The sequence below is a fragment of the Nostoc sp. UHCC 0252 genome, from assembly GCF_034931145.1.
Lineage (GTDB): Bacteria > Cyanobacteriota > Cyanobacteriia > Cyanobacteriales > Nostocaceae > Nostoc.
The window spans coordinates 106,757-164,427 of the sequence record NZ_JAYGHE010000006.1 but is presented as its reverse complement, the minus strand read 5'-3'; the positions used below and the strand labels follow the sequence as shown (position 1 = coordinate 164,427).

Sequence of the window (57,671 nt, the reverse complement as noted above, 5' to 3'; positions counted from 1 at the left end):
AAATCCCAGTTTGCTGACTCATTAGAGTAATTTACGTATTCATTTTGGTATATAGCGATTCCCAGTTAAGTGAGGTACAGATAATATTTTGAAACGCAAAGGGACGCGAAGTAAAGCGCAGAGGTACGCAGAGATTTGTACCTCAGCATACTAGGAAACGCTATATCATTAAGCCGAAAGCTGGCGATGCTCTAAAAAAGAAGTGTAAATTTATAGGCGATGTCTACAACGGGCTATTTGGCGTCGCCCCCACAACAAAAAATCAGTTACGATCAATTATATAATTATCTTCACAAACACAGAAATGTTAATTACATACACTGCAAAATATACAAAAACTAATAGCGGATATATGGGACAACTCATTGAATGGCAAGAAGTCATCACAGAGGGAGAAACCATAGAAGAATGTAGGGCTATGTTGCAAGATGCAACAAAAGAAATGATTCTTGCTTATCGTCAACAAAATAAGGAAATTCCTACAGGTGGTTTTTTACTCGAACAAATTCCGATAGAGGTTTGAGTGTGTCAGTCAAACGAAAAGAGCTAATTAAATATTTAGAAGAAAATGGCTTTTATTTATTAAGGGAAGGAGGAAATCATTCTATTTATACTAATGATATAAAAACTCTTCCTGTAAAACGGCATCGTACCATTGATCGGATTACTGCTAATGAAATATGTAAACAAGCAGGTTTACTACCTAATTTTTAACTGCTCTGTTGATAAACCTTAAAGGCTATTGCATTCTTCTAGCGTGATTTCTCGCTCTCAATGTTCAAAAATTGATTCTTCTGATGGGTTACTTCAGTTGAATGATGTTGTTACCCTGTTTACCATTTAGAACCATCGAAGGTAATGAAATTTTGGGCAGATTGTAAACTAAGTGAAGGTGATTATTTGCAAACCCCTCATGTAGAGACGCGATTTATCGCATTTAAAATACTGACACGTTAGAGAGACGCGATAAATCGCCGTCTCTACAAAGAATGGACTCTCAACTGAAGTTGTAATTAACCAACGCTTTTGCTAAAAGTCTTATGTTGCAGGGATTGTAGATTATTCTCTCGCCAAAGTGATAAAAGCTCTTTAATCACTCAAGCTGATGACGGGTTCAAGAGAGCTACAAAACTGTACTTAACAGTACCTTTTTTTATGTTGGATATTTTTAATATTCATAAGAGTAGCTTATTTAATATTAGAAGTTTTTGTTATTTGTACTTATAGTAGTATTTCTGCTCACTTTAACTAAAATACCAGCGTTACTATGTGCTACATCTAACATATATGAACAATTATTCTGAATGTTGCTAGTTTAGTTAGTAGTTGGATGAAAATAAGGCATAAATTATCTAAAATTAATATATTTATTTAGTAAATTTTATCATCCTCATTCTTTAGTGAATTTGATTAGTTATGCTCCTAGATTTAGAAAGATTTTATCAGGCTTGCAATCCGAGCAGACCTCTAATCATAGGAAATCCCAGCGATCGCAGGTACTATATCGATTTTGCTGCGGTGCGGGGTGGCAAAATTATCGAAGCTTTGCAGCGCACGATCGCTAAAATATCGCCCAATGAACCAACTTGTCAACTATTTACAGGACATCTCGGCTGTGGAAAATCAACGGAGTTGTTACGGCTTAAAGCTGAATTAGAAGCGCAGCAATTTCATGTAGTTTACTTTGAGTCTACCCATGTCTTAGAAATGGCAGATGTGGATGTGACTGATGTTTTGTTGGCGATCGCAGGCCAAGTAAGTGAAAGCCTAGAAGCAATGAAAATTAGGCTAAAACCTGCTTATTTTAACAAGTTATTTGGTGAAATTGTCGATTTTCTGCAAACACCGATTGACCTTGGGGTAGAAGCAGAATTGTCTGTAGGGATTGCCAAAATTACAGCTAAAACTAAAGAAAGTCCCCAATTGCGGCGGCGGTTAAGAGATTATTTAGAACCACGAACCGCAAATATTTTACAGTCAATTAATCAAGAACTGCTAGAACGTGCCAACAATGAACTGAAAGCCAGGGGTAAAAAAGGACTGGTGGTTATTGTTGATAACTTAGATAGAGTTGCAATTCGACCTTTACCATCGGGGCGATCGCTGCCAGAATATTTATTTATTCAGCGTGGTGAACAGTTACGTAAACTGAATTGTCATGTAGTCTACACTATTCCTTTAGCCCTGACTTTCTCCAACGATAGCGCCGAACTTCAACATCGTTTGGGGGGAGGAGTCGCACCCAAAATGCTACCGATGATCCCTGTACGTCTGCGCTCTGGAGAGATTTTTCCTCAAGGGCTAGCACTGATGCGGCAAATGGTACTAGCTAGAGCTTTTCCAGACATTTTACCTAGCGATCGGTTAGGCTTAATTACAGAGGTGTTTGATAGTCTGGAAAGCTTAGATCGATTGTGCCTAATTAGTGGTGGTCATGTCCGCGACTTGCTAGGTTTGCTATTTGACTGTCTGCGAGAACAAGATCCACCTTTTGAGCGGGAGTGTGTTGATTTGGTAATTCAACGACAGCGAGATTACCGAGCCAATGCCATCGACCCCCATGAGTGGGAATTAATCTTTCAGGTGGTGCGACAGCAGAGAGTTAGAGGTGATATAGAATACTACACGTTATTGCGAAGTTTATTTGTATTTGAATACCGAGATCATCAAGGAGCTTGGTTTGCCGTCAACCCAGTTTTAGCAGAGACGGAAAAATTTAAATCATGGTTGAACGACACCAACAAGCAGATATAAGAGCAGCTAATGAGCAAGCTCTACGGAGTTTGGGGAGAGCAATTACCCTTTCTAGCGGTCAATTCTCCCTGGTTTTGGTGTGCTGCAATTATCGGGTTTTGCAAGAGCTTATGCTGCAACGGCTCGAAGAAATTTCTTCAGAAGGACACCGTATTCAAAAGGTAGTTCTGCCGCATAATGCTAGAAGTCTTTACACAAGTATTCATTTACAACTGGTAACTGAAAATAATCCGCCAGCAGCGTTGATGATTTTGGGTTTAGAGTCACTAGATGGACTTGACGATTTTTTGAGGTCTGTAAATCATATTCGTGATGAATTTCGTAAGCGCCATCCATTCCCGATGATTGTGTGGGTGAATGACGAAGTGTTGCAAAAGGTAGCGCGTTTAGCACCAGATTTTGCGAGTTGGGCGGCTACGCCAATTCGGTTTGAGATGACAACTCAATCATTGCTGCAATTTTTGCAACAGGAAACTGATTCTTTATTTGCCACAGTGTTACCAAGCGACATCGCACAACATCAACCTCCTCAAATCGCAAAGCATTATTCCACTGTCGAGCAAGTCTGGGAACATAGCTATGAACTCCACTTTGCCATTGGAGAGTTGCACAATCGTGGTATTACCTTAGAGCCAGAATTACATGCTAGTTTAGAGTTTGTTTTTGGTCTAGATAATTATATTAGCGATCGCATCAGTACAGCTTTAACCCATTTTCAGCAAAGCTTACAAGTTTGGCAAAAGTTGGAGGAAATAGGGGAGGTAGGGGAGCAGGGGAGTAGGGAAGTAGGGGAAGTAGGGGGAGTCTTTTCTTCGTCTGCACCTCCTAGTCGGCCATCTCCTCTACCTTTGCGACAGGGAATCTTGCTGTTTTATATTGGGCTGTGTTATTGCCGTTTCGCAGAGCAAAATCAAACAGAAAACCGTCGTCATTGGTACACAGCTAAATCTTATTTTCAGCAATGCTTGAATGTTTTGCAGGTGGCTGGACGTTTAGATATAGTTGCTGGGTTTATTGGTCAACTCGCTGAAGTTTTACAATATCTGCAAGAGTGGGAAGAATTGCAGACTGTTGCTCAAAAGTCTCTGGAGTTGCATCAAACTTATGGTAGTCAAATTCAATTAGCTTGTGACTACGGTTTTCTGGCACAAGTGGCTGTGCAGCAGTCGCGGTGGGTACAGGCGAGTATATTAGCCCATGTATCGCTGTTGAAATTAGGTGAAGCGCAAAAGCACAACGACCCTTATAACTGCTTTTTTCCATTACTGTTAGCACAAATTTACTATTTAGTGTTGGCGAAAGCACAGCGAAATTTAGGTGAATTGGTAATCGCTCATGAATACTTAGAAAAAGCAACAAAAGAACTGCCAGCAGCCTTAGAAAGCAGTGCCCATCAATACGATGCCCATCGTTATATTCGTTTATTGCGGACACTGCGATCGCTATACTTTGAAGAAGGACGCTATTTGGAAGCTTATTACATTCGGCAGAAACGGCGTTCTGTTGAGCAGCAGTACGGTTTTCGAGCTTTTATTGGTGCAGGGCGTTTGCAACCCCAAAGACAGGCGACAAACCCAGCATTAATGTCACATTTTGGGAGTAGCAGCGTTGCTTTAGAAATTGCGGCTTCTGGTCGGGAGCGTGATATTAATAACTTAATTGGGAGAATTAGCCGCTCCGATCAAAAGCTGACGGTGATTCACGGTCAATCAGGGGTGGGTAAGAGTTCTATTGTCACTGCTGGTTTAGTTCCGGCACTGCAAAACCGAGCTATTGGCGATCAAATAGCTGTACCTGTAGTATTGCAAGTTTATAGCGATTGGGCGCGGGAATTAGAGAAATCTTTAAGTGAGGCGATGTCTGCTGACCAATCCCTTGCCGTCTACGCTGATATTAAGCTAGAAACAGCCATTGAAGCGGAAGCTTTGCCTTATTTTGACACACCCATCACCATCGTCAGAATTATCCAACAACTCAGACAAAATGCTGATAACCATCTGATCACAGTTTTAATTCTTGACCAGTTTGAAGAATTTTTCTTTGGTAATAGCGATCGCAGGCAGAAGCAAGAATTTGATAAATTTATTAGCGATTGTCTAAATATCCCCTTTGTCAAGGTTATCCTGACCTTGCGAGAAGATTATTTACATCGTTTGTTAGATTTTAAACATCTCTCGGCATTAGAAGCGATTAATAATAACATTCTCGACAAGCATATTCGCTACCAGTTGAATAACTTTTCGCCAGAATATGCCAAAGCAATTATCCAAAAATTGACCGAGCGATCGCAATTTAATTTAGAACCTGCTTTAATTGATGCCTTAATTGAAGATTTATCCACAGAATTTGGAGAAGTCCGCCCCATTGAATTGCAAGTTGTGGGAGCGCAACTTCAAGATGAGCGCATTACGACACTAGAAGAATATCAGCCATATAGACCCAACAAACTCATCGAGCGATATCTTAAAGAACTGATTAAAGACTGCGGCCCAGAAAATGAACGAGCCGCCTTACTCGTTTTATATTTATTAACAGATGAAAGTAACAATCGACCATTTAAAACTCGTGCTGAGTTAGCGGCGCAATTAGCAGAATTAGAAGATGTCAGCAAATTAGAATTAGTGTTAGACATCTTAGTTCGTTCCGGTTTGGTAGTACTATTCCCTGATGTACCAGAACGCTATCAATTAATTCATGATTATTTAGTAGACTTAATTCGCTACCTACAGCAACAAGAATCAAGTTTACAGGTACAACTAAATCAGTTACGCCATAAAGTAGAACAAAGTAAAGCTGAAATTGACCGACTTAAAAGCGAACTTAGCCAAAAAACGCAGCGTTCCATATTAGTAGATTCTTATCCTCAACAGGGATTAGATTTATTAACGGAATTACGAGAATTACACAAGCGGGAAGAATTGAGTCAGTTACAAATTGAGCAATTACGAGCTGAACTAAAAGAAAAAGAGTTAACAGCAAAACTTGCAGAAAGTCAAAAGAAACAAAGACTTAGTGAAGCTCAATTAAATCGTTCGTTGAAAATTGCCCTAACTGCTTCCATTCTCGCCATATTGGGATTAAGCGTTTCCATTGTCACAGCAGTAGATAGTGAAATTAAAACCCTCAGTGCATCCAGTGAAGCCCTCTTTGCATCGCAAAAAGGTATTGATTCTTTAAAAGAAGGTTTAAGGGCGGGAAGAAAATTACAACAAACAGTTTGGGTAGATTCCAATACAAGACAGCAAGTACAGACGGCGCTTTATCAAGCCGTTTCTGGGTTGAGAGAATATAACCGCTTAGAAGGGCATTTATCTGGAGTAAATAGTGTTACATTCAGTCCTGACCATTCTTTAATTGCCTCAGCCAGCGCGGATACTACCATTAAACTTTGGCTTCCTGATGGTAGCTTATTCAAAACCTTATCTGGGCATGAAGATGTAGTTAATAGCGTCAGTTTCAGCCCCGATGGTCAAATTGTTGCTTCCGCTAGTCAAGATAAGACGGTGAAACTTTGGAGTCGAGAGGGTGTATTACTTGTTACTCTATTAGGGCATCAAGGTGTAGTGAATAGTGTCAGTTTTAGCCCTGATGGACAGATTATTGCCTCAGCAAGTACAGACAAGACAGTGAAATTATGGAGTCGGAATGGTAAACTGCTCAAAACCTTGCCAGGACATGATAGTGCAGTTTTGAGTGTAACTTGGTCAACCGATGGACAAACCATTGCTTCAGGGAGTGCTGATAAGACAGTGAAATTGTGGAGTCGGGATGGTAAGCTGCTCAAAACCTTGCAGGGACATGAGGATGCAGTTAAAAGTGTAGCTTGGTCAAACGATGGGAAAACTATTGCTTCAGCTAGTCTAGACCAGACAATCAAACTGTGGAATCTGAACGGCAAATTACTGCGAACCTTATCAGGGCATAGTGCTGGAGTTACCAACGTCAGTTTTAGCCGTGATGGTAACACGATCGCTTCCGCAAGTACCGACGAGACAATCAAACTCTGGAGTGTTGAAGGTGTGTTGCTAGGAACCCTGAAGGGACATAATAATTGGGTTAACAGCGTCAGCTTCAGCCCAGATGGTCGCACCCTAGCTTCTGCAAGTCGAGACAAAACTATTAAACTCTGGCATTGGGATGATGTGTTATTGCGAAAACCCAAAGCCGATAATGATGATTGGATAACTAGCATCAGTTTCAGCCCAGGCGATCGCACCTTAGCAGCAGCAAGTCGAGACAAAACTGTAAAACTCTTCAGCCGCGAAGGTAAACTACTCCGCATATTTACAGGGCATCAGGGTCAAGTTTGGGGGGTTAGTTTCAGTCCCGATGGTAAAGTAATTGCCTCAGCTAGTAAAGATCAAACCGTGAAACTTTGGAGTGTTGACGGTATGCTCAAAACCTTACAGGGTCATAACAGTACCGTCTTGGGTGTAGCTTGGTCGCCTAATAGTCAAGTAATTGCCTCAGCGAGTAAAGATAAAACAGTAAAGCTTTGGAGTGCTGACGGTAAAATGCTTAACACCTTGCAAGGACATAAAGATGCAGTAAATTGGGTAAGTTTTAGCCCCGATGGTAAGTTGCTAGCCTCAGCCAGTGATGACAAAACAGTGAAAATCTGGAGTTTAGAGGGCAAATTGCTCTATACCTTAAATGGTCATAGCCGCCGGGTAAATGGGGTTGCTTGGTCGCCTGATAATCAAGCGATCGCTTCAGCTAGCATTGATAGCACCGTGAAGATTTGGAGCCGCGACGGAAATCTGCTAAATAATCTTACAGGCGATGGTGATAGTTTCATCAGTGTGAGTTTCAGCCCAGATGGTAAGACTTTGGCAGCTAGCAGTGATGACAAAGTAAGGATTTGGGACCGAGAAGGGACATTACTCATTGCTTTAAAAGGTGATAAGCAAGAGTTAACCAGCGTCAGTTTTAGTAATGACGGTAAGACTCTGGCTGCGGGTAGTGGTAATGGCACAGTGATTTTCCAGAATTTGGCAGATATCGAACTGGAAAAATTGCTGGCGCGGGGTTGCGATTTGCTACATGATTATTTGCAGACTAATCAGAAAGTCATGAAAGGCGATCGCGCCTTGTGTTCTAGTAGGTGATGAACCAGACTTGAAGCGATGATTCGATGACTCAATCAATCATAGGTTGCAACTACTCTCCAACTGTTTGATGTCCTGTTCTTGATATTCTTGAGGAACGAAAGTGTAACCAAACTCAGAACACTTGGACTTGATAATTTTGGCTAATTCAACCTTTTCCTTTTTACGATTACCATTCTCAAACTTGATTTTATCTGTCTCATCAGCTCCCTTAGCTTCAAAATTAGGGCTTGCTAAGTTATCTCGTAAATTTATACGTGTTGGCTTTTCTTTTATATTTGTAAATAAGGCTTGAATTAAGACTTCAGCCGCATCGTAAGCTGTCACAGCCCAAGAACTAATTTCTCTACCTTGCCATAATTCTTTAGCTTGATTAGCAAAATTGGATTGAGAAACTGTTGTTTGTATCCACGGAGTAGTCACCACTAAACGATCTTTAACATCTTCACCTAGCAGAAGTGTTTCATCAGTGAAAAGGGGATTTGCTCCTACTATCACAAAATCTTTAGGACTAGCTTTTATTAATTTGAAAGTATTACGTAAGCTATAGTCAGTGGTTCCTCCATCAGGAATAACGACAAAGGCTTTAACCCCTTTAGCATTTGCATATTCAATAGCTTTGCTTGGCTTGAAGAAAGGGTTAGATAAATGAAATAAATGGAAATATTTATATTTATCTTTATCTTCTAACTCATTTATAATCTCTATATTAAAATCAGAGAAATTCTTTTTTAATTTATCTAAAAAGGATTTACTGAAGTCACTTGATGGATTATAAAAAACTGCCACTTTATATTTTTTTTTACTTTCTAGATAACGTGCTACAGCTATAGTGTTTCGCTCAAGAGAGGGAATTGTGCGGAAGAAAAAATGATCGTTTGGACGTGGAAGTTCTGCGGAAGTACTCCCAGGAGAAACCGATACGAACTCGCCCTTTTCATAAATATCCCTCGTTTTAAGAGTAAGATCGCTAGCATAATGACCTATGACTGCAAATATATGCTTCTGCTCTACTAAAATGCTTGCAATTTTTTGAGCTTCCTCAACCTTGTTTGCGTCATCCGCTATCAATACTTTAAGACCAATTTTAGGCTGATATTTTTCTTTACTCAAAAATTCTTCTTGGGCTTGAGCAACTCCCCTTAAAATTTGTAAAGAAGTATAAAGGTTACTACTTATAGGAACTACTACAGCAATTGTATAAGCTGCTATATTGTATCTTTCAATTCTAGCATTATTAAGATATATCAATGTTTCAGGATCATTTGGTTCTTTATCTCTTGCGTTTTGAAGTAATGTTATAGCGTTTTGATAATCATTTTTTTGATAAGCCTTTACACCCTCGATTTTGTCAGTTAAAATAGACCCTGAAATTAGATATTTCTCCCCACAACTCAAAGATTTCAAACTCGGTAAATTTATATTAATATTTTCCTTAAGATTTGGACAAAGAGTATTTGAGTAATCCGATGTGTTTTGATGTACTAATGTTGCCAACAATAATCCGATAGTTATACACCCAATAATAATTAGTAGTCTTTTTATTAAAGGTCTTCTAATGACATTTTCATATCTGTTTATATTAATCGAATTATTTACTATTGGCAAAATATCTGATTTTGGTGGTGATGATTCAACACTATTAACCTGGGTTTCTGGCTGATTTTCCTTTGCTTTTAACTCTTGCTTTCTTTGTTCAATCTGGTTTTCCCGGTCTCTCATGTTTTGATTTAGTTGTTCAATCTCCTGTTTCAACTGAAGCTTTCGCCTTGGATTTATTTCGCAACGCTCCTGATTGTATAGCTCATTCAATAGATCCGAATCTTTTGCCAGTTGCTCTTGGATGACTTTTAGCTGATTATCCATAGCTTATTTCCTCCGCAACTTAGAGACTAACTGTTCCCAAGCAGACTTAATGTTGAAACCACTTCCAAGCTCTAACTCACCTTCATACTCCACAAGCATTGGCACAATAGGTAGAGTTATTTTTAATTTATGTTTGGCATCTAGTTCAGGATCTTTGATAATTTCAGCTACTGCTACACTATTGAGAGGCAAACCAGGAATTCGTTCTTCTAATGCTGCTAACATTTGCTGCATCTGTTGCTCTGAAATCAAGTTTGCTTCCAGTGCATCTATTAGGTTCTGAATTAAAATTAATTGTGTTTGATCTAGTTGCTGAGTAATAGTACTAATTATGGCTCGTTCGATAGCATCATAGCGGTTTAATAAAGCTTGACGCATTTGATTTTGATTTTCATAAATTGCAATTTGACCATTTAGTAAAACATTTAATTTCACATCCATTTGCTGCAATTGGCTTTCGACCTTCTGCATCTCAGCATTTGGAGTATTTGATAATTCTTGGTCTAGTTCAGCGTACTCTTGTTTGTAGCGAGCAAGTGAGTCCCATTGCCGCTCAATTTCCTGACGATACCCAGCCTTTACACGAGGGTTTGTCTCGTACCGCAATGCCTCTTCAAACTCCTTAAGCAGCTCTTGGTCTTTACTAATGTGTGTTTCCAAATCTTGTAGTCTCTGAGAAAAGCCTGGAGAGAGCATAGGGTTAATTTTTTACTTCCTGGATAGCTAACTTTGTAAATTGCAGATAGATTCAGTAAACTCAACAACACTTGGTTTTCATTCGGAACTCAACTGAAGTGAAGCCATACTGTAATTACTGTAAGTCATTTATAGTGTAGCAATGTCTCGCATCTGTGCGCGATCGCACTCCAAAAACTCCTAGCCTGATAAATAACTCGACTTAAAAGCGATCGCTCCTGATACCAACCAAAGGCGCAATCGTTTTCTATTACCAAACCTCAATCTGTTGTTTCAGAACTACGGCACAAAAATTAGCCAGGACTCATAAACAAAGCTGTACATCTTGGTAGCATTGAGTGAAGTACCCGTCAGCAAGGGAGCGAGGGCGATGTATGCAAGCGTCACACAACCACTGACTTTTGAAGAGTTTCTTGCCTGGGACGATGGTTCAGGCAGAGAGTTTGAGCTATTGGATGGGATTCCCGTGCCATTATCAGAACCAAATGCAAATCATGAAGATTTGATCCAGCGACTGTGTACCTATTTAGAAAATCACTGCCAAGAAAATGACCTGCCTTATGTGTCGCGCCAGTCCAAGCAGGTTCGGCTCAAGACAACGCCAGGAGAAAAGGAAAAAAGTCGGAAAGCAGATATTGTCATATTTGCAAGAGTTGAATGGCAGAGGATGAAAACGATCTCTAGTTCTGCTGCTGCATATATTCCACCACCGGGAATCATTGAGGTCGTTAGCAACAACTGGAAGGACGACTATCTGACAAAACTTGCTGAATATGAGGACTTGGGCGTTTTCGAGTACATCATTGTAGACTATGCTGCTTTTGGTGGGATTCGGTTCATTGGCTCTCCTAAGCAGCCAACCATTACAATCTATCAACTTGAAGATGGAGAGTATTTACCCCCAAAGGTGTTTCGAGGGGAGGATCGAATTGATTCTAGATTGTTTCCGAATATTACCCTAACGGCTGAACAGATTTTTGCAATGAGTCGCTGATTAGCAATGAAGAAATTTATTATAGTCGTCTTCTTGCCACTAATTTAATGGGCGATCGCTCTTATCATTGGAGGTAGCGATCGCTGGTTTAACTAAATAGACTTTTTGCATGAGTAAAGTCTATGTGTTTGAAATAGAGTTACCTGCAAGCTGCTTTTGAATAAATCTTGTTTTGCTCTAAACTCAGATCCAATAGGCTTCTATCCTCTCCTATAGCGATATAACAGTTTCAGCAGATTGGCCCGACGCATAACGAGGGCGAAGATGTAAGGTGATTTCCGTATCGAGCCGTTTGAGGAAAATGAGGAGTTTGCCCTCGCCAAAGCGTTGAAACTCTCCTTTCATCAAATGAGATACTTCTGGCTGGGGAATGCCAAGAAGTTCGCTGATTTCGCGCTGTTTCAGGTCGCGTTGAGAAAGGAGGCGCAGTACCTGAATCCCTATCTTGCCTCGCATAAAAAGTTCCGAAGCATCCTCTAAACCGAGATCACCGAATACGTTGCCACTGCTTTCCTCAAAAACGGGTTCTTGTGTCATTGTTGTTTCTCCCTTGCCACTGCGTCCTTATAGCGTTGTTTAATCAGGTCAACATCAGTCTGTGGGGTTTTAATCCCCTGCTTTGATTTCTTCTGAAAAGCGTGCAGAACATAGATTTTCTCTCCAATCTTTACCGCATAGATTGCCCTGTAAGTATCGGTATCGTAGCGTTTGACGATTTCATACACGCCGCTTCCAACCCCTTTTAAAGGTTTGGCATCCATTGGTGTTTCCCCTGCTTGCACCAATTGCAGCGCATAGCCTACTGATACACGCACATCTTCAGGAAATGAGCGGATATTTTTGAGAGAGTCTCCCATCCAAATCAGAGGTCGTAAAGGAATTTCTATAATACCCTCGTCCATTTTATATGAAATTTCCTATAAAATAAGTTAGACGATACTATTACCTGCTATTACTCAAGGTCTTAGGGATTTATTTGGTTACGGGACTGGTGCGGCTCGAACGCACGACCTGACGCTTAGGAGGCGTCCGCTCTATCCAACTGAGCTACAACCCCAACTATGAAGCACATATAATTATAGCAGTAGTTTTACCGAGACTGCCAAACATTATCCCAAGAGCCGCCGCCTACTTCTAAACCACAAAGAAAACTTTCTGCTTTTAGGATTATTTTAGATTTTCTCCCATTTAATTCTCGTAACTCTAAATTTAACTTCCCTTGCATAGTGTCTCGGCAACAGTATCTTAAACCATCCTCTGTGGGCGCACGCAGAGGTGTACCAGCTAAATCTGTGGTTCCTGTCAATTCAATTTCATAATTAGAGTTCGTAGCTTTCATTTGCCATCTACCCCAAGGCTGAATTTCCCAGCTTACTTGTGAATTCCAGGGAACGAATTCATAAAACTTGCCTTGATAGTGCAACCCAATCATCGCTACAGATTCCATCCACCACAGCACACCCCGCCGTCCACCGCCAGCAGTTAATGCTAAATCGGGTTCGCCTTCAAAGCAATTACAATTTATCCAAAACCATTTTTGCGGGAAAGCACCACCCCAATTTTTCTCGCCGTAGGCTGGGGCGTTGGTGAATTCGTAGATTTTCCCATTCCAATCAATCTTCCCAGTGGCTAAACCGTGAGCCATCAAAATTTGCCATCCGGGTTCAAAAATCTGTGAGAATGAGAGCCAGCCGGCGGTTGATTGCTGAATGCTATTTCGATTACCCCAACCGTATACTGGTTGAATTTCATACTCCCAACGGCAATAATTATTGGTGGCGCGATCGCAAATAATTCCTTGATTTAAGGTGGCTGTGGCTTGATATCCCTCTTGAACATGATGCTCAAACTCTGCTGGGAGAAGGTACAGAGGAGAAATTTGCAAATCTGTTTTACCCCAATGACCTAAACCTAAAACATCCCGACTACCCCAAAATTTATTCACATCAGGAAAAGTACGACATAAATACTCATCATCTGGGCCGAGGATTTGGGCTGCACCGCCACTATGGGGTTTCCCGCCGATGGGGTCTTCGATGGAGTACATAAAGGCGAATGTTTGCCCAATTTCCGGCAAAGTGACGCGGTAATACCAACCTTCAAAGAAGCGGCGACTACCGCCATCCCAGTGATAACCAGAATGGGGCGTTTGGGTTGATTGGAGGAAATTGAGGGGAATAGTTAACATAGTATATAGTTGCCGATTTTTCAGTATGCGCGATGTCTAACGACAAGCCGAAACGTCTACGCTTCGATATCAATGATGCTTATGAAATTCTTGGGCTAGAACCCGGTGCATCTCAAGCACAAGTAAAGCGAACTTACCGTAAACTGGTAAAAATTTGGCATCCCGATCGCTTTTTTGATCCAAAGCAAAAACAGGAAGCTGAGGAAAAAATCAAATTAATTAACGTAGCTTACAACAAGCTCAAATCAGAAAGTCCATCCGAGCCTCCCATTTCAGAAAATCCTTCTTCATCTTCGCCTAAAAATCCCACAAAAATATCTGTCAATCGTTGGGATGCAGAAGCTTTCTATACTTTAGGCGTAGAGAATGCCACGGAAGGAAGATATGAGGATGCGATCGCAGATTTTACCCATGCAATTCGTCTCAATCCTAACTATGTTGACGCATATAAATATCGTGGGCTAGTTTGCTCCCAACTGGGATACGAATATAGAGCCGCCTCCGATTTAAATAAAGCTACACAAATAGAACAGGGGTTAAAAAATCCTGGTGCTGCAAGGAGAGTGCGATCGCCTAGATATGTATCAAAGCCTAGACCTTTGCTAGAAAGATTTTGTCAAGGGATTAAAAAGATATTACGGCTAAATCGGCGTTGGAGATGAGAAGCACCATATTTTAAGATACTTTGGATGGCGATACCATACTTTAAGTTAGTCAATACCTATGCTTGGGAATACTAAGTAGAGTTGGATTTGCTGCTGATTTCCTAGTATGAGCGATCGCTTCGATATAAATCACGTTTACAATATTCTGGGGTTAAAACCAGGTGCATCTGTTGATGAGGTCAAGCAAGCTTACCGCCAGATGGCTAAGACTTGGCATCCAGATTGTTTTTTTGAACCGCAGCAAAAGCTAGAAGCAGAAGAGAAAATCAAAGAAATCAATCAAGCTTATGCAAGGTTAAAGTCTTATCAGCCAGATGAGACAAATCAATCTGCTTGCACATTTACCAAAATTGATTTCACTCCATCCAATGCTGAAAGTTTCTACAAACTGGGGATGGAGAAAGCTCAAAAAGGAAAATATACTGAAGCAATTGAAGACTTTACCCAAGCGATTCGTCTCAACTCCAACTACTTTGAAGCGTATAAATACCGAGGGATTGCTTGCTCGAAACTAGGATATGAAAATAGAGCAAAGTCAGATTTGAAAAATGCCAGAGAACTGGAACTGAAACAGAAAAAAGCATCGCCAAAGCCACCAACGCCACCACCACCCAAACCGACATCGCCGCCACCACCACCCAAACCAACATCGCCGCCAAAGCCATCAACGCCGCCACCACCTGAATCACAGTCTCAACCTTCACCGTGGAAATGTGTACACACCCTGATCCATCTGAACTGGGTTTTTACAACTGCAATTAGTCCAGATGGGCAAACTTTGGCTAGTGGAAGTGGTGATAATACTATCAAGATTTGGCATCTTGATACAGGGAAATTACTACATACTCTCACTAGTCATACCAAATGGGTAAGATGCCTAGACTTTAGCCCAGATAGTCAAACTCTGGTTAGTGGCAGTGATGATAGCAGCATAATGATTTGGCAAGTGTCTACAGGTAAATTACTCAAGACGCTCAAAGTACATTCAACTCCAGTTTTTTCTGTAATCATTAGTCCAGATGGTCAAACTATCCTGAGTGGCGGTACAGATACTACTATCAAGGTTTCTCATATAGAGATGGGACAATCACTGCAAGTCCTCAAAGGTCATTCTGGCTTAGTTTACTCCCTTGCTATTTGCCCAAAACAACAGATTTTTGTCAGTGGCGGTGCAGATAATACCATTAAGCTGTGGAATTTGAAGAGTAACAAACTGCTGCAAACTCTCAACGGACATTCAGGTTGGGTGATGTGTGTCGCCATTAGCCATGATGGAAAAATTTTAGCTAGTAGCAGTTATGACCAAACTATCAAGCTATGGGACAGTAGTACAGGTAAGCTAATTAACACATTTGCCGGACATTGCAGCTATGTTTGTGCGATCGCTTTTAGTCCCGATGGTCAGCATCTTGTTAGTGGTAGTGCAGATAATACTGTAAAGCTATGGGATGTTAACACGGGACAGCAACTTTACATGCTGGGCAATCATTCAGATTGGGTTAACTCCGTCGCTTTCAGTCCCGATGGCAAAACTTTGGTTAGTGGTAGTCGAGATATGACAATCAAACTTTGGCGATGCGATGTCTAATTCAGGATCTTGAAGATATACTTTTTCCGTTGCCTCTAGTCTAGATAATAAGGTGCTGGCTAGTGGCAACGGGGATAAAACTATTACCCTATTCCCTAAAAGTAAAGCTCTCGTTCTTTAACTATAAAATTTTACTGCTGCTAAAACGGTATTGAACAGGACTTACGCAAAAAATAGCCCAAACCCTAATTTCCGGGTAGGGGCAATTCATGAATTGCCCCTACCGCGTGTAGTTTTGCGTAAGTCCTATTGGAGATGAGAAGCGCTACATAGCGCTTCTGTGTTAAGTCCATACCTTAAGAAAGCATGAATTTAGTATCAATGCTCTAGAGAGTCGGTCGTTTACTTTCGAGGATTTCTGTTGCTTTTTGGACAGTAAGTGGGCGGTAGAATAAATAACCCTGTATCTCATCACAGTTGATAGATTTCAAGAACTCTAATTGTTCTTCTGTTTCTACCCCTTCGGCTGTCAACTTCAATCCCAAGCTTTGTCCCAAGGTAACTATGGCTTTAATAATATGAGATACTTTGGAATCCGGCTTCAAATCTTTCACGAAAGACTGATCTATTTTTAAAGTATGGAGTGGCAAAAGCTGTAGGCGCGAGAGTGAGGAATGACCCGTACCAAAGTCATCAATGGAGATGCAAACACCCATCTGCTTTAGCTCCTCTAACACCGTTCTGGTGAAACCCAAATCCTCAATGGCTGTGGTTTCCATAATTTCTAATTCTAAAAAGTGGGGTTCTAGACCCGTTTGCTCTAAAACTGTGGTTATAATTTCCACCAATTTGGGTTGGCGGAACTGCTTTAGAGAAAGATTGACAGCCATCGTTATAGGTGGCAATCCGGCATCTTGCCAGATTTTATTTTGCACACAGGCCGTCCGTAGCACCCATTCGCCGATGGCAATAATTAATCCGCTTTCTTCAGCGAGGGGAATGAAGACACTGGGCGCAACTAATCCCATTTCTGGGTGCTGCCAACGTAACAGAGCCTCCATTCCAGTAATTTTTCCTGTGGCAATGTTCACGCGAGGCTGATAGTACACCGTAAATTCTTCACGTTCTAGGGCATAGCGCAAACTCTTTTCTAAAGTCAGAAGTTCAGGATTCTTGGCGCTTAGAGAAACACTATAGAATTGGTAGTTATTCCGTCCTTTATCCTTGGCGTAGTATAAAGCGGCATCTGCGTGCTGGATTAGCGTTTCGGCATCAGGACTGTTGCTATCAAGCAAGGCAATACCGAGGCTAGCAGTCACATAAAGTTCATGCCCTTGGAGATGGAAAGGATCTTCTAAGGCTTGTAAGATTCTGTACGCCACCTGCGTTACTTCGTCAATATCAATGACTCGCGGGAGCAAGATAGTAAACTCATCGCCTCCCCATCGGGCTATGGTGTCTCCGCCTCTGAGTAAATCTTGTAATCTTTGAGCAACACTTTTCAACAATTGATCGCCCAAAGTGTGACCTAGAGTATCATTAATAAACTTGAAGCGATCTAGATCAAGGAAGACCACAGCTAAACTTTCGTTATTTCGCGTGGCGTTGGGTAGAGTTTTACTGAGCAGTTCATTAAATAGTAGGCGATTGGGCAACCCTGTCAGCAAGTCATGAAGGGCTTGATAGCGAATTTTTTCTTCTACTTGCTGACGCTGCCGCGCACCAAGAATACTGGCGGCCATCGTTAAGAGGGTAGATTCTTCGTGCTTTGACCAGTGACGCTCAAAGGTGCAGTCTGCCAAGCCAAGGTATCCCCAGCATTCATTCTCCAACCGGAGAGGAATTAGAATCAAGGATTTAATACCATCTCGGATTAGGAATTCTTGTTCGGCGACAGGAAATTTTTGGGTGAGTCCACTAATGGACTGGCCGCTAGAGAGAACAGTATACCAACGCGCTAATCCAGAACCTTCATAAGGCTGATTCTGCCAGTAATGGCGGGTAGATTCAATCAAAGATTGCGTCCATTCAAACCTTAAACTGACGGCTATTTCCCCTGTAGCAGGATGGGGATGGTTTTGAAAGAGATAAGCGCGATCTGCCTTGGCAGCTTCGCCCAGTACAGCTAAAGCCCTCTCAATACCAGTTTCATAATTCATTTCCCCTAGCAAATAATTAGCGGCTTCTGCAACTGCTTGAAGCAAGCGATCGCGCTGACGCAACTCAGATGTGGCTTGTTTTTGCTCCGTAATATCCCTAATAATAAAAGTTCTAATTAAATCACTTTGAGGAAGGTAGAGAACGGATTGTTCAAAAACTTCTGTACCTACTTCCACTTCCCGTACAAAAGAATTTTTTTCTAGATTCTTAACTGTACTCACAAGTCCTGCTAATATTGGGTGTTCTGTCCCAATTTCTCTAAGTTCAGGAAACTTAAGGGCTGCGGCTGGATTAAGATAAGTCACTACTCCCTCGAAATCCATCTCAATAATTGGATTTGGGATCAGTTCAGGAAACGATGCTAGGCGAGCTAAGGCAGATTCACTAGCTGCTTCCAAACCAGGATCGATCGCTAGGGTTTGAAAAGGATTTGCAGGACTAGCTTGCTCTGATAGAAAACCAGATAAGTCTTCAACATCAAAAGATTCAGAAAATGCTTGTTCTGAAATATTGGAAATGGCATAATATTTAGCCTGAGCCTGATTACTGCCAAAGGCAATAGTATCTCCATTTCTAAGATTATGAGAAAAACATTTAGCGCCATTTATAAATAAGCCATTAGTGCTTCCTTTCCCCTTGAAGTTGCCATCAATAATCTGGAAGCCATATTGGTCAGTCTCTGGAACAGTTACTCGCAATAAAATTGCATGTTGCATTGATACTGACCGGGAAGCCAAGAGAATAGTGTTTGCAGGATGCCGCCCTAGAGAATAAGTAGTCTCTCGTAAGGGTACAGTTCGCCGTCCTTGCAGGTCTTTAATGACCAACAGATGGCGTATTTTTTCCCGCTCATTTCCTAGCATTGCTCTTCCTCAAATTTTCATATATTTATGTCTTAGTCTGAAAAATACCACTCCCAAAAAGAAGTGCGTTCTGATAAGTCTGAACTTCTAGGAAAACTTGTTTAATCAAAATTGTCACCACCTAAGATCACAAAATTGGTGTGAGTTACAAACCAGCCATTCTATTCATGATTGAGTTCTTGAATAATATGACTGATTTTTAAATCAGTTTTTGTGGTAGAAGTTATAGATGTTTTCTAGACTCATTTGGACTTCCAAATAATAAATTATCTAGTAGGGTGTCTTATGGCGCATAACGCACCGCCTAAGATAACAGGTATGTTACGCTATCGCAATAACGCACTCTACAACCACGATTATTGGTTGGAATATTTTTTAATTGAAAGTCCCAGATATAAGTTATAAACTGTGTCCCTTCGTCTATATGGCTTAACCTTGTCTTTCTTAGGATACCCAGAATAAAATCAAACCCTGAATAGAATATATGGTATATTTACGGATTTTTATTCTGAGCGCTAGGGCAATTTCCGTTAATAAATCTACCGTCGCCGTTGGTTTCGACTTCGCTCAACCAACTAAGGGATCGAGAGTTGAGCGTTCGCGTAGCGTCTCGAAGAGAAGTCGAAACTCGTCAACCTGGGTATATTCTTTGTGAGAAATCACCTAGAAAAACTCGGAATTATATAGATAACCATTTGATTTCTATTTTTTAATGCTGGGAAACCACTTTTGGTAAAGCTAATCAAGGAAAAGAAACTGTTTCGAATTCCTAAATTTTAAAAAAGATTATAAAGTAAACTAAAATACAGACCCTGTTCTTGTAATGTTCTCTCATTTGAGTCAACAGATATTAAAGGAATACCCCAGTCAAGACGAACTGTGAAGCGATCGCTTTGTGACCAACGCAACCCCAGACCAATAGCAGCTAGAGTATTAGGATCGGGATTTACTCTACCAGAACTATTCCAGCCAACACCAAAATCCACAAAGGGGATAACCTGTAAGGTGCTATCTATTTGGGGTAAGCGCAGAATTGGTACTTGAACTTCCGCAGAGACAAAAGTACCATTATCCGTCAGCAGGTAATCTTGACGGTAGCCTCGAACGCTATCCTGGCCACCTAAGCCAATTTGCTCTAAAGGTAAAAGTGATGTGGATGCAAGTTGCGTATTTAAACGAAGTAACAGTAAGGTTTCAGGAGCTAAAAGGCGTGCCCACTGCGCTTGCCCTTGCCAAGCAAAAAAACGGCTATCGGGAAGGTTTTGATTAATCGTGGGATTCAACACATCGAAACCTAAGCTAAATTGAGAGCGGAGGGCGATGACTTCACGGCTGTTACGACTCGTCCATTCTTGAAAAAATCGCAACGCAGATACTCTGGTGCGTCCCTGTTCATCAGCACCAGGCGAAAGTAGAGAGGGGGAAAACTCTGGTTGTAGATTCCACGAGATATCACTTTCGCGTCGGGAAGCTGTTAACCCAAGGGTAAATTCTTGAGTAGGAGTTTGAACTATTGGCTGGCGGAATGTCAATTCATAATAGCGAGAAGCTGATTCGATATCTAAATCTTTGAAAGAAGGTTCAATGACATTACTCGACGTAGTGCCATAGTTAAAAGTCAGTGTCCCATTGCGGGGATTAAGTGGTAATGTGTAGCTTGCGTCCAAGGAGTTGCTACCATCGGTATTAGTGTAAGCGGCACCCAAAGAATCCCCTAATCCTAATAAGTTGGCTTCATTCACTTGTAATCGGCGGCGAAAACTGCCAACGCTAGGCGATCGCCCATTATCAAGAACTATCTGGCTACTAAAGGTTTTCGCCTCAGTAACGTTGACTTCCAAAAGACTCGAACCAGTCCGCGATCCTGCTGAGAGTTCAGCAGATAAGTTTTGAATTAAAGGATTAAGTTGCAATAGTTGCAGTGCTTCTAGTAGACGCTGGCGATTCAGAGGTTGCGATGTAGCTATTGCTAGTCGGCTACGGACATAATTGGGATTCAACCGCCGAGTTCCAGTTACCTTAATATCTTCTAATTTACCTTCGACCACCTGAATTTTGACAACACCAGATTTGATTGTTTGGGGTGGGATATATGCACCGGAGGTAATATAACCATTACTGACGTATAAATCGGTAATTTTAGAACGTGCTTGATATACTTCAGTCAGCGATATTGGTCGTTTGGTAAATTCAGCAGTGGCGAGGGCTAACTCTTCAAGACTGAAGACTGTGCTACCAACAACTTCAAACTTTTCAACAACAATAGTTTGAGGAAAGTTGCCAGGGAGTGGTTCATCAGGTATGGGATTTGGAGCAGAGGGGGGAAATAGTTCTGCGGGTGGCGGAAGTGGCTGTGGCAGTTCAGGTGAGGGAAGCGGCGAAGGTATGGATGGCTGGACATCCTGTGGTGATGGAAGTTGTTGCGACAGAAGGAAATTACTCGTTGGTAATTGTGTAGCATCAACAGCCTGAGCTTTCAGTGGACTAGAAGATATACTGCTGAGTAATATAAGCATACTCAGTGGTAAGTGGGACGCTATAAGATTCTGAGGATATTTTTTATTGATCATCGCACTGGACTATTTTTGTCAGTAACTATGGGATTATACGGAAACTGCCTCAGATGTGGATCTTACTTCATCTTTTGCCGCTAAAGTTGATATTTTATTTACAGCAGTTTTCATGTATTTGAACCACATCTGTTGTAAGGGCACAGCATTGCTATGCTGACTTTTCATGTTATGTGGAAAAGTCCACGAAAAACCTAACCCCCTAACCCCCTTCCCGATGCGGGAAGGGGGAAATTCAAAGTCTCTCTCCTTTTAGGAGAGAGAAATAGAAGTGAGGTTTTCCAGATGCCGTGAAAAGTCAGATTGCTATGCCCTTACCGCATGGTCTATTTACATGAAAATAGCTGTAATATCATGTCCGGTCAAATAATTGTCATTGCGAATGCAACGAAGTGGAATGTTCGCGTAGCGTCTCGTAGAGATAGCAATCGCAAAGGTTTGGGATTGCCGCGCAACGCTTGCAATGACATAAGTATTGAGTCGAACATGATATAAAAGCTAAATAATTTGGCGATCGCAGACTTCAAAGCAATAAGTAAGTAGTACCATGTCCGCATAATTAGTTAGAGTGTTCCAAAAAATAAATGATCCAAAACCCGTCATTGCGAGCGAAGCGAAGCAATCGCAAGGGCTGGGATTGCTTCGCTTCGCTCGCAATGACAATTGAGCATTTTTTTACTTGGAGTACTCTTATGGTTCCCACAGTCATCAAATTCAAGCTTAAAAACAATAGTTTTTACTCCATATCCTTGTGCTGAAACATTCCCATCAATTTACGTTTACGAGCATGGGTTTGCATCAAGTTTTCTCGATAGTTTAACCAGTCAGCTTTCTTCCCAGATTCCAAGTAGGCAGCGCGGACTTTTTTTAACCATTTAACTGCATCGTAGTAATACTCGGCTTTACCTGCATCCATAATTTTTTCGGCACGGCGACGCGCATTAGCAATCACCCAACTAGGATTGTAAGGGATAGCAGCATCCATAACTCGGTGAATTAACTCTGAATCATAAGAACTAAGTTCACTAGCGATCGCAATTGCATCATCGATTAGCCCCTCATGCAAGAATATATCTACCTTGGCTGATGCTGTTCCCCAAGCATTATCAGTACGAACAATTCTCAGCAGGTCTGTTTTAACACTTTCCCAATTTTCCCCAGCCAATTCTGCCATCCTTTCGTAATCAACAAAGGAGGGCTTAATTTGAAAAGCCGCTTTGATTGCTAATAAAGCAGCTTCATTATTACCCAACTCCACAGCTAAATCACTTGTCCAAATTCCTAACTCATACTGACAATTGCCTGGTAAATTTAATCCACTTTGGGCTATATCTAGCGCTTGCTGTAATGCCTCTTGTTCGCTTAATGTTTTCGCTAGGGCAAAAGCCTCTTCCATTGAGTTCATCTGGGTTTGAGCAGCATCAATTGCTTCTTCTACTCTGCCCAAACGCCCCAACATAGTCAGATAATGCTGCGTTTGCCCTTCTGCTTCTGCTAAATACAAGTATTCTTGGTAACGTTCTTGACGTTCGAGGATTTTTAGCCGAATTAGCGCCAAATCATCTGCATAGTCTGGCACATCTTCTTCCCAAGCTCCCCTTTCGTTAATATTACCTTGGAGAACTTGCACTAGAGGCGGATAATCCCAACCTTGGCGTAAAGCTTCCATAACTAGGCCAAAATCAGCATTCCACTCATCTTGCCAGGCTTCCAAATTTATTTGAATATCAACTTTTTCTTCTGGGGTGAGTTCGGCAGTAAGAATTGCTTCACACCAAGCATTATTTAATTCTTCGATAAGTTCATCGTTTTCAGCACCGTATTCTGCAACGTCATCCCAATTTTCCACACACGTAGAGGTAATTGCTTCTAAAATAGCGATCGCATTCTCACCCTCTCCCCGTTCGCTAAAATCTACCGCAGTTTGCACCACACTCAGCAATTCATCGCCAATCGGGTCTTCTTCGCACCCCTCCTCAAAGTAGCGCACAGTATCCCGAAGAATCTGCCGGACTTGCCGCCGAAAAAGAGCCTGATCGATCGTAACGCGGCGCACAGGTTTTTTGGTTGTTTGCTCGACAATAGAATTCGTCATCCAACCTATATGACGATCAATCGCCTCAATTAGTGGTGGGTATTCATTTACCAACTCTTGCAGCAATCTTTGGGTTTGGATATGATCCAAGCGATTGAGTAGTTGTTCTAAGGTAGGGCGTTGCTCAATATATTCTGAGTTACGCGCACAGACGAGCATCGTTGCTACAATGTGTTTGCACCATCCCTCAAAGTTGTAGGCACAGGTGCAGTTTGCTGAGATTAACCCACTGCTATCGAAACTGAGATTGACATGATAAGGTCTTGCTTCAGTCCCTGCAACTTCAGCCTGAAGTCGATGACCACGTTGGGTAATAGCATTGACAGCACCAGCCTCATAGTATGCCTCGCCGCGTTGGAAAGATTTAGCGTTAGCATGACGGCGGATAGTAAATTCAGTAATTTGGGGAATAGACATCGAGCGATCGCCTGCGTAAATCTTTTGGATGAATCCTAAATCCAGCTTAGGTGTTAGCGATCGTGCTGTAAAGTCATTGGGGATTGGGAATTGGGAATTGGGAAAAGACTTGTTTCAAGTTCTCACCTCTTGTCCCCTTGTCTCCCCTGCTCCCTGCTCCCTGCCCCCTGCTTCTTCCCCATTCCCCATTCCCTTTAAAATAAGTATCTAGATTTGACTATAATTACTGAAAACATCCATCTTTTCGCCAGAAGTTAGTGAATCATAATTGAAGTTAGCAACAACCCTAAGTTAAATCAGAAAGTTATCAGGCGGATGGTAGGGGAATTAAATCAGTTAGCAGTTTCCAGTGTTCACTCATAACTGTATGCTGGGGGCTTAAACCCAGCAACGAAACTGACAACTGATAATTGATAACTGTTAAAGGGGTTGCACTGATTGTCGGTCAAGTTGAGAATAAATAGGCGAAGCAGACGGGGAACCTAACGTGAGTCAAGGATTTGATTACGATTTAGTCATTATCGGCGCTGGTGTAGGCGGGCATGGTGCAGCCTTACACGCCGTAAGTTGTGGTTTAAAAACAGCGATTATTGAAGCTGCTGATATGGGAGGAACCTGTGTTAATCGGGGTTGTATTCCTTCTAAAGCGCTGCTAGCGGCATCTGGGCGGGTGCGGGAGTTACGCGATGCCCATCACCTCAAATCGCTGGGAATTCAAATTGGTAGCGTGGAATTTGATCGTCAAGCGATCGCTAATCATGCTAATAATCTCGTCTCGAAAATTCAAGGGGACTTAACCAACAGCCTCAAACGTCTAGGAGTCGATATTATCAGAGGTTGGGGAAAAATCGCTGGGGCGCAAAAAGTCTCTGTAACCGGAGACGGTGGCGAAAAAACCATCACAGCCAAAGACATCATCCTTTCCCCTGGTTCAATTCCTTTTGTACCTCCAGGGATTGAAGTAGACGGCAAAACTGTCTTTACCAGCGACCAAGGCGTTAAGTTAGAGTCTCTACCCGACTGGGTGGCAATTATTGGTAGTGGTTACATCGGCTTGGAATTTTCTGATGTTTACTCAGCTTTGGGTTGCGAAATCACCTTGATTGAAGCCCTAGATCAGTTAATGCCAGGATTTGACCGCGATATTGCCAAACTTGCCGAACGGGTACTAATTACTCCCCGCGATATTGAAACGAAAGTAGGGATATACGCTAAAAAAGTCATCCCCGGTTCACCAGTGGTAATTGAGTTAGCCGATTTCAAAACCAAAGAAGATGTAGATGTCATCGAAGTAGATGCTTGCTTGGTGGCTACGGGACGCATCCCGGCGACCAAAAATCTTGGTTTAGAGTCTGTGGGCATAGAACTCGATCGGCGGAATTTTATCCCAGTTGACGATCGCATGGCAGTACTATCGGCTGGTGAAGTAGTACCAAATGTGTGGGCAATTGGCGACGCTAATGGAAAGATGATGTTGGCACATGCGGCTTCTGCTCAGGGCATCATCGCGGTAGAAAATATAGTTGGGAGGGAAAGAATAGTAGACTATCGCAGCATCCCGGCGGCGGCGTTTACCCACCCAGAAGTCAGCTATGTAGGTTTAACAGAAACCGCAGCCAAGGAATTAGGAAAAACCGAAGGGTTTGAAATCGGCACAAGTCGGAGTTACTTCAAAGGGAATTCCAAAGCGTTGGCAGAAAATGAAGCCGACGGTATTGCCAAAGTGATATATCGCAAAGACACCGGAGAAGTCTTAGGCGTTCACATTTTCGGGCTGCACGCCTCAGACTTAATTCATGAAGCGTCAGCTGCGATCGCAAACCGTCAATCTGTCCAAAGCCTTGCACATCTAGTTCACGCCCACCCGACACTCTCCGAAGTCTTGGACGAAGCGTATAAACGAGCCGCAATTTAGGGATTGGATACTGGGTACTGGGTACTGGGGATTGGGAAGAATTCATTCCTAGTCCCTAGTCTCTAATCCCCAATCCCTAATCCCCAATCCCTAGTCCCCAATCCCTAATCCCCAATCTTTATGCAAATCCGTCGTCGTTCCCCTAACCCAGCTATTGCTGTATCGATATTGCGTTATCAGGCTGTTGTACCTGATTCAGCGCCAAAAAATATCTTGGAAGAAATTGTCTGGCAGAAAGAAGCAGAATATGACCTAATGCGAGAAAAGGTTCCTTTACAAGAATTACGGAAGCAGGTATTGACTGCGCCGCCAACCCGTGATTTTGTTGCCGCTTTGCGCCAAGGTAAGACAAAGCCAGCACTGATTGCCGAAGTTAAAAAAGCTTCACCGAGTAAAGGCGTTTTTCGAGAAGATTTTGACCCAGTAGCGATCGCCCAATCTTATCAGCAAGGCGGTGCTAGTTGTCTTTCAGTGCTAACCGATGTCAAGTTCTTTCAAGGTAGTTTTGAAAACTTAGCCAAGGTTCGGGCTGCCGTAGATTTGCCTTTATTATGCAAAGAATTTATCATTTATGCTTATCAGATATACTTAGCGCGGATTCATGGTGCAGATGCTATTTTATTGATTGCAGCTATCCTGGGCGATCAAGATTTGAAATACTTCCTTAAAATCGCTAACAACCTGAAAATGGCAGCCTTGATTGAAGTCCATAGCTTGGAAGAACTAGACCGTGTATTAGCTTTAGATGGGGCCTTTTTAGTAGGAATCAATAATCGCAATTTGGAAGATTTCTCTGTTGATCTGCAAACGACTTGCCAACTTCTAGCTGCAAGGGGTAGCCAATTGCAGGAGAAAAACATCCTTGTTGTCAGCGAGTCAGGACTACACAACCCAGATGATCTGAGTTTAGTGTTTACAGCAGGTGCATCGGCTGTACTCATTGGGGAATCTTTGGTAAAACAACCAGATCCCGGCGCTGCGATCGCCAGTATATTACCAAAGAATTTCTGAAAAAATACTTTCCCTGTACCTTTTAGTAGAGGGCAACTAATGGGGCATACTATGCGTAGACACGCAGTACTTTGCTGTCAACTATTATCAATATCTTTGCTCAATCTTCATCACTAATCAAACCAAAGCCATAAGCAACTAGTTAATTATTATGTAACAATTTATTTACAAGAAATGAAATTTGACTAAGACAAAATTCCAAATATGAAATCAAAATTAAACTTCATGGAGCAAATTCCTCTACCTTCACCTATTCACTACGAACTTATACTTCAACTCTTAGAAAGACAAACTATGTTAGCTGTAAATGACAATCCAGATTTACGACATCAGGTAAATCAATTAATTATTACTCTCCGTAAAGCTGCGGTACAGCAAAAACGACTAGAAGAAATTTGCGAGTTTTCCTCTGTGACTGTCGATCACCGTTGGTCAATCAACCATCATAATGGTAGTAAAGTTGTCGCCCCCGATTGAAGCTAATAACTTGCTTAATATCTCAACCTCAAATTTTGAGATAGCTTATTATCAGGAAACGTCTCTGGGTATTGAAGGAGATATTACTAAAAGCTTCCACTGCAATTGATTGACTCAAATGCAAAATTTGGGGTTTGATTTAAAATGATTCTGGTTATAAAAATTTTTACTTTGCAAGAATATCCTATAGATGCTAGACGAGAATTTGAAACCGATAGTCTCAATAATCAAATCTTCGGTGATATAAATTTTCCTTTATTGAGCTATTCCCCTAAAATTATGCATAGTTTTTTTCTCTCTAAATCCTAACTTGCTTATTTACAATTTATACAATAGACCTCTTGCAAAAGTCAAAAAATCAAGAATGTCACTACTCTGTTCAGCCCAGATCAATATGACAATTTAAGCATTTATGCAAGAGGTCTAATAATTTTATCAATGTTGTAAAAAAGAAGATTGTCATATTTCTCAAACTTTAGATTACACATTCATACTGATTTAGTGAAACCTGTAATTCAGCTAAAATATTGATCGAACAGAATTCAGGAGTCAGGAGTCAGAATTCAGAATGAATTCTATATGGCTGGCGGATGAGTAACTGGGTTTAAGACCCCCACCAAATTGAAAATTTGGTAGTCTTCAATCCTGCGTCGGTCTGAATCCACAACTGATTGATTCTGACTCCTGAATTCTGACCTCTGAATTCTTCTTCAAGAGATTCTCTCTCTAGTTTGACGAAAAATGAAATATAACAGCATTGATGAAATCTTCAAAAAAAATCAAGCTTGGGTTGCCGAGAAACTAGCTACAGATCCAACTTACTTTCAAGAATTATCTAGCGGACAAACACCACCTTTTCTATACATTGGGTGTTCTGATAGCCGTTTAGCCTTAACAAAGTTTACCTGTACAGAACCAGGAGAGTTATTTGTACATCGTAATATTGCTAATCAAGTTTCTCTAACAGATATTAACTTTTTAGCCGTTTTAGAATACGCAATATTACATCTTAAGGTAGAACATATTATCGTTTGTGGTCATTACGACTGCGGAGGGATTAAAGCAGCTTTGGAAGGAAGAACTATCGGAATTCTAGATAACTGGGTAAATCCGATTCGAGAACTGTATTTACACAAACAACAAGAAATTGATGCCTTGCCAACCAGAGAAGAACGCCTGAATCGTTTGGCAGAAATAAATGTAGTGGCGCAAGTGAAAAATCTCTACCAAACTTCTATCATGCGTCAGGCACTTTATGAGCGAAAAGCGCCTATGGTTCATGGTTGGGTACTAGATATACGCACTGGCTTAATCAAAGATTTGAACGTTTCAACTGTGCAATGGCAATTACACATCTGTCCCTTGCTTCTAGAGTTTAGACTCTATGCCATGTTAAAAAATGAGAGCTAATTCGGGATTTACTGCCATAAAAATTTATACTTTAGAGACATTTTTATCAGCAAACGTTCCACTTTGTTGTACTCGCAATGACATATCGAAAGTAATTTGCCGAACATGACATAACACATCCTATAGTAATTTTATTTTTTGCTTTATAAATAACCTGTTAGATATTTTTTTAAGTAAAATAAATAGTTGATTATTATTTATAGATCAATACGCTTGGGTTAAGCCAGAAAAATAAATTTGCGTAGGTTGGGTTGAGAAACGAAACCCAACATTTTCGGGCATTTGTTGGGTTTCACTTCGTTTAACCCAACCTACAATTATCCTTAACCCAAGCGTATTGATTTATAGATAGTATTTCTCGTTCTAGTCAGGTACTTGGTAGGGGCGCATAGCTATGCATCCCTACCAACTTATGTAGCTTATATGAAGGAGCATCCCACTTTTTTGCCTGTCATTGCGAGCGTAACGAAGTGAAGCGTGGCAATCCCATCAACTGGTGCTTAGTGAGAGATTGTGTGATTGCTTCGTCGTCCCTCCTCTCTATAAGACGCTGCGCGAACGCAATGACAATTTATTCTCTGAATATAAAATAAAAACTGGGATGCACCCCTTATATGATTGGAAACCGCTACATCTATAATATTAGAATCTATCAGTGCAGATATCCAACTTATAAGCTTTTTTAGAGGCAATTAATAAATTGCCTCTGTCGAGATTGTCACACTTAAGCTACTCGTACAAAAAATTATTTCTTAGCAATTATCCACACTGCGTGAATAATTCCAGGGATGTAACCAAAAAGCGTCAATACTATATTAATCCAAAAATCTATACCAAAACCTACTTGTAAAAAAACTCCCAAAGGCGGTACGAAAATGGCACACAGAATCCGAACTAAATCCATTTAAACCTCCTACTCATCTCATCAAAAATAGCTTGTTGGGTAACTCTTTTACCACTGTTCAAGCATATTTGTACCTCTCAAAGATAACACTCCCTTTCTCAATCGAGGTCACGGTTAAGATGCGGGAAACCGCACTTAATTCTAGCCACCGCTAATTTTAGCTTTATAACCTAGCTTGGTCAAAATCTCGACAATTTTCTGCTTGTGTTCGCCCTGAATTTCAATTTCGTTATCTTTAAGTGTCCCACCTGTTCCACACTGGGTTTTCAACTGCTTCACCAAATCTGCCAAGGTTTCTGGTTTAGCTTGAAAACCGCTAATCACTGTGACAGTTTTACCTTTGCGTCCTTTGCGGGAAGCTTGTACTTTAAGATTTTGTTGTTGCGGAGGTAGTTCTGGAATTGGTCTTTCTGTAGCGGGGGAGTTATCGTTGCCAAATTCGCGGTAGACGAAGCTTTTATCAGAAGATTTAGAATTGGAAGAAGACATAAAATAAATGTTTAAGAAAGATTTCAAAGGCAGTGGAAACTTCGACGCAACCATTCTGCTGGGATATCAATTCTAGGCTAACATTACAAATGCATTGCAAGGAATTGGGAATTGGGAATTGGGGATTGGGAATTGGGAATTGGGAAAAGGACTTAGGGAAAAGGAGAATTGGGGACAAGGGGAAAGACTTGTTTCAAGTTCTCACCTCTTGTCCCATTCCCCATTCCCTAGATATACCCAGATATGTCCCAGACTTTTCTATAATAATTAAGTCATTCCCGTCATCGAAAACAGCCTGTGACTACCACTCCCTTCTCTCCAAGTTCAACTGCTCAGGTTCCCGATTCGCTAGGTCGCTTTGGACGCTTCGGCGGTAAGTATGTGCCTGAAACGCTGATGCCTGCCCTTGCTGAATTAGAAACAGCTTATCAGCAATACCGCAATGACCCCGGTTTTCAAGCAGAATTGCAGCAGTTGTTACGGGATTATGTGGGACGCGCCACACCGTTGTATTTCGCTGAACGTCTGACTGCTCATTATGCCCGACCCGATCGCACCGGGCCGCAAATTTATTTAAAGCGCGAAGATTTAAATCATACTGGCGCTCACAAAATCAATAATGCCCTTGGTCAGGTATTGTTGGCGAAACGCATGGGTAAGCAACGGATTATTGCCGAAACGGGTGCTGGACAACATGGAGTTGCGACAGCCACAGTTTGCGCTCGTTTTGGACTGGAATGCGTAATTTACATGGGCGTTCATGACATGGAACGCCAATCTTTAAATGTGTTTAGAATGCGGTTGATGGGGGCAGAAGTGCGTCCAGTAGAAGCGGGAACTGGAACCCTAAAAGATGCCACTTCTGAAGCAATCCGCGATTGGGTAACAAATGTGGAAACAACTCACTACATCCTGGGTTCGGTAGCAGGGCCCCATCCTTACCCGATGATGGTACGTGATTTCCATGCAGTCATCGGCCAAGAAACTCGCGCCCAAGCAATGGAAAAGTGGGGTACACTGCCTGATATTCTCTTGGCTTGTGTGGGTGGTGGTTCCAATGCGATGGGACTATTTTATGAGTTTATTAATGAGCCTTCTATCCGGTTTATTGGAATTGAGGCAGCCGGAGAAGGTGTTAATACCGAAAAACACGCAGCAACCTTGACAAAAGGACGAGTTGGTGTATTACATGGAGCGATGAGCTATCTATTACAAGATGAGGATGGGCAAATCATTGAGGCGCACTCAATTAGTGCGGGGTTAGATTATCCCGGTGTGGGGCCAGAACATAGCTATTTGAAAGACACTGGTCGCGCCGAATATTATAGTGTGACAGATGCAGAGGCTTTGGAAGCATTCCAGCGATTATCGAAATTGGAAGGGATTATCCCAGCATTGGAAACAGCCCATGCGATCGCATATCTCGAAACCCTATGTCCTCAACTAAGCGGTAGTCCCCGAATTGTAATTAACTGCTCTGGACGCGGTGATAAAGATGTACAAACGGTAGCCAAGTTATTAGACCCAGCGTAAATCTACGTAAAATATTTGGGAGGAAGCAATGATGGATCAACAATTCCAACACGCTATGCTACCGCAGCCCACTCACGACGAGTTGGCACGCCAAAATTTTGTGCAAAGTTTGAGAATGCACATTTTCAGGAATATCTCTCCTGGTAATAAAGTACTTTATGAAAAACTAGCCAAGCCGAAGTTTGAACAAGAACATCAGCGTCCTCCCGAAAATCGCCATGAAATTCGGGAAGTAATGCAGCATGAACCCTACTATCGATGGACTAGTGCCCTCAAGCGCATCAACCAGGAAATATTATGGGATGCTGTAAATTCCAGTGTTGACAGACAACTGCCAGAGTTGATTGAACGTGCCAAAGATCAGGGTGATGAACTAGGTACTTTAACTCTCGACCCAAATTTTCAAATACCTACTCATCAAAAAGCTGTAGACATTCACTGTATGCCTGGAGGATATCATAGTGAATTTGCTGAGGATGATGTAGCTGCTGGCGCAACTTACGATCGCGGCGTTTATATTTATGGTCTAGGTTGGTTGGGGCCCTTTAACGATGATATGGGGCTATCTATAGTCCAAAATTATCTGCTACCAGAGTATCCAGACTTTCGACCGAGAAAAATTCTTGATATGGGATGTTCTATTGGCAATAGCACATTACCCTACGTAGATGCTTACCCAGATGCAGAAATTCATGCCATTGATATAGGCGCACCCATGCTACGTTATGCTCATGCAAGAGCCGAAGCCTTGGGCAAACGGGTACATTTCTCTCAGCAAAATGCCGAGCAAACTAACTTTCCAAATGAATCATTTGACTTAGTGGTTTCTCATATTTTGCTGCATGAAATTCCCCCGCCATCTGTGCGTAAAGTTATGCAAGAATCTTATCGTCTACTGGCTCCTGGCGGCATGATGCTCCATGTGGAAGCGCCCCTGTATCGTCACATGGATATTTATACGCAGTTTGTTTATGATTGGGAAACTGCTAACAACAACGAACCCTTCTGGAGTGCTGTACGCGATCTGGATTTGGTGACGCTAGCTACTGAGGCTGGTTTTTCAGCAGATAAGACATTCGAGAAGTTTGTCCCTAATGGGGCATGGAAAGGAAAGATAGCTAATGGTAATTCAGGCAGTCAAGGCACTTGGTTTGTGGTTGCAGCAACTAAGTAATTCGTAATTCGTAATGGAGCCTCCGGCACGCTACGCGAACGTAATTTGGGTTTCCTTCTTTTGCATATCTAGTTTTATTTTTGGAGAATTGTTATTAGATGGTAAAAACAGCCAAGGGTAAACGACCTGTTTACCTAGAAAATCCGCAAATTGATAAATTGTTGGCGATCGTTATGGCTTTGACTGGTGAGGTATCAGTACTGCATGAGCGACTAGACACCATTGAACGATTGCTAGAGGCTAAAGATATTTTATTGCCTACTGAAATCGAAGCTTACCAGCCGGATGCCAAGGTAATTAAGGAGCGGGAACACTGGCGGGCGGAATATATTACCCGGGTGCTGCGCGTGGTGCAAGAAGAATTAGAAACCCTGAAGCAAAACTAGTTGCACAGAGGTTTATAGTAAAAAATTTGATGCCATTTGTATTACGACTTACGCAAAACTACACGCTGTAAGTCAATTCATGTAGAGGCCAACTAGCTTTTTGCAGGGTATTGCCCCTACCCGATAATCAGGGTTGTGGTTATTATTTGCGTAAGTCTTGGATATCAAAATAATCATACTAATGGTAGAGGATAATTTTTATACATAGCACTATTTTTTCGTAAAATTGTGAATTTCAAGGTTTACTGGTAGTTTTCGACCATAAAGCTGGCATAAAGAAAGGTATATAGACTTACAATCAATTTGTCACATTGACATTAGTTTGCTTAGATGGTCTGGAACTTTACTTTCAGCAAATGATTAAAACAACCATCTACGGCGTTGTAAGTACCATTGTTCTCAGTAGTGGAGCGATCGCTACTCCTGTAACAAGTCCAAACATTACACCAATGTCATCAAACGTATCAAGTAATACCTTCAAAATTGCAGCATCTAGTATCAACACTGCTGCTCTAGAAGAGTCAGTTTTCACCCAAATTAATAACTACAGAATTTCCCAAAAGCTAACAAAGCTGACTCGTAATTCTGCTATCGATAATCAAGCCAGAATTCACAGTCAGAACATGGCTAATGGTAAGGTTGGCTTTGGACATACAGGATTTTCAGAACGTATTCGAGCAATCGGTATTTCTTACAGAGGGGCTGCTGAAAATGTCGCTTATAACCAGGGATATAGTGACCCTGCTAAGATAGCTGTTCAAGGCTGGCTCAAAAGTCCAGGGCATCTAGCCAATATCAAAGGCAATTATGATAAGACGGGGATTGGTGTTGCTGCTACCAGCACAGGCAAAATCTACTTCACACAAATTTTTCTTCGTTGATAGGTTTAGCAAAATTTAAGTTTTTTCTAAAATTCCCCAGATTTCTGTCTGTTGACACTGTTATTAGATATTGAATAATGTAGTTTCAATGACATTTTTTTATTGAATACTACATTATTTTTTAGTAATTTATAAAAATCATAAATTATCAGCAAAAATCAGCATGATTTTATGAAGCTGATCTATTGAAATATTGACAGTTGGAAAAGATTATTTCTACTTCCTATAAAGGATGTAGGCAAATTGCCGAAATTCATCAATACTTAATAGTATCGTGGTATATATCTTCGGAACAATAAGTTAGAGTAGAAGTCTTATTATCTCTAAACTTACGCAATTCTCCATGTTCCGACAAACTGCTTTTGGCATCGCTTTAAGTGCGCTTGTCCTTGCTAGTGGATTAACGGCTGTTCCGATACCAAATCATCCTTCTACAAATACATCCACCCGTAATAAGCTGTTGTCGCTTTTTTCCAGTCAGGTTGCAATATCGACCCCTACTTTTAAAACTACTGAGCTAGAAAAATCAGTTTTTGAGCAAATTAATCGATATCGGGCTTCTAAAGGACTGCCAAAGTTGACCTTAAATGCAAATATTACTCGACAAGCAAGAATTCATAGTCAAAATATGGCTAAGGGGAAAACCCCATTTAGTCATCAGGGATTTGAAGGGCGAGTCAAAGCTATCCCTCTTCGCTACAACAGTGCGGCGGAAAATGTTGCTTTCAACCGAGGATATAGCAACCCTGTGGAAGAAGCTGTTACTGGTTGGATCAACAGTCCGGGACATCTAAAGAATCTAAAAGGAAATTACAATCTTACTGGAATTGGCGTTGCTACTAATAATCAAGGCGAAGTTTACCTGACACAACTCTTTTTGCGTGGTAGGTAGATTTAATTTCTGGTTTTTTTGCACAATAATAATGTAGTGTCTGACAAGACTTTTATCTGCTGGACACTGCTATTATTTTTGAACAATTCATGACATTACAAGATTTTCAGGTGAGCGATCGCGATCTCAGTGACGCAGCCCTTAGTCAGTATTTAGAATCGACAGCGATCGCAGTTGACACAGAAACGATGGGATTATTGCCACAGCGCGATCGCTTGTGTCTTGTCCAACTGTGCAATCGAGAAGGGAAAGTGACTGTAATCCGCATAGCGAAAGGACAAGTTGAAGCCCCAAACTTAAAAAAACTCTTGGAAGCAGCGAATGTTGTAAAAGTGTTTCACTTTGCTCGATTTGATCTGGCAACTTTGCGAGCCAATTTGGGGATTCAGGTTAACCCTGTTTTTTGTACCAAAATTGCTAGTAAGTTAGCTCGTACTTACACAAATCGCCACGGACTCAAAGATGTAGTGCAAGAGTTAGAAAAAGTAGAACTGGATAAAAGTTCTCAAACTTCTGATTGGGGTAACGCCATTAGTTTATCTGAAGCTCAACTTAGTTATGCTGCTAATGATGTGCGTTACTTACTTAGTGTGCAGCAGAAGTTAACAGAAATGCTCAAACGAGAAGAACGTTGGAAAATTGCTCAAGAATGTTTTGAATTTCTACCAACAATAGTTTCCTTAGATTTATTGCAATTTAAGGATTTGTTTGAACATTAATCAAAAGGACACGTTCGCGCAGCGTCTCGCAGAGAAGAAAGAAGTTAAAAAGGTTTGGCGCAGCCTCACAAAGGAATGGTATAAAAGACGCTGTTCGGGTTTACAATGGCAGAAGATTATTAGATTTTGCAAAAATGAGGTACAAGAGAGGGGCGCATAGCTGTGCTACCCTACTTTGTACCTCATTATGATTACGAACCGCTATAGACCTCTTAAAAAATCTTCTAACACCTCTCTAACTGTTCCCTATAAGCAAAGAGGGTAGACTTTGATGTAATATCAAAGGTTTAGTAGGGTTTTTATTCTTGATTTACTCAAGAGGTCTATCGGTAACTTTCTAAGTTTACCTAAGAGCCAACATTCGAATCATCTTTATTTATAGAATTTTGAGCTTCATTAATGCCTTCTTTGACATTATTGGCTCCCTCTTCAATGCCTTCTTTGAGGTTACTAGCTCCTTCTTGAATACTTTCTTTGAGGTTACTAGCTCCTTTCTTAATGGCTTCCGTCGCGCTAGTGCCTCCCTTTGGCTGATTTTCTTGGTGATTTTTTAACCGATCTACAACATTGTATTCATCTGCACCTGGGGGAGTTTTTGATTCAATAATGCCTTCTGTTGGCCCACCGATCGCTTTCCATGCGGCAAGACCACCTTTGAGTTCGGAGACATGCTCAAATCCATTAGAACGCAGTTGTTGTGCGGCCTGGGCAGTTTCTTCTTCATTAGCACCGTAAACGTAAATATCACGGCTCTTATCCAAGGAAGGTACTGCACGCTGTACCAATTCATTTATTGGCATAGGCATAGATCCTAAAATGTGTCCTTCATTGAAGGTGTTGCGATCGCGCACATCTAGGATTGTAAAAGCTGGTTCGCCCCATTCTAGGCGAGATTTCAGTGCATGAGCATCAGATTGTGTTTCTATTGGTGGCTGTGGAGGAATGATGCCGCCTACTAAATCGTTTACCATAATTATCCCTTACTAACGATATTAATAGCAATTTAACGGACTAGATATATTTAATTGCTCTTTCTCTGGGATGAAGTTATGCAAAGTCTCTCTCAAGGTAGAGTAGGTAATTAAAATATTTTCTACCATTTAATCCATTGCAAATACAATCAGATTAGACTATCAAAAAGGCTTTTTGTTCGTACTTGATTCTAATAAAATATTTGAATTTTCAGTTTCGGATATTTAATTCTTTAAAAAAAATGAATAATAAGTTTTATTTTATTTTATTAATTTTTATATTCAAAATATTCTAAATATCAAAAAACGTTCAACCATTATTACAGGAATTATGTAGCTTTTTAATATCTGCGATCGCTAACAATAATGTCTCTTCAATTTCTTGCCGCACTTTGGATTTTATCTTGACGTTTTTGACGCACTTCCCGCACCAGCATATCAAGATCAGTACCTTTGATTTGCGCTTTAGTCTTGCGATTGCTTCATTCCAATTCTCTACGAGACGCTACCGCGAACGTTGCACTCGCAATGACATATCACAAGTAATTTGTCGGACATCATATAACTCCAAGTTTTATCTGTTAAAGCTGTTTTTGCTGCCCTAATAAGTAACCATGCAAAATTAATTACAGTCATTGCGAGCGTAAGCAATCCCAGCCCTTGCGATTGCTTCATTTCGCTTCGCTGCATTCGCAATGACATTGTGTAATTAACTTTGTTTATCTACTTAACTTCTGGCGATGCTCTCACTCCTTGGCTTGTCATAGTCTCAGGTTGAAATTTGTAGTATAGTATATGCTTAAAAGGGTAGCTGCATGTAAATACACGCTGTGTAAATTTTCGTAGTTCCTCTTCAGGAGCAGATACCCAGTGCTTAAAGTACGGTTGGGTAGGTATAGTTAAAAATTTAGATTAGCTTATGGCTTGCTTTGTAAGCCTTTGTGGATAGCTAATTAATCATAGAGTGCATTGCTTTTCCAAAGTTATAGCAACTGCTTTCGTATATAGTGTTTATCTAAACTATTTGTATTTGTGGTTGTAGAAATGGTCTTCAATTATACTTATCCTAAGTATAAAAGTGGTATATTGTACCATATAAATTCAAATTTATACAAAAATCATACAATAGTTATACATTTTACAAGTATTGCAATGGCTGAAGTTTTTATAAGCTTCATGGAAAATTAATTGTACACAAGTACTACAGTAGCGATCGTACTCAGCAGAGACGCGCGCGAATCCACTCTCAACAGAAACACGTACAGCAAAACTGACGCAACAGAGAATCGCCCAATCTACAATAGGCAACATTATGGTTATAGTTACCGCTACTACTCCCAAAATTATGATTGTTGATGACGACTTCGGCGTAAGAAATCTCGTCCATCGTTTTTTGAGTCGGAAATATCAAATAGAGGCGGCGGCAGATGGTAAAAGTGCATTATCGATGTTTGAGCAATTCAACCCAGCTTTAGTGATTCTGGATTGGAATTTGCCGGATGTTAATGGTTATAGCCTCTGCCAAGAAATGCAGAGTCGGACTAATGTTCTAGTGCTGATACTAACTAGTAGGACTGACGAGGCTGATAAAATTAAAATCTTGAGTGCAGGTGCTGATGATTTCATGACTAAACCATTTAGTCTTGCAGAAGTAGAAGTTAGAATAGAAGCTCTTTTGAGGCGGATACGCTACATCAACCCTTCACCGACACAACGGATCATTTTCAAGCAGCTAGTAATTAACCCAGAGGGACGGGAGGTAACACTTAACGATAAGCTTCTGGCTTTAACAGCGCTGGAATTTAATATTTTACATTTTTTGGCAAGTCATCCTAATCAAGCTTGGAGTCGTCCACAACTAATCCAAAAAATTTGGGGTTGCGATTACGTAGGAGATGGCCGGGTGGTTGACGTACATATTGGTCAGCTTCGCAAGAAAATGGAAGTCGATCCTAGCGTACCAGAGTTTATTAAAACTGTGCGCGGCTATGGTTATAAGTTTGAAGCACCCGAAGAAAATACTACTTCCTGAGCTTTCCAATTTCAGGACTAGTTTATAACAAAGAATGACTCATCTGAGTCAGCATTAGTCTTATTATTTACTTAAATACTTTTACTGAGGCTTGACCGTATAACTTGCGTTAGTTTGAGGCGTTGATACAAACTGATTTGGTGATTTCGTGTCTGCTCAAGCCTCAGACAGTAACTTTATTGCTTTTAATATATCGTCTCAAGATAAATTTCCTAAAAATCAAAATATACAAAGTTTAAACGAAGTTTCGCCTTTAGGTAAAATTTGGGACAAGCACAGAGCTAATACTGATAAAATCTTGCATCATTACGCCAAAGCAGACGAACATTGTTTTCACCAGTATGCTTGGCGCATGGAAATATGTAGAGTTATTGAAACGAATAATTAAATTTTAACTAGCCAGATAAAAAACTTCTGCAACCGCTTTTGGTAATTCAATCAATACGAAACAATTGCTAGGATATAAATAGTCTTCGCCTGATTCATCAATAACTCTAATCATTTGGTGCTTAACAGCATCAGAATCAGGAACGGTCTGGTAAATTTTCCGAATTTCTAAAGAAGCAGGATAATCTTTGTTGTTAATGCAAACAACATATTGAGTTTCTGTGTTCGCTGACTGCATAATGACTCCTATAGAAAGCGTTTTATTTTGATTTCTTTTTTACCCATTCCGTGGGCTTCATATCAGTGTCACTCAGCTTCGTAAATGCTTCTGCCGTCTAAGCTAATGGTTGCAAAGCCTTTAAGTTTCCGCCACCGTCCTAAACCATAAGTTTTACACAAGCGTTCTAGTTCACGAATGGAGTTACCAACAGCAATTATTTCAATATTGGTGATGTCTCCGATAATTTCAAAATTCAAGTAAGCATTACTCCTAGTAAATATTGCAACAAAGAACTTTTAACTACGCCCCACCGCCAATCTTTGACTCACCAACTCAGCCGCTAAATGTATTGCTGCTTTCATACTCGTAGCATCAGCAATTCCCTTACCCGCAATATCAAACGCTGTTCCATGATCCGGTGAAGTCCGAACAAAAGGAAGACCAATAGAAGTATTAACTGCCCGATCAAACGCCATCAGCTTCACAGGAATTAAGCCTTGGTCGTGGTAAAGTGCCAAGTAACCATCAGCCGGATTTTGGACTAAAGAATTTCCATACCAAGCTTGACCAGGTTTAACCCACATCGTATCTGGCGGTATTGGCCCATCTAGCTGTAATTGTGGTCTATTTTGCCGCTCTTGCTCCAACCAGGGAATTAACCAATCTTGTTCTTCATGTCCCAGTTGTCCCTGTTCGCCACTGTGGGGATTCAAACCTGCGATCGCAATTCTCCCATTTTTTATTCCAAAATCTTTCTCTAAACATTCCACCAGCAAATCCAATTTCTGTGTCAACAACTGTGGTGTCAATGTATCCGCTACTTGACGGAGGGGAATATGTGTAGTCGCAAGTAAAGCGCGGAGTGTCCAATTAGTATGAGGCGATCGCGCTACAAATAACATCCCAAAACGGTCAACACCTGACTTTTGCGCCAAAAGTTCCGTTTGCCCTGGATAATTATATCCTGCGGCTTTCCAAGCAGATTTAGCGATCGGCCCTGTGACAATAGCATCAAATTTACCAGCGAGTGTTTGTGCGATCGCATATTCCATATAAGCAAAACTAGCCGCACCACTCGCCGCATTACCTATTCCTGGGATAATTTGACCTTTAATTTCTCCACCCAACTGCACATTGCTGACAGACAACTCTTCTGGATTGGCCAAAGGTGCTAAATTCTCAGTTAAATTCAGTTTGTGATAAGTCTGTGCCAGCAAATCCTCGTTACCCACAACTGTTACGTCGTATTTTTTACTAATTTCTGGCTCTGCTAAAGCTTTCAAAATCACTTCCGGCCCAATACCCGCCGGATCTCCTAACGTCAGCGCCAAACGCGGGCGGTTATCTTGGCGAGAATTCACTAAGTTATCTTGATTATTTTGATACATAAAATTTATTCATAATAATTATCATCAAGTTTTCTGGTATTTCCCTATCTTTCCCGCTCCCCAGTAGGGATTGCCCCCCAAACCAGTAGGGATTACTTGCTAAACTAGTTTAAAATTATTTACACGGGTCTAATCCTACAGTAACTATTGAAAAGCTTCTGCTAGACCTAGTTTACACACACTAATTTGCATAAGGAGAATCACACTAATGGGCGGCGAAATTTTGAATGCAGCTGTATTGTCCTTCGGTTTAATCTTCGTAGGTTGGGGCTTAGGCGCATTGTTACTGAAAATTCAGGGCGGGGAAGAGTAATTAGTGCTGAGTGCTGAGTGCTGAGTGCTGAGTGCTGAGTTAGGAGTTATTTTATTCTCCCCACTCCCTTTTTCATCGAAATGAGAAAAAAGCTTGTCCGTTAACCGGACAGCTATTTTCCCATGAGTTTATCCAAATAAATTGATTTTCTGAGAAAAGATGTAAACTTTTGTTTGCATAGGTTATTCTGATAACATTCTTTTCATAAAACATTAAAATTTATTACAAACCTCATGACATTATTAATCGTCGGTGCCACTGGCACCTTAGGAAGACAAGTGGCTCGTCGTGCAATCGATGAGGGATATAAAGTACGCTGTCTTGTTCGCAGCAGTAAAAAAGCAGCTTTTCTCAAAGAATGGGGTGCGGAACTCGTACCAGGAAATTTACGTTATCCCGATACCTTAGCGGAAGCTTTAGTTGGCGTAACCCAAGTTATTGATGCGTCAACATCTCGCCCTACAGATTCACTAAGTATCAAACAAGTTGACTGGGAGGGCAAAGTAGCATTAATTCAAGCAGCAAAAGCAGCAGGTGTAGAGCGCTTTATCTTCTTTTCAATTTTGGATGCGGATAAATACCCAGAAGTACCGCTCATGGAAATCAAGCGTTGTACAGAACTATTCTTAGCGGAGTCAGGCTTGAATTATACCATCTTGCGGCTAGCTGGTTTTATGCAAGGGTTAATCGGTCAATATGGGATTCCCATTTTGGAAGGACAGCCAGTTTGGGTAACAGGTAATTCTTCTCCCATTGCCTACATGGATACTCAGGATATTGCTAAGTTTGCCATCCGTGCATTGAGTGTGCCCGAAACGGAAAACCAAGCTTTTCCTGTAGTTGGTACTCGTGCGTGGAGTGCAGAAGAAATCATCAACCTGTGCGAACGCTTATCTGGAAAAGACGCTAGGGTAACACGGATGCCGATAACCCTACTGCGTGCCGTTCGGGGCTTAATGCGATCTTTTCAGTGGGGATGGAACGTGGCAGACAGGCTAGCGTTTACAGAAGTATTAGCTAGTGGTAAACAGCTAAATGCTTCAATGGATGAAGTGTATACAGTCTTTGGTTTAGATCCGCAACAGACTACAACCCTAGAAAGTTATTTACAAGAGTACTTCAGCCGAATTATGAAGAAGCTCAAAGAGGTAGACTACCAGAAAAATAAAAATAAAAAGCAGAAACCTAAAAAAACTCCTTTTAAACAGTCTTCAAAAGCTAATAGTCAATAGTCATTACAAAACAGACATTAGTCATGAAACTCTGCATTCTGGATATTTGACTTCAGGCTACATGACCAAAAATGTTAAAAGCCCCATCCTTCTAGGACGACTTTAATTCTCTAAATTTGTCTTGAAAGTTTCCGGTGATTGGTATAATCAAACAATATCACAGGTAGAATAACCGCTAGCACAAATGGATAACCAACCCCAATACGACTGGCTAGGAAATAATAATGGTTAGTGGGCGGCGAAAACCACGATAAACATAGCTGGGGTAGCAAACGCTCACCCATACCAGAAAAGTCAAAAACTTGTTAATTAAGCGTACCGTGGGGCACACGGAAACAAGGGGAGAAATCCTCTAAAGCTTGGGGAGATAAGCCCTCTGGGGCTGTCTAAATTAGGCTCGAAACTTGGTTCAATTGAACGGGTTTTTGGTTTAAGTAATGCCGAAAGGCTAGGCAGTTTAAAGGTGTATCAATGAACCAAGAATCCTCATGCTTTCAGGCTAGGGAGTGTCAAATAATACAAAGCATCGCCTAAACTTGGATATTTGAGTGTGCCGAAAGCAGGCATTATCTACAATGACGTTAAACCGATAGCGGGTCGTGTCGCTATCGAGTTGAAAGACAAGCTAACCGCAGCCGGTTGGGATGTGTGTGTCACATCGAGTATCGGTGGAATATTGGGCTACTCTAATCCAGATAGTCCTGTATGCCACACCCCCATTGACGGTCTAACGCCCCCTGGTTTTGACTCAGATATGGAGTTTGCAGTGGTATTAGGGGGAGACGGCACTGTTTTAGCAGCGTCTCGTCAGGTAGCCCCCTGTGGTATCCCACTGTTGACAGTGAATACCGGTCACATGGGATTTTTGACGGAAACTTTCTTGAATCAATTGCCCCAAGCACTAGAACAGGCAATGAACGGTGAGTATGAAATTGAAGAACGAGCCATGCTCACCGTCAAAGTATTTCGGGGAGAAGCAGTGCTGTGGGAAGCCCTCTGCTTGAATGAAATGGTTTTGCACCGAGAGCCTTTGACCTGTATGTGCCATTTTGAAATTGCCATAGGTCGTCATGCACCAGTAGATATTGCGGCGGATGGTGTAATTGTTTCTACGCCTACTGGTTCTACAGCTTACTCATTGAGTGCTGGTGGCCCAGTTGTGACTCCCGGTGTACCTGTTTTACAGCTAGTACCTATTTGTCCCCATTCCCTAGCTTCTAGAGCATTAGTATTTCCAGATACTGAATCGGTCAACATTTACCCAGTTAACATTCCTCGGCTGGTGATGGTGGTGGATGGTAATGGAGGGTGCTATGTCTTCCCAGAAGATAGAGTATATATGGAGCGATCGCAATATAGTGTCCGATTTATTCGCTTACAACCGCCTGAGTTTTTCCGAATTTTACGAGAAAAATTAGGTTGGGGTTTACCACATATTGCCAAACCAACTTCGGTAGAATTGCCGTAATGATTGAGAATTGGGAATTAGGAATTGGGAATTGAGGAGAATAACATTACCTCTTTCCCCTCTGCCCCCTGCCCCCTGCTCCCTTGCTTCTTCCCCATTCCCTAATTTCCTTCCAGAATTACTGGTGTAGGGATGGTATTTGGATTTAGTTATTAAGATTGCATCCGATAATTCGATGGCTGACACCTGAACGTGCTAAAAGATCCTTAGCAGCACGTCACATCAGGATTGCTCCATCATTAAAAACTCGTAATTGCACTTCTAACTGATGTAAAGATTTTCTCTGGAATATCTTTACAATCCCAAATCCAATATCCCAAATTGTTATGACAGTTGCTCCAAGTCCCTGTGTTTTGGTGATTGAAACCGATGAGAGCCTAGCAAATCAACTTTCTTGCGATTTGCAAGAAGCTGGCTATGAATCAATATTGGCTCATGATGCAACCAGTGGTTTGCAATACTGTAGCGATCGCCAACCTGCTTTAATTGTTGTAGACCGGATGTTAGCAGGAGAATCAGGACTCTCATTGTGTAAAAATCTGAGAAGCACTGGTATGCGATCGCCTGTATTGATTTTAATGGCAAGGGATACAGTTGATGATCGTGTAGCTTGTCTAGAAGCAGGTGCAGATGATTATATCCTCAAGCCTTACCGTTCAGAAGACTTTTTAAAGTTAATTCGCCTCTATTTAAAACCCGATGTAGATACCACGGAGCAATTACGTTTTGGGGATCTAATTTTAGACATTGCAACTCGCCGTGCTATCCACGGAGGACGGGCAATTGACTTGACAATGAAGGAATTTGAACTATTAAAATTCTTAATGGAACATCCCCGCGAGGTGTTAACCCGCGAACAAATTTTAGAGAATGTTTGGGGTTATGACTTTCTGGGTGAGTCCAATGTCATTGAAGTATACATCCGTTACTTGCGCCTCAAAATCGAAGATGAAGGTCAAAAGCGCCTCATTCAGACAGTGCGCGGCGTAGGGTACGTTTTAAGAGAATCCTAATACACTGTGACGGAAGTTTGCCTACCTTTAACAAGTTACTCAAGCGCATTGTCTAGTTATAGGACTTACGTAAAACTAATATGGTAGGGGCAATTCATGAATTACCCCTGCTTAATAATAAGGATTTTGACTACTATTTGCGTAAATCCTGGTTAATTGAGGCTGAAAAGGTCTGTGCATTACGGGACAAATAAAAGTCATGAGTTTTCTAGCTGAAATTCTGTAAAATTGAAATCTAAATTACAAAATTAAAAATAATTATGAGTCGTTGGCTAGGTTTACTCTCAATGTTGCTGAGTGTTTTATTGATGGGCTGTTCTGTGCCAACAACAGCCAAACCTCCAATTCCCACATCTGGTTCTCAAACTCCAGCACCAGAAAGTTTAGGTCAAAAACTACCAATTTCAGCTAAAGCTATTCTTCCTGATGGCACAACGATTCAGCTAGAAGTGGCCAAGACACCACAACAGCAACAGATGGGGTTGATGTATCGACCAGCTTTGCCAGATAACCGAGGAATGCTATTTGGGTTCCCTTCACCACGACCAGTTAGTTTCTGGATGAAAAATGTGCCAGTAGCTTTGGATATGGTATTTTTACAGAACGGTGTAGTTAAATATATCCAAGCTTCTGCACCTCCTTGTGCAAGTGAGCCTTGTCCTACCTATGGCCCCAACACACCAATCGATAAGGTAATTGAACTTCGCTCTGGAAGGGCTGCCGAATTGAGGTTGAAAGTGGGCGATATTGTCAAAATTCAGTTTTGAGACTTAGCTGCTTTGCGGGGATAAAGATTTGGATGGTTGCTCTGTTCAGAGCCTATACTACCTAAATCTATGTTTTTTTTGTAAAAAATGTCACCATCTGTGGCAAAAAGTCATCTGTAACGCTACTATTTAAAAACTGTGGTAATAATGTAAATTTCTACTGCCTCCAACCTGAAATCGTGGTCTTAAGGTTTGGCAAAAATATACCCTTGGGCGTAAGTGTAAATAGCCGCCAATAAGAGAGTATAGGCTATGGAAAGTTGATTATTACTTATGTAATTAAATAAAGTACACAAGTAAATAAAATGGAGCCAATTTAACTAAGTATAAATACTGCTTGAAAATCGAGCAGGGCAATTAAAGAAAACTGTGCTTGGGTGTATAGCCAATAACGGCACAGTGACAGATGAAATACTGGCTACTGGCTATCGAGCAATGGTGAACTGATATATGACAATACATTCTGCACTAGGAGGTGAGATCCAAATGTCACCATCGAAATATTCTCGACTGATTCATTTTTTGCAAGAAGATTTGGCAATTTCCACAGCATCGTTGGCGGTTGCATTGCGTCATCGGGAGCAAGACCCAGGCCCTTTGGCTATGATTCTTTGGCAGTATGGCTTGATTACTCTAGAACAGCTAGAACAAATTTATGATTGGCTGGAGACAGCATAAGAGATGCCAATTTTGGATTTTGGATTTTTAGATTAAAAGTCTCTAGCAAAAGGTTGTTACTGAAATCTCAAGCAATACTCAATACTACTTATTATGCAAATTTGGGATTATACTAAGTCACTAAAGTTAGTATTGTTTGGTGTAGAATTATCTGTGTGACTATCTCCGAAGCAAATAATACTATCTAGGAAAACTTTGTATCATTTAGGAGAATTAAAGCATGTCACATGAACTTTACCTTAGACAAGGGTTGATATATAAGTTTATGAACTCTGAGGGTTTGTACACATTTATATACAACAAATAAAAAGAGCAAGTTAATAATTTAACTCGCTCTTTTTATTTAATGCTGAGTAATTAGGACTGATTAAACACTCTAACTGCTGCTGCTATACCAGATCCAGGTGTGAAGTCTTCGTACCCTAGTTCTGTTAGAGTAACTTCTAAGGATGCTATACAGCTAAGAATATCGCGATCGCTCACAAAGCCCAAGTGACCAATGCGGAAAATCTTATTACTCAAATGGTCTTGACCACCTGCAAGGGCAATATCAAAGCGTTTTTTCATCAATGACCGAATCTTATCCGATTCAATTCCCTGTGGTGCTACAGCCGTAATCGCCGGACTAGCGGAACTATCTGCTGCAAACAGTGGCAAATTCAACCCTTGAATGGCGGCGCGGGTAGCATTTTTCAGCCGTTCATGTCGAGCAAATATTGACTCCAAGCCTTCCTCTTTCATCATTCGCAACGTGGTGTGTAGCGCTACAATCAAGTTCACGGGTGGAGTAAATGGAGTTGTATTTTTGGCTGTAGCTTTGCGATATTTGCCTAAATCCAAATAATATTTTGGTAGCTTCGCAGTTTTGTAAGCTTCCCAAGCTTTGGGACTCACAGAGACAAAACCCAATCCCGGCGGAATCATATAACCTTTTTGGGAACCGGAGGCGACTATATCCAAACCCCAAGCATCGACGGGGAGATTGAACGCACCCAAGCTAGTGACGGCATCAACGATAATCAACGCTTCACCGTGTTCTTTAACGTGGCGGTTGATGCTTTCTAGGTCATTCAACACACCTGTCGAGGTTTCGCTGTGGGTAATGATTACGGCTTTGATTTGCTTTTGGGTATCTGCTTGGAGTTTTTCGGCAAATACTTTGGGGTCTAAGGGTTTTCCCCATTCCACCTTCACTTCTTCTACATTCAAACCGTAGGCTTGTCCAACTTCTACCCAGCGTTCGCCAAATTTACCATTAGAGCCAACTAAAATGCGATCGCCTGGAGAGAGAAAATTAATTATTCCGGCTTCTACAGCACCCGTACCACTTACATTCAGTGTTAGTACATCATTTTGAGTTTGGTGCAACCACTTGAGGTTTTCTGTCACCTCTGCCAATATATTGCTAAATTCACTAGTCCGGTGTCCAATCGGATGCTTGGCTAATGCCAGTAAAGCAGCTTCTGGCACCGGCGTTGGGCCTGGAATCATTAGCATCAGCTTATCGTTCATATGTCTATCCTAAAAGTCAAATAAAAGTCAAAATTGTGGGAAGTTGGTTTAGTCTGGTAGCAAATTCTAGATATTTCTCTACAAATTACACTCAGATCGCCACCAGTGTTGTTGTATATTTTCCAAATCCATAGGAAAAGTATCGTGGGAGTTAATTAACGGTCAGCTTGACCTTCGCAATTTATACCAGACTCCAACTCAGATAAAATCTCTGTTCTAGGCAATCTTACCATACACTTAGACACCAATTTCAGTCCCTTGGCTGTAGGTGAGCGCCTATTGAAGACTAGCAGGATTCGTCGGTGAAAAAGTTATGTTTTGCTTCAACGAAGGAAGTAACGGCTTACACTACGCAAAATTGGATGTCACCGTTTACGAAGAGATATAAGATACCTAACCCAAAATGAGTGAATTTGCTTTGCTTAATAATTGCTGTTTTCTAAACAATACCTCTATCTATTGAAAAGGTGATGATTTATTTCGGACTAAATCATTTTTCTGTCAATATCCAAGCTATCTCTAGCTTACTAAATAGCAATTTTCATTAATAGTTTACAGTTTATTTACTACCAAAGTGGAGCTATCTATACTGTTAATTGCTGCATATTTTGAAACCGTACTCAGAGGTAGTGAGCGCTAATAAACTAGAAGTTTTTATACTATACTTATAAATTTGCTACAGTTGTGCTTAGTTTTTTTAGTTACTATTCATGGTGAGTCGTTTTTAACTAGTGTTCAGTTTATAAACTGTCACTCACTAGATCCCTCGTTTTCTTGTAAAAGAGATATTCTTAGTTAGTGCAAGGAGTGATACCATTTCACCAGATGTTTGTCATAAGTTATCCTCGCAATGCTCCCTAATAAGGGAGTGTTGCAGGTTTCAAATGTTGCATCAAACAAGTGAGTTGGTATAAGCTTTTACGGAGAAGCGCTTGAGTGAGCAAAACTCTCAAGCGCTTTTTCGTGTATAAATAAAACAGTCAAACTCTCTGGACAATAATACAATTAGTAATATTTTTACCAATAAATTTAATTCTGAGTATCACCAGAATATCTAGGTAAAATAACAATGATGGTCTGAAATATGAGTACGATCATGTTATTGACAGCATTTAAAATTTGCTGGCTATTTGATTTCCTTCCCACAGCAAATACCACACTGGATGATACAAATTAAAAAAGTTCAGGTGCAGAGATTACTTCAGATAAATTAATAAATTTAATCCTGGAATTGTGCGAGAAAGAGTCCACAAAACTAATGTGATGTAAATTACACCTAAACTCCATTGATACCAAGCAAGTGCAGAGATAATACCTGGTAAGTGTTCGTCTCGTAGGCGGATGTCGTTAAATCCTAGTTTAACTAGGTTGTTGAGACTAAAATCATAATAGTTGAGCCAGTTCCAACGGCGATCGCACAAAAGAGGCATATATCGTTCCCGAAATGTCTGATTCCTGGGTATAACTGGTAAACGCCCAATTAACAATCGTAACTGGCGAAATGTGCCGTCTTCGGTAAAATAAGAGACGTTCATTAAGTTGTGATAACGACCTTGTTGGTAAAGTCGGATTAATAACGCCAGTGGTACGGGAACAAGAATTATAAAAAGACACCCTAATGTCAGCCAAGGTTTTTGAGCATTACGAAAAATAGCTAGTAAGCTCAAGAATTCTAAAACGCTAAAACTGACTAATATGGAAATGGTTTCGTAAGCTGTGGGAATAATTGGCACAGGATGCAGGCGACGGTAGCGATCCACTAGCCAAAATAGTAAACCGAAATAGGCGATCGCAACTCCTCCCACGCCAAACACTAACCAGAAATTTGTACCATAGCCACTCAACAACAGTAGTACACTCAACCCCAACCAACTCCAAGCTTGCAATAACCACCCACCGATAGAAAGGGATTCACCAACAATTAAGCGCTTACTCAGTTGTGTGTATTTTTCTAAATCGATGTCTGCTAAGGTGAGTAACTCATTGTTGCTGCGAAACAATTTTATCAGACGACGCTGGGCGATCGCTTCGGCTTGAGTTGTAGAAAAACCCAGGTTAATCAAACTTGCAACACTTGCACTATTAATATTTGTAGCCGTCAAACGGCGACTCATTTCTACTAATCGTAGTTGTTGTTTTGTGTATTCTAGTTCATTAGCATCGGCGACTTGTTGTTGCTGACGAAAATTTTGCCCCAAATTCCGCAAGATATTTTGATTACCTTGCAATGTAGGGATGCAAAACATCTTACCAATCTGACCGGGATTACCTAAAATTTTTGCTTGGTTAGAGTTAAAAGTTAAACCAGGTACACTTAAACAAGCTTCTGTAGAAAACCTCGCATCGCTAAAATCCGCTTGGTTGAGAATGCTTGCACCTTGCAAATTTACCGATTGATTAAACTCGACTTCTCGAAATGTGACAGCTTGCTCAAAAGTCGCTTCTGTTAAGAGGAAGAACCGATTAAAATTTGCTTTAGTAAATTGGGCTTGATTCACAAAATGGACATTAGAAAAATCAGCATTATCTTGCCACTGCCCACTATTGAATTTAGCTAACTGTTTAAAAGTTGCTTGGTTGAAGTTGACAGTTTTTTCAAAAATGCTGCCTTGAAAATCAGCAATGTCTTGAAATTGAGTTTGTTTAAAATTAGCTTTTTCAAAAAAAATACTGCCCTGAAAATTGCTTGGTTGTTTGAACTTAGCACCGTTAAAGTTGACGGGACGAGCAAATCTGGTTTCATTCCAATTAGTGGATTGGAGAAAAGTTGCACCTTGGGCATCCACAGACTGAAGAAAGAATGTATTAGAAAACTTCATTTCGCCATTGAAACGAGTTTGCACTAATGTTAAGACACCACGAAAGACGGCGATTTCACTGGATGGAGTTGATTGTGTTCCCAAAAGCGATCGGCAATCTTTAGAGTTCGTGAGTGACTCTAGACAAACGAAGCGCAAACGTTCTAGTTCTTTTTGTTCGGGGACGCTGAAAATCGAAGCGATCGCTTGGGCGTACAAGGGGGTTCTTAAACCCAAATCACTGCCCACAAAATCCCCTAAAATTAGGGTATAGCTAAGGTCTAAACCCAGAGGTTTTGCATTTAGTCCTTTTCGCATGAGTTGGTAAAAAGCATCACGAAAGCTAGCATTTTCCGGGCGCAAATCAATCACCATCTTCTGCAAATCTACGGTCAAATTGCCTTCGCGGAGTGTAGGTGTACGTAGACGTTCTTGTAATAATTCCAGAGTTAAGGGTGTGCGTTCTGGTTGCGTTTGTGCTGCTGAAGTTGGTAGGGGGAGGAAGAGGAGAAGTAAAACGCAAAGGAACGCAAAGGGAAGCGCAGAGGTACGCAAAGAAACTCCTCTGTGTACCTTTGCGTTTAACCTCTGCGTACCTTTGCGTTTAAAAAATAAATTATGCAAATTGTTCGATCATTCGTCGCTAATCAGTAGAACAATTTTACCCGTCACTGAACCGCTTTCAATTAGTTGGTGCGCCTTAGCCGCTTCCTTCAAAGGAAATTTATGGCTAACATGGATTTTTAACTTGCCTTCATCGATCCAAGTGGCACATTGTTCGAGAATTTCTGCTTGGTGCTGGAGGCTTTCTTCTAATCCTAGCAACGCTGGTGTGAGCATTAATTCTAAACCAATGCGGAGATTGCGTTGTCTAGCAGTTTTCCAAACAGTATTGGCATCTGGTTCGAGAATCGTCACAATATCACCATAAACTCGCACTGCTGGGAAAGTTTTGTGAAAGGTTTCGCCGCCTACGGTATCAAAAGCCAAGTCTACACCTTCGCCGCCAGTCCAATCTAATGCTGCTTGCACAAAGTCTGTTTGTTTGTAAAAAATTACGTGATCGGCACCGAGTTGTTTAACGAAATCAGCTTTTTCCTCAGAACTGACTGTGGTGGAAATAGTAGCACCTTTGAGTTTCGCCAATTGAATTGCTACATGCCCGACACCACCAGCACCCGCATGAATCAAAACTCTTTCGCCAGGTTCCAATCGTCCCCGTTTGTATAAAGCTTCCCAGGCTGTGATTAACACTAAAGGCGCTGCTGCTGCTTCGGCAAAGGAGATAGACGCGGGTTTGCGTGCCACAAAGCGCTCATCCACAACAGTATATTCAGCATAATTACCTTGGTGTGCGCCCAATCCACCGTAGCAAAAGTATACCTCATCGCCTGGGCGAAAACGCTGAACACTAGCACCCACCGCTTCGACTATACCAGCACCATCGCATCCTAAAATTGTCGGTGTGCGATCGGGGTAGAAAGTGCCTCGGCTACGAAGTTTAGTGTCAATGGGGTTAATGCCAGCCGCCACCAAACGCACTAAAAGTTCAGTATTCCCTGGAACAACAGGGTTTGGCACTTCTTGTATTTGCAGAACTTCGGGACTGCCAGCTGCTGTCATCAAGACTGCTTTCACAACTCTTTCCTCCTGGCTTTAGATGCACGTTTATTTGCAACTTTAGCGCAAGAGGGTAGACAGAAAGTTATGTTTGGGGGGAAAGTGCGATCGCTCACTTCTTGCACCCAGCCCTAGCGATTAGAAATCGCGGCTATACAAACGAAGTCCGCCTGTGCGGACTAATGAAAATCAAGGTTTTGCCTGTGCAGCCCCGACTTCCAGTGCAAGAGTGGCAAGATGTGAGCGATCGCCGATAGCAACTCCACGAGCGTCGTAGACATCGCACTGAGGATAAAGTAGAACTAGAGAAAGTGGTGGTTTTAGTGGTTGGGGTGGGACTATGGAAAGAGTGTGACAAAGGGGATATTTTTTATACACTCTTGCAGAAATTGTTGGAGGAATGAGTAATGTGTGACAATAAGCTTCTTTGCATATAAGCATTTGTAGAAAAGTGGTTTCGGATTTGAGCTGCATCCCTTGCGCGTCTCCAAGAGTTGGACACGAAGTAAGAAGGAAGGGGCGATTACAAGCTATATGAACGGTGGAGTGATCAAATGTTCAATAAACTCAAAACCCTGGAAGATTCTATACCTACAGGGTTTTAAAGTCAGCTTTTTAAGTTAGCTCAATGCCAGCTGCTTTTTAATCGAGAGAGCCTCATCCACTGCTTTAGCAATGGTTGTTTTCTGCGAAATAGTTTTTTCCAAATAGGCTTCTATTTCTTCCTCTAATAAAGTAAATGCTTGCTTTGATGTCAATACATTCACCTTTTCTTTAACCTTAGCTTCGTAGAACTGACTCGCTGTGTATCCTATTAATTGAAACATTATCAAGTTAGTGCTTGCATCGATTACCCAACTGGGGATAGGAGTATGTTTTACCAAGAATCCTAAACCTAACTGCACTATTTGATCACTGCCTAGTGCTAAACCGAAAATTGCTAAAATCTCCCCCTTCCGATCTGAAACTGTTAAGTCGTAACCATATATAACAGCAATTTGATAAACCATTTCTACCAGCAACGGCATAGTTTTTCCTAAATCAACTACCAGCGTAAATCCTGGTGCTATTCCACTAATTAACCCAGTTGCCGTAGCATAAAAAGCCTTTTTCCGAATTATGCGATCAGCTATCTGGATAGGTTGTTCATAAGAGTAAGTTAGCTGTAACTTTATCACCTCATCCTTTGCTTTATCTAAATTAATACCCCTACTGATAATCTCTAGTAGCATATCTACCCAATCTTGATTCCATAAATCAATTATTGTTTGCTGTAAAGAAGCTACTACTTGTCCTGTTCCTTGAGATACTTGTCCGAAACATTGGTATACCTCTTTCTTTATATCCTCTAAAGAGCGGGTTGCTGCTTGGTTATTTTGTGTCGCTTTTCTATTAATATCTTCAGCAAACTTTACTACTGCTTGAATATCTTGTGTTGTTTTACTTTCTACTGCTCTCTTACTATCTTCAGCAAACTTTACTACTGCTTGAATATCTTGTCTTGCTTTAGCTTCTGCATCTTGACGAGCCTTGGAAAGCCACAAATCACTTGTACGTTCTTTTTTTATTGACTCTGATTTTGAAGGAGAGCTTGCCACTTGTTGTTGTTCAATTTCTGCCTTTTCCAGCAGGACTTTAGTGCTTGTACCTATCCGTTGCCAATATATTTTTGGTTTAAAACCCAAGCTATCTTCTACTTTACGGATAAGAATTTCAGACTCTAATTTGTCAGGGTTTGCATAACCTAACAAGATTACCTCCGTACCATCTTCGCTAACTTCCGCAATAATATAACCCCCAGTATAGTACCAACGAGGATAGAGTGCTTTATGTATCTTGGACACAGATTCTGCCTGAGTCATAGCTAATGCTTCATTAGTATAAAAAAACTTAATATACTCTAATCTTTAATAGAATATGCTTACCAGTGGAATTTTACGGATGTGTTCGCTATTCAGTTAGTGCTACTCAGGTATTAATACTTGTGTTTTACACCTTATATATCTAGAAGACTAGGCAGATTAAATTATGTGTAGGTACTATTTTAAGTGTCTTGTATTTTAGAGTTAGTAATACCAAGTTGCCAAAGTTAGTATTCTTTAGCGTCTAAGCTCTGCTGGACTAGCTTTCAAGCAAATAATACTATCTATCACAACTTGGTATAAGATTTAAAACTAGTTATTACATCGTGACTATCCTGCTTAATTGCAACAGTTGATTGACGCTATCTAACGGTGACACATCTTCATTTGAGAAGAGATCGTCCCTGTCTCATTCTTGAAAAAGGAAAAAACCGCAAAACATAATGTTTCACGGCTTTCAGTGTGGTGTGAGGAGTTTAACTATATATCATAATAAAGTAACCACCCAACAACAACGCACTGGTAACAATTTTGGTAACAGACTTTTTTTGCAACGATACTCTCAGATATACGTTGTAGGGGCAATACTCTGCGGGAAGCCGCTTCTCTACGAGATGCTCCGCGAATGCGTCTAGATGAATTGCCCTAAGAAGAAAATAAGGGTTTTGGCTATTATTTGCGTAAGCCCTGTTATTTATCTTTAGAGCAAAGCACCACCACAACTAGAACCACACCCAGCAGTACAACCATAGCAATAAGCAGCAGTTTGTATTTCACTAATCAGGTCTAAACTGCCAGCTTCTAGCAATTTGCTAACTGTCAGAGTTTCACCCTTGTCAGTTTTGGCAGGCAAATTCATCATTTGGTTAAAGTCGCAATCATATACATTGCCCAGATAGTCAACTGAAAGTTCATCGCGGCACATCAAATGTTCAACCGTGTCAGGATTAAAATGCGACTCTAAAAACTGCAAATAGCTGGTGTACAGTTTTCTCCGTTCTAAATGCATTTTGGTTCTACCAACTGGAAGGTTGGTAATGGTGAAGAGGTTGTTAAATACAATATTAAAATGTTCTTGTAAGAACATTTTGTAATCTCGTTCTAGGTTAGCCTGTTCAGGAGCTAAAGAAAACTTTTCATTCGTAGGTAACTGGGGATTAAATATCAAATCCAAAATTAAATTTTGCTTTTTCCCATAACCAAGTTTGTTAAGCCATTGCAAAGCTTTGACTGAACTATCGAAAACACCATAACCGCGCATTTTATCAACATTATCTGCTAAATAACAAGGTAGAGAAGCTACAACTCTTATTTGGTATTGAGCAAAATATTCTGGTAAATCAGCAAATCCATCTTCAAAATAAATGGTCAAATTAGATCGGACAATTACCTGCTTACCAGTTGCTCTTGCTGCTTCTACCAATGGCTTAAATCCATAATTCATTTCTGGTGCGCCACCGGTCAAATCCACAATTTTAATTTCGGGAAATCTATGAATTAGCGAAATCAATTGTTCGCAAACTTCAGGAGAAAGTTCTTCTGTACGTCTTGGGCCAGCTTCGACATGGCAGTGTGTACAAGAAAGGTTACAACGTTTACCTAGATTTATTTGTAAAACAGTGATTTCCTTTTTTGTCAAAGGGGAATTGAGTTTATTTTTAAATGATGTGATTATTGAATTTGACGCAAATTTTGATTGGGTTTGCATTAGCTACTACTCCTTAAAAATGTAAAAACATATTCAATTTTTTTAACCTTGCAATAACCTGTAAGTTATGCCACTAATAATTGCAGCAGTAGGTAAAGTCAAAATCCACGATAATAATATCTGATAGAAAACATGCATATTGGGTTTTTTGGAAGTTAACCCTACTCCAAAAATAGAACCAACTGAAACATAAGTGGTAGAAATTGGGAGACCAAATCGACTAGCTAAAATAACCAGAATAGCAGTTACTATATTTGCTGATAAGCCTTGAGTATGATTTATTGAGGTAATTTTTTCACTCATGGTAATAGCAACTTTTTGGGAGTTGAGTAAACCGCCAAGTGCCATTGCGATCGCAATCGTGATCATTCCTCCCTGAACGGAAAAATACTCAATAATCAGAACGATGGAGAAAATTTTGGGAGTATCATTTAATCCTCTAGCAAAACTCACAATTCCAGCGCTAATAAAATGGCAATTATCAATCATTTTTTGATTGACTGGTAGATTCCATTTTGAAATTATATAGTTAGATAAGCTGTAAATTCCTACTCCCAAAGAAATAGCAATGATCGGACTGAGTAATAGAGGTAAAATGAAGGAGTTTCCCAAAGTTACAAAATTAACTTTGAGTCCGATCGCAACTAATCCAGCGCCAATAATAGCACCTGTTAAACTATGAGTTGTGGAAATGGGAAATCCCATGAGGGTGGCTACTAGTATAGTTAAACCAGCCGCGATCGCAACTGCTATACGAAACTCTGGTTCATTAGCGATCGCATCGGGTACTAATCCTTTTACTGAGAAGTTTGTAATTAGGGTGCTTGCCAAAAAAGTTGCAGTTACCGCGCCACCTAAAGTTGTAAAAGTTGCCCACAAAATTGCTGTTTGATAGCTGCTGGTTCGGCTGCCAAACAAGGTTGCTACCCCTTTAAAATTGTCATTAGCACCATTAGAATAGGCTAAAAAAAGCGTGGCAATAAATAAACTAATTAACAGCATTTTGGTGTTTATAAAAAAGAAACCAGAAGCCAGAATTGAAAATGCAATTAGTGAAATATTCAAGATGTGAATAAATTCCCCAGTCGCACAGAATTATTCTGTTAGCGGATAGCTAAGGTTTAGCTCATTCTGGCTACTGACACCTGAATTTGCTAATAAATTAACAGCAGCCACCACCGCTATAATGCCAGGTTGAATTGGTAACAATTATTTCTGCTGGGTTGATATTCGCAAGTTTAGCAGCAGTCTTATCACATACTGCTGCGGGAATACCTTTCTGGAGTAAATGACCTGCACAGTCGTCGAAGAAGGGTTCCAAGCCAGTATAAATTGCAGTTTTCCCCGTAAAGATACAAGCACCATCTTCGGGAATAGCAACTTTAAAAGAGACAGAATCTAGACTTTCTAAAAGTAGGTGTTCGTCTAAATTATAAGTCTGAGAATCTAGTAGACGATAAGGACGACGGGCACGAATTTCAACTTGACCAAAGCCAGAATTTGTAATCCGCTCAGTATACTCTTGATATGTGAGTGCGCCTGATAAACACATGGCTCTGAGTCGTTCATCTTGTTGAAGATGTGCTGGAATTTGACTAGTGGCAATTGGATCGCTCATCTGCAAACGTCCGCCCGGTTTTAATACCCGATAAGCTTCTTTTAAGGCACGGGTTAAATCTTCTGGTTCAAAGATGTTGAAAAGGCAATTCTGCGCCACGATATCGACGGTAGCATCAGCAACGGGCAGGTTAAAAGCATCGCCTTCGCGGATTTCTACAAAACTGGTGTCAAACCAGGGGTTTTCTTGAGCAGCAATTTCCAGATTGCGTGCGGCTGCTTTCCGCATGGCTTCAACCGGTTCAACCGCAATTACAGCACCTGCATAGCGTGAAAAATAAGCGAATTGCAACGCTTCTAAGCCGCCACCAACGCCGACATACAGCACAGTCGGTTGTTTTCCTAGTTCGGTGGGATGAACAGTAGTGCCACAACCATAGTTCATTTCCT

Annotated in this window: 49 protein-coding genes, 1 tRNA gene and 1 pseudogene (1 of these 51 cut by a window edge); 25 read left to right on the top strand and 26 right to left on the bottom strand. The window is 41.0% G+C overall.

Going from position 1 to position 57,671, the window contains the following annotated elements; genetic code table 11:
* Positions 1-304 precede the first annotated feature (304 nt).
* From VB732_RS06275 to VB732_RS06260, 4 genes are all read left to right on the top strand, one after another.
* Positions 305-523 carry a type II toxin-antitoxin system HicB family antitoxin gene (locus tag VB732_RS06275; RefSeq protein ID WP_322638633.1) on the top strand — a complete coding sequence of 73 codons (219 nt, stop codon included), beginning with the start codon at positions 305-307 and terminating at the stop codon, positions 521-523.
* Between the two features lie 2 nt (positions 524-525).
* Positions 526-714: a type II toxin-antitoxin system HicA family toxin gene (locus tag VB732_RS06270; protein WP_322673462.1), complete on the top strand. Its 189-nt coding sequence runs from the start codon at positions 526-528 to the stop codon at positions 712-714.
* Between the two features lie 702 nt (positions 715-1,416).
* Positions 1,417-2,754: a P-loop NTPase fold protein gene (locus tag VB732_RS06265; protein WP_323229968.1), complete on the top strand. Its 1,338-nt coding sequence runs from the start codon at positions 1,417-1,419 to the stop codon at positions 2,752-2,754.
* On the top strand, positions 2,724-7,862 hold the full coding sequence (locus tag VB732_RS06260) for an NACHT and WD repeat domain-containing protein (protein WP_323229967.1): 5,139 nt from the start codon (positions 2,724-2,726) through the stop codon (positions 7,860-7,862). The genes VB732_RS06265 and VB732_RS06260 overlap by 31 nt, the downstream gene beginning before the upstream one ends.
* A gap of 39 nt (positions 7,863-7,901) precedes the next feature.
* On the opposite strand, the gene VB732_RS06255 is transcribed toward VB732_RS06260, so the two are convergent.
* From VB732_RS06255 to VB732_RS06245, 3 genes are all read right to left on the bottom strand, one after another.
* Positions 7,902-9,728, bottom strand: coding sequence for an ABC transporter substrate-binding protein (locus VB732_RS06255; protein ID WP_323229966.1), 1,827 nt, complete (start codon positions 9,726-9,728; stop codon positions 7,902-7,904).
* A 3-nt stretch (positions 9,729-9,731) separates the two neighbouring features.
* Positions 9,732-10,424, bottom strand: coding sequence for a hypothetical protein (locus tag VB732_RS06250; RefSeq protein WP_323229965.1), 693 nt, complete (start codon positions 10,422-10,424; stop codon positions 9,732-9,734).
* Between the two features lie 125 nt (positions 10,425-10,549).
* Positions 10,550-10,681, bottom strand: coding sequence for a hypothetical protein (locus tag VB732_RS06245; RefSeq protein ID WP_323229964.1), 132 nt, complete (start codon positions 10,679-10,681; stop codon positions 10,550-10,552).
* A 68-nt stretch (positions 10,682-10,749) separates the two neighbouring features.
* Here VB732_RS06245 and VB732_RS06240 point away from each other — a divergent pair, with 68 nt between their 5' ends.
* Positions 10,750-11,418 carry a Uma2 family endonuclease gene (locus VB732_RS06240; protein ID WP_323229963.1) on the top strand — a complete coding sequence of 223 codons (669 nt, stop codon included), beginning with the start codon at positions 10,750-10,752 and terminating at the stop codon, positions 11,416-11,418.
* Positions 11,419-11,628: 210 nt separating this feature from the next.
* On the opposite strand, the gene VB732_RS06235 is transcribed toward VB732_RS06240, so the two are convergent.
* The 4 genes from VB732_RS06235 to VB732_RS06220 all read right to left on the bottom strand — a co-directional run bounded on the left by VB732_RS06235 (position 11,629) and on the right by VB732_RS06220 (position 13,606).
* Positions 11,629-11,955 carry a helix-turn-helix domain-containing protein gene (locus tag VB732_RS06235; RefSeq protein ID WP_323229962.1) on the bottom strand — a complete coding sequence of 109 codons (327 nt, stop codon included), beginning with the start codon at positions 11,953-11,955 and terminating at the stop codon, positions 11,629-11,631.
* The gene (locus tag VB732_RS06230; protein ID WP_323229961.1) at positions 11,952-12,320 is read right to left on the bottom strand and encodes a type II toxin-antitoxin system RelE/ParE family toxin; all 369 of its coding nucleotides are present in this window, start codon (positions 12,318-12,320) and stop codon (positions 11,952-11,954) included. The genes VB732_RS06235 and VB732_RS06230 overlap by 4 nt, the downstream gene beginning before the upstream one ends.
* A gap of 81 nt (positions 12,321-12,401) precedes the next feature.
* A tRNA-Arg gene (locus VB732_RS06225) sits at positions 12,402-12,475 on the bottom strand.
* Positions 12,476-12,508: 33 nt separating this feature from the next.
* Positions 12,509-13,606 carry a tocopherol cyclase family protein gene (locus tag VB732_RS06220; RefSeq protein ID WP_323229960.1) on the bottom strand — a complete coding sequence of 366 codons (1,098 nt, stop codon included), beginning with the start codon at positions 13,604-13,606 and terminating at the stop codon, positions 12,509-12,511.
* Positions 13,607-13,638: 32 nt separating this feature from the next.
* Here VB732_RS06220 and VB732_RS06215 point away from each other — a divergent pair, with 32 nt between their 5' ends.
* Both VB732_RS06215 and VB732_RS06210 read left to right on the top strand, forming a co-directional pair.
* Positions 13,639-14,268 carry a J domain-containing protein gene (locus VB732_RS06215; RefSeq protein WP_323229959.1) on the top strand — a complete coding sequence of 210 codons (630 nt, stop codon included), beginning with the start codon at positions 13,639-13,641 and terminating at the stop codon, positions 14,266-14,268.
* 109 nt (positions 14,269-14,377) lie between these two features.
* On the top strand, positions 14,378-15,859 hold the full coding sequence (locus VB732_RS06210; protein WP_323229958.1) for a DnaJ domain-containing protein: 1,482 nt from the start codon (positions 14,378-14,380) through the stop codon (positions 15,857-15,859).
* Positions 15,860-16,185: 326 nt separating this feature from the next.
* On the opposite strand, the gene VB732_RS06205 is transcribed toward VB732_RS06210, so the two are convergent.
* The 5 genes from VB732_RS06205 to VB732_RS06185 all read right to left on the bottom strand — a co-directional run bounded on the left by VB732_RS06205 (position 16,186) and on the right by VB732_RS06185 (position 23,904).
* Positions 16,186-18,822 carry an EAL domain-containing protein gene (locus VB732_RS06205; protein ID WP_323229957.1) on the bottom strand — a complete coding sequence of 879 codons (2,637 nt, stop codon included), beginning with the start codon at positions 18,820-18,822 and terminating at the stop codon, positions 16,186-16,188.
* 776 nt (positions 18,823-19,598) lie between these two features.
* Entirely contained in the window at positions 19,599-21,392 is a 1,794-nt protein-coding gene (locus VB732_RS06200; RefSeq protein WP_323229956.1) for a ShlB/FhaC/HecB family hemolysin secretion/activation protein, read from the bottom strand.
* Positions 21,393-21,425: 33 nt separating this feature from the next.
* Complete coding sequence (locus VB732_RS06195; protein ID WP_323229955.1) at positions 21,426-21,560, bottom strand: hypothetical protein; 135 nt, start codon at positions 21,558-21,560, stop codon at positions 21,426-21,428.
* Between the two features lie 194 nt (positions 21,561-21,754).
* The gene (locus VB732_RS06190) at positions 21,755-21,949 is read right to left on the bottom strand and encodes a hypothetical protein (RefSeq protein ID WP_323229954.1); all 195 of its coding nucleotides are present in this window, start codon (positions 21,947-21,949) and stop codon (positions 21,755-21,757) included.
* A 179-nt stretch (positions 21,950-22,128) separates the two neighbouring features.
* Positions 22,129-23,904: an SWIM zinc finger family protein gene (locus VB732_RS06185; protein ID WP_323229953.1), complete on the bottom strand. Its 1,776-nt coding sequence runs from the start codon at positions 23,902-23,904 to the stop codon at positions 22,129-22,131.
* Between the two features lie 487 nt (positions 23,905-24,391).
* Between VB732_RS06185 and lpdA the strand changes: the two genes are divergently transcribed.
* The 4 genes from lpdA (at position 24,392) to VB732_RS06165 (ending at position 28,717) form a co-directional block, all read left to right on the top strand.
* On the top strand, positions 24,392-25,819 hold the full coding sequence (gene lpdA, locus VB732_RS06180; RefSeq protein WP_323229952.1) for a dihydrolipoyl dehydrogenase: 1,428 nt from the start codon (positions 24,392-24,394) through the stop codon (positions 25,817-25,819).
* A 120-nt stretch (positions 25,820-25,939) separates the two neighbouring features.
* Positions 25,940-26,830, top strand: a complete 891-nt coding sequence (gene trpC / locus VB732_RS06175) for an indole-3-glycerol phosphate synthase TrpC (protein WP_323229951.1) — start codon at positions 25,940-25,942, stop codon at positions 26,828-26,830.
* 225 nt (positions 26,831-27,055) lie between these two features.
* The gene (locus tag VB732_RS06170) at positions 27,056-27,307 is read left to right on the top strand and encodes a DUF5340 domain-containing protein (protein ID WP_163929097.1); all 252 of its coding nucleotides are present in this window, start codon (positions 27,056-27,058) and stop codon (positions 27,305-27,307) included.
* Between the two features lie 741 nt (positions 27,308-28,048).
* A complete protein-coding gene (locus VB732_RS06165; protein WP_323229950.1) occupies positions 28,049-28,717 on the top strand; it encodes a carbonic anhydrase in 669 nt (222 codons plus the stop codon).
* A 745-nt stretch (positions 28,718-29,462) separates the two neighbouring features.
* Here VB732_RS06165 and VB732_RS06160 read toward each other — a convergent pair.
* Entirely contained in the window at positions 29,463-29,621 is a 159-nt protein-coding gene (locus VB732_RS06160; protein WP_012410519.1) for a YqaE/Pmp3 family membrane protein, read from the bottom strand.
* A 141-nt stretch (positions 29,622-29,762) separates the two neighbouring features.
* Positions 29,763-30,110, bottom strand: coding sequence for a translation initiation factor (locus tag VB732_RS06155; RefSeq protein WP_323229949.1), 348 nt, complete (start codon positions 30,108-30,110; stop codon positions 29,763-29,765).
* Positions 30,111-30,407: 297 nt separating this feature from the next.
* Here VB732_RS06155 and trpB point away from each other — a divergent pair, with 297 nt between their 5' ends.
* The 6 genes from trpB to VB732_RS06125 all read left to right on the top strand — a co-directional run bounded on the left by trpB (position 30,408) and on the right by VB732_RS06125 (position 35,695).
* Positions 30,408-31,643 (top strand): tryptophan synthase subunit beta, encoded by a 1,236-nt coding sequence (gene trpB / locus VB732_RS06150; RefSeq protein ID WP_323229948.1) that lies wholly within the window; start codon positions 30,408-30,410, stop codon positions 31,641-31,643.
* A 28-nt stretch (positions 31,644-31,671) separates the two neighbouring features.
* On the top strand, positions 31,672-32,817 hold the full coding sequence (locus tag VB732_RS06145) for a class I SAM-dependent methyltransferase (RefSeq protein ID WP_323229947.1): 1,146 nt from the start codon (positions 31,672-31,674) through the stop codon (positions 32,815-32,817).
* 98 nt (positions 32,818-32,915) lie between these two features.
* Positions 32,916-33,203 (top strand): hypothetical protein, encoded by a 288-nt coding sequence (locus VB732_RS06140; RefSeq protein ID WP_323229946.1) that lies wholly within the window; start codon positions 32,916-32,918, stop codon positions 33,201-33,203.
* Positions 33,204-33,559: 356 nt separating this feature from the next.
* A complete protein-coding gene (locus VB732_RS06135; protein WP_323229999.1) occupies positions 33,560-34,084 on the top strand; it encodes a CAP domain-containing protein in 525 nt (174 codons plus the stop codon).
* 343 nt (positions 34,085-34,427) lie between these two features.
* Complete coding sequence (locus tag VB732_RS06130) at positions 34,428-34,976, top strand: CAP domain-containing protein (protein WP_323229945.1); 549 nt, start codon at positions 34,428-34,430, stop codon at positions 34,974-34,976.
* Positions 34,977-35,065: 89 nt separating this feature from the next.
* On the top strand, positions 35,066-35,695 hold the full coding sequence (locus VB732_RS06125) for a ribonuclease H-like domain-containing protein (protein WP_323229944.1): 630 nt from the start codon (positions 35,066-35,068) through the stop codon (positions 35,693-35,695).
* Positions 35,696-36,219: 524 nt separating this feature from the next.
* Here the strand turns inward: VB732_RS06125 and VB732_RS06120 are convergent.
* A pseudogene (locus VB732_RS06120) lies at positions 36,220-36,666 on the bottom strand (rhodanese-like domain-containing protein); the annotation flags it as partial.
* A 1,312-nt stretch (positions 36,667-37,978) separates the two neighbouring features.
* On the opposite strand from VB732_RS06120, the gene VB732_RS06115 reads away from it, so the two are divergent.
* Both VB732_RS06115 and VB732_RS06110 read left to right on the top strand, forming a co-directional pair.
* On the top strand, positions 37,979-38,698 hold the full coding sequence (locus VB732_RS06115; protein ID WP_323229943.1) for a response regulator transcription factor: 720 nt from the start codon (positions 37,979-37,981) through the stop codon (positions 38,696-38,698).
* A gap of 148 nt (positions 38,699-38,846) precedes the next feature.
* Positions 38,847-39,086 (top strand): hypothetical protein, encoded by a 240-nt coding sequence (locus VB732_RS06110; RefSeq protein ID WP_323229942.1) that lies wholly within the window; start codon positions 38,847-38,849, stop codon positions 39,084-39,086.
* Between the two features lie 3 nt (positions 39,087-39,089).
* Here VB732_RS06110 and VB732_RS06105 read toward each other — a convergent pair whose 3' ends face one another.
* The 3 genes from VB732_RS06105 to pdxA form a co-directional block, all read right to left on the bottom strand.
* Positions 39,090-39,323, bottom strand: a complete 234-nt coding sequence (locus VB732_RS06105) for a hypothetical protein (protein ID WP_323229941.1) — start codon at positions 39,321-39,323, stop codon at positions 39,090-39,092.
* Positions 39,324-39,391: 68 nt separating this feature from the next.
* Positions 39,392-39,562: a hypothetical protein gene (locus VB732_RS06100; protein ID WP_323229940.1), complete on the bottom strand. Its 171-nt coding sequence runs from the start codon at positions 39,560-39,562 to the stop codon at positions 39,392-39,394.
* A 39-nt stretch (positions 39,563-39,601) separates the two neighbouring features.
* Complete coding sequence (gene pdxA, locus VB732_RS06095; protein ID WP_323229939.1) at positions 39,602-40,693, bottom strand: 4-hydroxythreonine-4-phosphate dehydrogenase PdxA; 1,092 nt, start codon at positions 40,691-40,693, stop codon at positions 39,602-39,604.
* Between the two features lie 208 nt (positions 40,694-40,901).
* On the opposite strand from pdxA, the gene VB732_RS06090 reads away from it, so the two are divergent.
* From VB732_RS06090 to VB732_RS06065, 6 genes are all read left to right on the top strand, one after another.
* Positions 40,902-41,006, top strand: coding sequence for a PetM family cytochrome b6-f complex subunit 7 (locus VB732_RS06090; protein WP_094330898.1), 105 nt, complete (start codon positions 40,902-40,904; stop codon positions 41,004-41,006).
* 233 nt (positions 41,007-41,239) lie between these two features.
* Positions 41,240-42,238: an SDR family oxidoreductase gene (locus VB732_RS06085; protein WP_323229938.1), complete on the top strand. Its 999-nt coding sequence runs from the start codon at positions 41,240-41,242 to the stop codon at positions 42,236-42,238.
* 550 nt (positions 42,239-42,788) lie between these two features.
* On the top strand, positions 42,789-43,706 hold the full coding sequence (locus tag VB732_RS06080; protein WP_323229937.1) for an NAD(+) kinase: 918 nt from the start codon (positions 42,789-42,791) through the stop codon (positions 43,704-43,706).
* A 326-nt stretch (positions 43,707-44,032) separates the two neighbouring features.
* Positions 44,033-44,719 (top strand): response regulator transcription factor NblR, encoded by a 687-nt coding sequence (gene nblR, locus VB732_RS06075; RefSeq protein ID WP_323229936.1) that lies wholly within the window; start codon positions 44,033-44,035, stop codon positions 44,717-44,719.
* 260 nt (positions 44,720-44,979) lie between these two features.
* A complete protein-coding gene (locus VB732_RS06070) occupies positions 44,980-45,486 on the top strand; it encodes a DUF192 domain-containing protein (RefSeq protein WP_323229935.1) in 507 nt (168 codons plus the stop codon).
* Between the two features lie 450 nt (positions 45,487-45,936).
* A complete protein-coding gene (locus VB732_RS06065; protein WP_323229934.1) occupies positions 45,937-46,164 on the top strand; it encodes a DUF2949 domain-containing protein in 228 nt (75 codons plus the stop codon).
* Positions 46,165-46,521: 357 nt separating this feature from the next.
* Here VB732_RS06065 and VB732_RS06060 read toward each other — a convergent pair whose 3' ends face one another.
* The 8 genes from VB732_RS06060 to arsM all read right to left on the bottom strand — a co-directional run.
* The gene (locus VB732_RS06060) at positions 46,522-47,676 is read right to left on the bottom strand and encodes an alanine--glyoxylate aminotransferase family protein (protein WP_323229933.1); all 1,155 of its coding nucleotides are present in this window, start codon (positions 47,674-47,676) and stop codon (positions 46,522-46,524) included.
* A gap of 1,196 nt (positions 47,677-48,872) precedes the next feature.
* Positions 48,873-51,098: a pentapeptide repeat-containing protein gene (locus VB732_RS06055; protein ID WP_323229932.1), complete on the bottom strand. Its 2,226-nt coding sequence runs from the start codon at positions 51,096-51,098 to the stop codon at positions 48,873-48,875.
* A gap of 9 nt (positions 51,099-51,107) precedes the next feature.
* On the bottom strand, positions 51,108-52,112 hold the full coding sequence (locus tag VB732_RS06050; RefSeq protein ID WP_323229931.1) for a zinc-dependent alcohol dehydrogenase family protein: 1,005 nt from the start codon (positions 52,110-52,112) through the stop codon (positions 51,108-51,110).
* Positions 52,113-52,283: 171 nt separating this feature from the next.
* A complete protein-coding gene (locus VB732_RS06045; RefSeq protein WP_323229930.1) occupies positions 52,284-52,535 on the bottom strand; it encodes a hypothetical protein in 252 nt (83 codons plus the stop codon).
* Between the two features lie 179 nt (positions 52,536-52,714).
* Complete coding sequence (locus VB732_RS06040) at positions 52,715-53,956, bottom strand: EcsC family protein (protein ID WP_323229929.1); 1,242 nt, start codon at positions 53,954-53,956, stop codon at positions 52,715-52,717.
* Positions 53,957-54,656: 700 nt separating this feature from the next.
* The gene (gene arsS, locus VB732_RS06035) at positions 54,657-55,664 is read right to left on the bottom strand and encodes an arsenosugar biosynthesis radical SAM (seleno)protein ArsS (RefSeq protein WP_323229928.1); all 1,008 of its coding nucleotides are present in this window, start codon (positions 55,662-55,664) and stop codon (positions 54,657-54,659) included.
* A 42-nt stretch (positions 55,665-55,706) separates the two neighbouring features.
* Entirely contained in the window at positions 55,707-56,666 is a 960-nt protein-coding gene (locus VB732_RS06030; protein ID WP_323229927.1) for an anion permease, read from the bottom strand.
* Between the two features lie 160 nt (positions 56,667-56,826).
* Positions 56,827-57,671, bottom strand: the 3' portion of a protein-coding gene (arsM, locus tag VB732_RS06025; protein WP_323229926.1) for an arsenosugar biosynthesis arsenite methyltransferase ArsM. Its footprint extends 124 nt past the window's final position; 845 of the gene's 969 nt are visible here — the last part of the coding sequence; its start codon lies off the right edge, out of view — the gene reads right to left on this strand; its stop codon occupies positions 56,827-56,829.

What these genes read in the sequence shown, in the direction of transcription:
- VB732_RS06275 (WP_322638633.1), top strand. Translation starts at nt 305, where the DNA reads ATGTTAATTACATACACTGCAAAATATACAAAAACTAATAGCGGATAT.
- VB732_RS06265 (WP_323229968.1), top strand. Translation starts at nt 1,417, where the DNA reads ATGCTCCTAGATTTAGAAAGATTTTATCAGGCTTGCAATCCGAGCAGA.
- VB732_RS06260 (WP_323229967.1), top strand. Translation starts at nt 2,724, where the DNA reads ATGGTTGAACGACACCAACAAGCAGATATAAGAGCAGCTAATGAGCAA.
- VB732_RS06255 (WP_323229966.1), bottom strand. Translation starts at nt 9,728, where the DNA reads ATGGATAATCAGCTAAAAGTCATCCAAGAGCAACTGGCAAAAGATTCG.
- VB732_RS06250 (WP_323229965.1), bottom strand. Translation starts at nt 10,424, where the DNA reads ATGCTCTCTCCAGGCTTTTCTCAGAGACTACAAGATTTGGAAACACAC.
- VB732_RS06235 (WP_323229962.1), bottom strand. Translation starts at nt 11,955, where the DNA reads ATGACACAAGAACCCGTTTTTGAGGAAAGCAGTGGCAACGTATTCGGT.
- VB732_RS06230 (WP_323229961.1), bottom strand. Translation starts at nt 12,320, where the DNA reads ATGGACGAGGGTATTATAGAAATTCCTTTACGACCTCTGATTTGGATG.
- VB732_RS06220 (WP_323229960.1), bottom strand. Translation starts at nt 13,606, where the DNA reads ATGTTAACTATTCCCCTCAATTTCCTCCAATCAACCCAAACGCCCCAT.
- VB732_RS06215 (WP_323229959.1), top strand. Translation starts at nt 13,639, where the DNA reads ATGTCTAACGACAAGCCGAAACGTCTACGCTTCGATATCAATGATGCT.
- VB732_RS06210 (WP_323229958.1), top strand. Translation starts at nt 14,378, where the DNA reads ATGAGCGATCGCTTCGATATAAATCACGTTTACAATATTCTGGGGTTA.
- VB732_RS06205 (WP_323229957.1), bottom strand. Translation starts at nt 18,822, where the DNA reads ATGCTAGGAAATGAGCGGGAAAAAATACGCCATCTGTTGGTCATTAAA.
- VB732_RS06200 (WP_323229956.1), bottom strand. Translation starts at nt 21,392, where the DNA reads ATGATCAATAAAAAATATCCTCAGAATCTTATAGCGTCCCACTTACCA.
- VB732_RS06195 (WP_323229955.1), bottom strand. Translation starts at nt 21,560, where the DNA reads ATGAAAAGTCAGCATAGCAATGCTGTGCCCTTACAACAGATGTGGTTC.
- VB732_RS06190 (WP_323229954.1), bottom strand. Translation starts at nt 21,949, where the DNA reads ATGCGGACATGGTACTACTTACTTATTGCTTTGAAGTCTGCGATCGCC.
- VB732_RS06185 (WP_323229953.1), bottom strand. Translation starts at nt 23,904, where the DNA reads ATGTCTATTCCCCAAATTACTGAATTTACTATCCGCCGTCATGCTAAC.
- trpC (WP_323229951.1), top strand. Translation starts at nt 25,940, where the DNA reads ATGCAAATCCGTCGTCGTTCCCCTAACCCAGCTATTGCTGTATCGATA.
- VB732_RS06170 (WP_163929097.1), top strand. Translation starts at nt 27,056, where the DNA reads ATGGAGCAAATTCCTCTACCTTCACCTATTCACTACGAACTTATACTT.
- VB732_RS06165 (WP_323229950.1), top strand. Translation starts at nt 28,049, where the DNA reads ATGAAATATAACAGCATTGATGAAATCTTCAAAAAAAATCAAGCTTGG.
- VB732_RS06160 (WP_012410519.1), bottom strand. Translation starts at nt 29,621, where the DNA reads ATGGATTTAGTTCGGATTCTGTGTGCCATTTTCGTACCGCCTTTGGGA.
- VB732_RS06155 (WP_323229949.1), bottom strand. Translation starts at nt 30,110, where the DNA reads ATGTCTTCTTCCAATTCTAAATCTTCTGATAAAAGCTTCGTCTACCGC.
- VB732_RS06145 (WP_323229947.1), top strand. Translation starts at nt 31,672, where the DNA reads ATGATGGATCAACAATTCCAACACGCTATGCTACCGCAGCCCACTCAC.
- VB732_RS06140 (WP_323229946.1), top strand. Translation starts at nt 32,916, where the DNA reads ATGGTAAAAACAGCCAAGGGTAAACGACCTGTTTACCTAGAAAATCCG.
- VB732_RS06135 (WP_323229999.1), top strand. Translation starts at nt 33,560, where the DNA reads ATGATTAAAACAACCATCTACGGCGTTGTAAGTACCATTGTTCTCAGT.
- VB732_RS06130 (WP_323229945.1), top strand. Translation starts at nt 34,428, where the DNA reads ATGTTCCGACAAACTGCTTTTGGCATCGCTTTAAGTGCGCTTGTCCTT.
- VB732_RS06125 (WP_323229944.1), top strand. Translation starts at nt 35,066, where the DNA reads ATGACATTACAAGATTTTCAGGTGAGCGATCGCGATCTCAGTGACGCA.
- VB732_RS06115 (WP_323229943.1), top strand. Translation starts at nt 37,979, where the DNA reads ATGGTTATAGTTACCGCTACTACTCCCAAAATTATGATTGTTGATGAC.
- VB732_RS06105 (WP_323229941.1), bottom strand. Translation starts at nt 39,323, where the DNA reads ATGCAGTCAGCGAACACAGAAACTCAATATGTTGTTTGCATTAACAAC.
- pdxA (WP_323229939.1), bottom strand. Translation starts at nt 40,693, where the DNA reads ATGTATCAAAATAATCAAGATAACTTAGTGAATTCTCGCCAAGATAAC.
- VB732_RS06090 (WP_094330898.1), top strand. Translation starts at nt 40,902, where the DNA reads ATGGGCGGCGAAATTTTGAATGCAGCTGTATTGTCCTTCGGTTTAATC.
- VB732_RS06085 (WP_323229938.1), top strand. Translation starts at nt 41,240, where the DNA reads ATGACATTATTAATCGTCGGTGCCACTGGCACCTTAGGAAGACAAGTG.
- nblR (WP_323229936.1), top strand. Translation starts at nt 44,033, where the DNA reads ATGACAGTTGCTCCAAGTCCCTGTGTTTTGGTGATTGAAACCGATGAG.
- VB732_RS06070 (WP_323229935.1), top strand. Translation starts at nt 44,980, where the DNA reads ATGAGTCGTTGGCTAGGTTTACTCTCAATGTTGCTGAGTGTTTTATTG.
- VB732_RS06065 (WP_323229934.1), top strand. Translation starts at nt 45,937, where the DNA reads ATGACAATACATTCTGCACTAGGAGGTGAGATCCAAATGTCACCATCG.
- VB732_RS06060 (WP_323229933.1), bottom strand. Translation starts at nt 47,676, where the DNA reads ATGAACGATAAGCTGATGCTAATGATTCCAGGCCCAACGCCGGTGCCA.
- VB732_RS06045 (WP_323229930.1), bottom strand. Translation starts at nt 52,535, where the DNA reads ATGCTTATATGCAAAGAAGCTTATTGTCACACATTACTCATTCCTCCA.
- VB732_RS06040 (WP_323229929.1), bottom strand. Translation starts at nt 53,956, where the DNA reads ATGACTCAGGCAGAATCTGTGTCCAAGATACATAAAGCACTCTATCCT.
- arsS (WP_323229928.1), bottom strand. Translation starts at nt 55,664, where the DNA reads ATGCAAACCCAATCAAAATTTGCGTCAAATTCAATAATCACATCATTT.
- VB732_RS06030 (WP_323229927.1), bottom strand. Translation starts at nt 56,666, where the DNA reads ATGCTGTTAATTAGTTTATTTATTGCCACGCTTTTTTTAGCCTATTCT.